The organism is Paenibacillus sp. EKM301P (assembly GCF_011800295.1).
Lineage (GTDB): Bacteria > Bacillota > Bacilli > Paenibacillales > Paenibacillaceae > Paenibacillus > Paenibacillus polymyxa.
In genome coordinates, this window is sequence record NZ_JAALFM010000005.1 from 115,344 (window position 1) to 173,014 (window position 57,671).

Here is a 57,671-nt window from a genome sequence, read left to right on the forward strand (position 1 = left end):
CTCCCTAACAATTTTGTACAGATTGTACTAATATGTATACGAGCCCCGCGTAAAAAATAACTACTTTTTTAGCAGACTGGACACACTGGTCATAATTGCAGTAGAAAATTAGGATCTACACGAGGAGGGTAACTTCAACTTTATGGACAAGAAAAAAGTACCTTACAGCCTGAATAGTAAAAAGGTAGCCGATGCCACCCGTGAGTGGCTGCACAAGCGTGGTGTAAGTATGACTGAAATCGCAGAACTGGTTATGCTTCTACAGAAAAAATATTACCCGAACCTAACGATGGAAGAATGTATGGACAATGTGGACAAGGTGTTAATGAAGCGCGAGGTTCAAAATGCCGTGCTTACGGGCATCCAGCTAGATATTCTCGCGGAACAGGGGGCTCTTCTTCCCCCATTGCAGGATATGATTGAGAATGATGAGGGATTATACGGAGTGGATGAAATTCTAGCCTTTTCCATCGTCAATGTGTACGGCAGTATTGGATTTACCAATTACGGTTATGTCGATAAGCTCAAACCGGGTGTGCTGGAACGCCTGAACGATAAAAGCCTTGGGCCGATTCATACGTTTCTGGACGACATTGTGGGTGCGATTGCAGCCTCGGCCAGCAGTCGTATCGCCCATCGCAAGCAGGCAGAGCGCGAGCAGGAGCTTGGAGAAGAAAGCGCACCGAATACAACACGGTAACAATGACATGCCAGTTGCAAACAATGCGTTGGATTACAATAGATATATACAGGGTAAGAGGAGAACTAGACATGGCAGACGTAATTGCAGGATATACATTCCGTACGATGCAGGCTGATGATTACGATCAGGCCATTGAGCTGTGGAATGGCTTAGACGGATTGGGATTAAGTGAGGCCGATTCACCGGAGCGGATTGCACGATTTTTGCAGCGGAATGAAGGACTTAGCTTTGTCTGTGAGTACGCTGGAAACATCATAGGCACGATTTTAGCAGGCCATGATAGTCGCAGAGGGTTTCTGTATCATCTGGGTGTAGCCACAGAACATCGTGGTCATGGGATTGCGCCCAGACTGGTGGATAAAGCGTTATCTGCTTTGCTTAAAGAAGGTATTGATAAATGCCATCTGTTTGTGATGGAGCATAACATAGGAGGTCAACGCTTCTGGTCAGCTAACGGCTGGGAGAAGCGAGATGGGATTTTATTATATTCGCGAGATCTGGGATAGCATCTGAACGCTTGATCTATGTAAATTAGGAACGCCGGGGCTGCTGGTTCTATTGAATTAGAAGCAATCAGACCCGGCATATAAGAAATCTCAGCTTATTGAGTGGTAATCCTGATTAAAGTATAGGCTATCTTGATTCATAAATTGCAATCAATTTTGAGGTCGTAGTGTACGTTCCACAATGTTAAGTGTGGATTGACGAGAGAAAAATCGGGATACTTGGGCTACCCAATAGTTTTGTCGACCCGATATCATATGACTGCGCCCTTTTTCAAATGCTTTCAAGGCATTATTGACGACAGTCTGGGGTGTTTCTCTGGAACCTACAGAGGCTTCACTGGAGCCTACCACATCAAAAAATGAGGTTTCGGTTGCACCTGGACAGAGGGCGAGCACTTTGAGTCCTCGTTTTCGATTTTCGGCCCACAGCGCCTCGCTAAACGAAAGTACGAATGCTTTCGTTGCTCCATATACGGCCATATAGGGATCAGGCTGAAATGCAGCGGTGGATGAAACATTGATGAGTCCCCCATCCCGGTTACGCAACAAATCAGGCATAAATGCATGTGTGATATCGACTAAAGCAGTCACATTGAGCATCACTTCCTCATGCTGTCTTTCTCCTGAAACCTGCTCAAAGTACCCGTAGGTGGCAAAACCGGCGTTGTTAATCAGAAGATCTACCTTGAGTTGTTGATTTTGAACCTCCTGATGCAATGTTTGGGGAGCTCCCGATGAGGATAGATCGAGCGCAATCACCGTAGCTTTTACGTTATATTTAGCGGAGAGTTCTTTCGCCAGTGCTTTTAGTTTTTTTTCATTGCGCGCTACCAAAATGAGATTACATTGCTTAGCCGCGAGCGAATAGGCAAATGCCTCACCAATCCCGGATGAAGCCCCTGTGATGAGTGCTGTTTTGTTTGCATACCTAAACATGATGATGACCTCCATAGTATCGTTGTTTTATTTAAGAAACACTGTTACCACTACTCTATAATGAACTGAAGCCATCACGATGACGACCTCAGTACACTTCATATTTACGCTGGAGATGAAGAGGGTTTACATACATCGAGCGTATTCTTCAGTGTAAATGCATACACCTCTTGGGCCATGTCCACAGTCAAAAAATGACCTGCAAATTGTAGATGTATCACCCCGTGTAAAGCTGACCACAGCATTCGGACAACCAGCAGTGGGTCCTGTTTTTTCAGTGCTCCCTGCTCCGTAGCATGTATGACGGTTTGTAAGATTCGCGATAATGCCGTTGTGGTACCCTCCAAGCTCTGTTCATCCGGCTTAAAATCAGATAATGCCCCGCCAAACATCATTTTGTAATAGGCTGAATGAAGCCGCGCAAATTCCCAATATGCCCAGCTTAAAGCTTCCAGATCAGCGAGTACGTTTTTCGTAACAGGTACTTGTTCAAAGGTTTCAGCCAATAGCCGGCATCCATCCAGATACATCTCATTGGCAAGACCGTCCTTACTACCAAAAATACTGTAAATGATCTTAGTGGAACAGCTTAATTTCTGTGCAACTCGCCGTACAGTCACAGCCTCAGGCCCTTCTTCTACAAGAAGGATGCATGCGGCATCAATCACATTTTTACGGAGCAATTGCTGCTGCTGTAGCTTCACCTCAGAATAGGTTTTATAGGGTTGCGATGACTCGGACATCGTTCAATGCACTTCCTTTATTCATCTCAGAAACACTGTTTCCTTATAGAATCATAGTATTCCATCCCTAAATGTTTGTCAAATAAAAAAGAGCACAACATAAGTAGATACACTTACTGCGCTCTGGTTGGATGTTAAAAATGAAGCTATGTTTTGCGTTCCACGATCAATAGGCAATGCCCACCCTTGTGCGGATAAAATCGCAACTTGTCCATTGACGATAGGTAAAATCAGCTGTATCCGCAGTGGAAATTTGTGAGCCGTCTTCGGGCAGAAAATCTTTTTCCACGCGATATACACCTGTACGTTCGCCATCTGGCAAATAGGTTGGACATACGATTGTCCAATCTAGTGCTGATTCACGCAGCAATTCGTACACTCGCCGATGCTCCTCGGCCGCGCGGGTGCTGCGTCGCCGGGTATCGGAGGACTCGTACCGATACAGACTCGGTTCGGTCCGGCTTTGCAAAATCCCTGCCGTTCCTACCGTTATGAGTCGGTGAATGGACTGCTCCTGCATCAGCCGGATCAGCAGACCTGCACTAACGGATAAGGTGGTGGTTCCATCTGTATTCAGCGCACTGATCACAACTGTTGGCCCGCCTTTCAGCGCTTGTGCTACGTCCTCCGCGTTGGTGGCATTACCTTGTACAAATTGCAGCTGTGTCCCGTATTGGGATGCGAAATCCTCCAACTTGTCCGGTGAACGAACTAGGACGGTTACGGTATGACCATCCGCTAACGCATATTCTAATATAAAACGGCCCACACGTCCGGTAGCTCCCAGCAGCACCAAATTCATAAAAGCCTCTTCCCCGGCATGCATGCCGTTCATGTTGTTCTGTCATGTTGCATTGTCATATCACTGTACTCGCTCGTTAACTCCACGCCATTATTGATAGCAAAGAGGATAAAAGCGAGTGATAGGACTCTCCTCACTCATAGAGGCTCGTTCACGGCGCACCAGCTCCACCAGGTGGGCCAGCGTCTCAGACATGGCAAACCTTAGCTGGTGAATCCCCAGCTTGTCGCCAAACACGGCAATGCACAGCTCATAAGCTGTGCTGCCTTCCGGTTGAACGAGCTGCAAGAATTTATCCAGCCGTTCTTCATGATGCGCCAGCAATGCTTGCGTCCGTTCGCGAAAATATCCAAACGGATTGCGGTGCCCGGGATATGCCCATGCGACCTCCAGCTCACCTAGGCGCTGCAAGCCATCTATATAAGACTTCAGCGGCTGGGCGTCACTGCCCGGCAGCAGGCTGATATTAGGGGAAATCTGCGGCAACACTGCGTCACCGCACAGAATAACTTCGCTATTCGGCTCATATAAGGACACGTGTCCAGGCGCATGCCCTCCAGTCTCTACGGGCATCCAGCTGCGTCCGCCTAATTCCAGACGAGCGTCTATTCCGGTAGGAATGAAGGTAATCTCAGGCTGCGGATTCACTTGCAAATAAGCCTGCTGCATATGTAATTCCAAGGCTGATACCTGTTCCAAAGGAAAGCCATGCTGGACAAAAAAGCTGGGCAGCCTCTTCTCCATAGCGGTCGTCAATTCTGGAGCGTCCCACATCATCATCGCTTCCTGATGGCTGCGAGCTGACATATGTACGCGAGCCTGACCTTGCTGCTGCATCCACCCCGCCAGTCCATAATGATCGGGGTGATGATGAGTCACCACAATGTCTGAAATATCCTCAAAGGACATTCCCAGCTGTTGGAACACATATGCCCATTCCGCCTCTGTATCCAGATTGCGCGGACCTGGGTCTACAATTGTAAAACCGTGCTGTCCCTTGAGCACATAGCTATTCACCCAGCGCAGCGGAAAGGACATGGATATTTTGACCTGAATGCCTCCATCTATTCGCTCACACGGCGTAAGCTCTGGCAATTTCATGGCTTCCCCTCCGGCCTTCTGTTTCAAGCCCGCACACCGACAAAAATCATTCGGGGCGAAGCATCTTCTATATATTGATCTTCATCATAACTTCCGTGCACCTGCTCTACGGATAGCCCGGCTTGTTCTAGCAATCCACGGAACTTTTCATACGGATATAGCTTTACTCGCTCATAGTACACACGCGCAGGTTGTGCGTCAGCATGAGTGGCATCCAGCTCAGAGGCTGCTTCTGTGGTCGTCACAGATGCGGCTGACCGGATGGCAATTTGCTTTTTCACAAATCCATCTTCAATGACCCGATGCTCCTCAATCCAATTTCCCTCATCCTCCCGGGACGAATGCGGTACCAAATGTGCAGCTACGTAGGAAGGGTTCAAATAATCTATAATAAAACGACCTCCCGGTTTCAACAGCCGATAAATTTCCTTTAATACCCTAAGCTGCTCCTCATCCTTCTCAAAATAACCAAAGGAGGTAAACAAATTGACCACCGCATCAAAGCTTTCATCCAGCGGCACCGCTCTCATATCCCCTTGATGCCAGCTTACCCGCCCTTCGGAATCCGCCGCATGCGCCTCTCTCAGCAGTACATTGGACAGGTCCACACCCGTCACCTTATACCCTGCATCGGCGAGCGCAAGCGAATGACGTCCCATCCCGCAGCATAAATCCAATACGCTGGAACCTTGCGGTAATTTGAGCCAGGAGATCATTTTTTGCACTTCCTGATAGGCTCCCTGAAAGTCGCGATGCTTGTATACCAATAAATAATCTTCCCCAAAGCTTTGCTCGTACCATTCTGCCATATCGTTTCTCCTCCATGAACTCATTTCGCTCTATTACATACTATATTAGCTTTTTCAAACTGGAAACTCAAAAACATTACGAATAAGCATTTTGCAAAAGCACCAAGCTTCCTGACATGAGAGCATGTTACAATAACCGTATTTGAGCTTAAATAATCATAGGAACTTCATACCCACTTCATGTGATTTATCCCATTTTATCATTAAAATGAATCATGGGAATGCCTTTAGAGAGGTTTCATGCAGGAAAGGAGCGGCAAAGTATGATTCAAATTGGACTGACGGGTTGGGGCGATCACGATGACTTGTATCCAACGGGCACTAAAGCTAACCAAAAACTAAGTGTCTATGGAAGCCATTTTCCCGTAGTAGAGATGGATAGTTCTTTTTATGCGGTACAGCCTACGGATCGTATGGCACGCTGGGCGACGGAAACTCCAGACTCCTTTTCATTTCTCGTCAAGGCCTATCAAGGCATGACCGGCCATACCCGCGGCAAACAGCCTTACTTCAAAACCATTGATGCGATGTATGAAGCGTTGCACGCATCCATACTGCCTCTTCGCGAAGCGGGCAAGCTCAAAGCTGTGCTGTTTCAGTACCCCCCCTGGTTCGACTGTACACGTGAGAATGTCGCCATATTGCGAGACACGAAAAATAGGATGGGAGAGGTCCCATCCGTACTTGAATTCAGACATCAAAGCTGGTTCACACCAGAATTTCGGAAGCAAACGCTGGCATTTATGCGTGAAGAAGGCTGGATACATAGCGTATGCGACGAGCCGCAGGCAGGCCCCGGGTCAGTTCCCATTGTACCGCTTGCTACAGACAGCAACCTGACCATCGTACGTCTCCACGGACGGAACATATCAGGCTGGAATCAAAGCTCGGCACCTAATTGGCGGGAGGTTCGTTATCTGTATCGGTACAATGAACAAGAATTGACCGAATGGAAAGACAGATTGCTGGAACTGGAGCAGCAAAGCCGTGAGGTATGCGTGATATTCAACAACAACTCAGGTGGAGACGCCGCTGCCAATGCCAAGCAACTCATGACCATGCTGGGCATGGAGCCTAGACCTTTTCCACCTCGCAAGCCACCTGAAGTGGATCAAGGGCCGGAACAGCTTGAGCTATTTTGACGGCCGGGCTGTGAGTGAAAGTTTGGGCATAGCCTCTCTGAGCTTGCGTTCGTTATCCAGCAAATGCGGGTCATCTGGCAAATAACGTAAAGCGACTTGGTTGTGCTCATATGAAGCTTCTAGCTTACCTACATGGGCGTAGCAATGACTGAGTCGTACATGAGGTAACCAAGAGTAGCATGGCAGTGGGACAGGTCTCATACCAGGAAGATGATGCTGTTGCTCCAATGCTCTTTCATACCAGTATGCGGCAGTACTCCATTCATTTCTTGTGAAAAACCAGTCCCCGATCATGCAGCACAGGTCTGCTTGCGGTACCCCGTATCGAAAAGAGCGTAACAGACGATCCAGCTGTTGCTCTGGCTTTCCGAGGTGGAGATAGCATTCAGCCGCTCGCGCACAAGCAGTAATGCGATCCTCCTGGTAGCCGCTCGGCTCCTCCAGCAGATGGTCGAAGCCCTCTGCGGCCTCGGCATATTCCTTACGGTCAAAGCATTCATTGGCGTGAAAATACAGCAGACGCCCTTCCAGCTTGCCGCTTTCGCTGATCCACCGGGCGAGAATACGCTGGTTACGGAGCGTATGGTCTTGCATTCGGCGATGTGTCACTGCCACATCCGCATGCACGATTTGCCCCTGAGGTATCACCAGATCCTCATGCAGACGCCCTTCCCAGCGGTATTGTCGCTCCCGCTTCACAAGGCGAATACGGCGTGAGCTGAACAACGGTTCACCCCGCTCACCCTCTGCCAAGTGAAGTGGCATCACCACCGCGTCGATATTTTCGGACAAACGCTGTTTTAAGGAACGAAGACGTTCACGATCGGGTTCCAGCAGCACATCATCCGCATCCAGCCACATGATATAGGAACACGTTGCCTTGCCAAACGATTCATTACGAGCGGCGGCAAAATCGTCCTTCCATTCAAACGTATATATCCGATCCGTATAGCGGGCTGCTATCGTCTTCGTCTCATCCGTTGATCCTGTGTCCACAATGATGATTTCATTCATCAGGTCTGCGACCGAATCCAGACACCGGGACAGTGTTAACGCCTCATTTTTTACGATCATGCACAAGCTGAGGGTCATTGGATGCTCAGTCATCACTTCACGTCATCCCCTTTACCGTTGGCTGACTCTTCCGTTGTTTTTCCGGTAGACTTGCCATCAGTATATGCACCTCTCCTCTCAGCCTGCGCCTTGTCTATCTGTTCGACATGCGTAACCCTTTCCAACGGCAAAAGTTGTTCCTCCAGTTGCCGGATTCGCTGTACCGCCTTGTCGAGTGCGGCCTTTCGCTGATTCATTTTGCGAACATGCTGCTGCTCCACCAGGCGAAACTGCTCCTCATCCAGCTTCATCCATTCATTCAGTTGCTCTGTCCCTGGCTTTGCCTCACGCAGCTCTTTCGGCTTCTTGCGACCTGCAAAGCATAAATATTTATGGTGTACCTCCAGCGCTTGTTCTATAAAGTAAGGGTACAGCACACGGGAGAGACTTCCGGCATAGTAAGTCCGTTTGTGATCGTGAAACGGATGATATCCATAAGGTACAGACAGGACGAGCATCCCCTTTTTATTCAACAAGCGGTAAGCATGGGACAGCAGAGTGTCGGGATGCGCAAAATGTTCCAAAATCTCTCCTAAAATAATAGTGTCAAATCCGCCGGGAGGACGTTCAAATTGTGAAATGTCCTTTAACTGAAAGTGGACTCGTCCCCTGACGGGTGCAGATTCCTGTCGAAGCTCTTTTTTTGCATACGAAATACTGCCCTCTTCCAAATCAATGGCCGTTACCTCAAAGCCTTCCCGCGCGAGCAAAATGGACGTTATCCCCTGACTGCATCCAACATCCAGCACGGTACGTCCCTGTACATGGCGGCAAATCCAATGAATTCGATTGCGGGTGGCTTCATGGGATTCCTCCGAATTGATCTGCCCGTAATAACGTTCGTTTACCTGATCACGGTTAGCCAACAGCGGCGCCCCCTCCGTCACCCGGTTGCCCCAAGATCACGACATGTCCACCTGTGCAGTGTGCAGTCGCATTACGTGTATCGAAGACCAGCGGAGCATGGTCAACCAACTGTTGGTAGTTCACCACAGAATGGTCTGTCGTAATGACTACGATATCTGCACTTTCCCACAGCTGGGCATTTGCCGTCCGAGATGGGATTTCTTCACCGTTCAGCTTAAAACCCGATACATACGGGTCGGTGAAGCTAACCGAAGCGCCCATTTTAGTTAGATGCTCGAACAAGACAAGCGCTGGGGATTCGCGAACATCATCAATGTCCTTTTTGTAGGCCACACCTGCCAGAATAATATTGGCCTTGTTTATGGCTTTCCCTTCCTGAGCGAGCATGGATTCGATTCGCTCCGCGATATACAGCGGCATACGCCGATTCATGCGGTCTGCCAGATCTACGAATTCCAATGGAAAACCGTGCTGCTCCGTTTTCCACGACAGATATAGCGGATCAACCGGGATACAGTGTCCCCCAATGCCTGGTCCTGGATAGAAAGGCATGTAGCCGAACGGCTTGGTTGCCGCTGCATCCAGTACCTCCCATATATTGATGCCAATTTTCTCACACGCCGCTGTCAGCTCATTGACCATTCCAATGTTGACACTGCGAAACGTATTCTCAAACAGCTTGGCGGCTTCAGCCACAGTTGTCGAGCTAACCGGAACAATCTGATCCAAAAAGGATCCGTAAAAACCTGCTCCTGCTGCCAGACAATCTGGTGTGCAACCGCCGATCACCTTAGGGGTGTTGCGAATGTTAAAATGGACGCTGCCCGGATCGACACGTTCCGGTGAAAAGCACACATAAAAATCCTGACCCACTGTCCATCCCCTGCGCTGCTCTATCACGGGCCGAATCAGTTCTTCGGTCGTTCCCGGATAAGTCGTGCTTTCCAGAATCAACAGGGTTTGTCTACGCAAATGAGGTATGGCCTGATTAATTGCCGTCTCAATATAGGACGTATCTGGCTGATGTCCGTCTGTCAGCGGTGTAGGCACACATACCACAACGATATCCGCATGCTCCAGTACCTTAATATCCGTAACTGGATGCAATTGCTGCCCGATTAGGCCTGCCAGTGCATCATCGCCAATGTCTATGATGTACGACTTTCCTTGAAGCAACTTGGCCACTTTGACAGGATCGGAATCTATACCATATACATCATAACCAGCCTTCGCCATTTCCACTGCCATGGGCAGCCCTACATAGCCGAGACCGATCACTGCCACCTTTACCGTTCCTTTTGTGATTCTTTCCATAAGCTGCAAAATACCCACCTCTTTCTTCGTTACTCCATACCTTGCAGTAACTCAGCAATTCCAGCGCGATCCATTAACTCATCGTCCGAGCGATATTGTTCGAAGCTTACCCGCTCCAATCCACCATATTGACTCAACAAACGCTTGTCTGCTTGCTGAGGAAGAATAACAAAATAACGATCATCATAGCGATACGTATGCGGAACCTCATAGGGCGAAATCAGCACCTCATGCAGCTTTTCCCCACCACGTATACCAATTTCCTTCACTTTTAACTTAGACTGTCCCGCCTGTTCTTTCATCACTTCTGCCAAATCCGCAATATTACAGCCCTTCATTTTCATGACTAACGTCTCTCCACCAATCGCCGTAACAGAAGCCTTCAGCAGCAAGCCAATCGCCTCTCCGAGCGTGAGGAAGAAACGTGTCATATCTGGGCTCGTCAGCGTTAAATCCTGACTTTCCGCGATCTGGCGTTTGAACAGGGGCACGACACTTCCACTCGTCCCTAGCACATTGCCGCCGCGAATACACACAAAGCGAGTACGCTCATTTAAGGCGTTGGCGCGGATCATCAATCTTTCGCCAATCGCCTTCGTCATCCCATATACATTCACCGGGTCTACCGCCTTGTCTGTAGAGACATCAATGACCTTGGCGACTCCCTGCTCTATGCTGGCCCGAATCACATTTTCCGTACCATGTACGTTCGTCTTGAAAGCCTCTTCCGGCTGCTTCTCACACACAGGGACATGCTTTAAGGCCGCCAAATGGAACACATAATCTATCCCGCGACAAGCCTCCTGCAATGCCTGAAGGTCCCGAATATCTCCAATCATGAAATTCAGCCGGGGATCAGACTGGAATTGCCGCTGCATGGCAATCTGTGCAAATTCACCGCGTGAAAAAATACGAATTTCCGCTGGTCCCTCCTTCAGCAATTCAGCCGTCAGGCGTTGCCCCCAAGATCCCGTTCCTCCGGTCACCAGCAGTTTTTTTCCTTTGAACAATATAATCTCCTCCTGACCGTTACGAATTGGCAATGCCTGTGCCCAAAAATTCAGCCAGCACCGCGTTCATTTCATTTTCTGAGAGTCGATCCTTTGCCGGCACCTTTTTCACCGATGTATTGGCGGCATGAATGACATTCACATAGTTGCGAAGCGGAATCACCTCATGCGGCAGCTCCGTTACATATCCGTGTGTGCCTTTCCCAGGAATAACGACACGGTAATCATTCAGAAATTCCTCTACTTGATAGCGGAACACATAAAAGGAAGGCGAGTGGTGAAACACAGGTGCCATCTGCCCCTCAACCGCATCCCACAAGTAACCCATTTGATTTATCAGCGCAACCGTATCCGGTTGAAACTTGTAATCATGCAACTGTTGTACAAAGGATTGGTGATACAAATCGTCGGAATCTATTCGAGCAATAAGCAGTTCGTCCGCTCCTTCGATGTACGCATTGATACGACGTTTACTTTCGATGCTCGTACCAAAACGGATGTGCTCAGGAATGGGCTCCCGTTGGGCCAGTTCCTCTTCCACAATGTCGCTGCATCCACCCGCCAGCTTGACGACAGATAAAAAATCCGTATTTGTCTGATTGAGCAGACTACGCAGCGTAAAGGTTCTGAATATATCCAGTCGCTCGCTGATCCACTCACGTGTCAGGCGGTTGGGGTTCATTCCATAGTTATTAAAATTAATTTCAATCACAATCTTGCGATTCATTGATCTTCCTCCCTTTCATCCGTCTTCTCTCAAGTTATGAAGACGCTTCTGAAACGGCACGTACAGATGCAACAACTCTCGCAAAAATAGGTAGAATCGAAAAAGAATAGCCGTTCATACAAAAACCTTTTAACTTTCGACATATGATAGAATACGAAGTTTTTTGCTCTATTTGAAAAGTTGAACAAGCAGGATTGACAGGGAGGAAACAAGATATGACGGATTCAAAGTATCTGGAGATTGACGAGGTATTGAAATGTTTGAAGCTGGCACTCGATCAGCACCAGCCCTTCTCGCTCATACGTATTGGAGATGGCGAAAATTTGGTATTGGCTCAAGACACCGTCTGGCCGATGGAAAAGGTGTTACAGGAACGCTGGGCGGTCAAAGCCAATCTCGGCCAAAAGGGACTATTTCTGCCCAATACGGAACTACGAGACGCAGTGGCAGAGGCAGTGAACAAAGCCAGCATCGCAGGCATTTTGCCATATGATGACGTGTCTATTAAGGCACCATCCTATATGAAGCGGGAGTTGACCGATCAGGTCTTTGCTCACTACGCTCTTTCCCCTGCGCTGACTTGCCATGCCTGCCTGAATCGATATTTAGCGGAGACACCCGTATTCTGGGACATCTTGAAAAATCGACGCATTCTGCTGGTGACCCGGACGGCCGCTGAAGTAAAGCCTGTTCTTGAGGCCGAGCCGTACGGGTTGCATATCGCGCACACGCTCGCATTTCATCAATATGAACAGATGCCGGAAACACTCGAATGGATCGCAGCACACAAAGATGACTTTGATATTGCGCTGTTCTCTTGTGGTGTCAATGCAGTGGTATTGGCGCAAAAAACAGCAGAATTAACTGGCAAAGTAGGTATAGACTTCGGCAAGGCGATTAATATCGTCATGTTCGGCAAAGCGAATTAAAGAATGAAAGTAATATCTAAAAAAAAAATCAAATTCGGTAACTGTGCTCTGAATATCAAAAAAGCATCAGCAAAATGAAACCTGCTGGTGCTTTTTGCTATCCATTGCTGCCATAAAGTTCGTATTTGCTCAAAATCATTCATATAAAGCCTTGAACCCTGACTTCTTAAAATAGAATTTGAGATTCCCTGTTACTTCTTTTACAATATTACAGAAACTAGCATTCATTCGAGATCATGAGGAGGATGTTGAATATGTCACATAACAAGAGATTGAAGACATATCCAATTGCAAAAACAAAGCATGTAAAGGTTCATGGTCGAACTACGCCAACACTCACCCCTCTCACTCTATTTTGGACAGGCAGCGGCATTGAATTGAATATGACAGGCTCAGAGCTATGGATTGAAATAGAAGCCGATTATCAGGTATATGAGCCCTGGATCAGTATTGTCATCAATGGTGTCCCGATGAGTCGCCTGATGGTGACCGCTGGTCGGCATTGGATCTGTCTTTTGAGAGGGTTGAACTCTGACACGGTCAAAAATGTCCGTATCGTCAAGGATGTCCAGCCTATGAGCTCGGACCCGCGCTGCTTGTTGCAAATTCATGCGCTGAAGGTTGACGGAGAATTGCTGCCGGTCCCTAATAAGCCCCTCAAAGTAGAGTTTATCGGGGACAGCATTACTTCGGGAGAAGGAACGATTGGAGCGAAGGAGGAGACAGACTGGGTTCCTATGCTATTCACAGCCCTACGCAATTATACAGCTATAACAGCCGAGGCACTGAATGCGGATTACCGAGTGTTCTCACAAAGCGGATGGGGTGTGCTAACCAGTTGGGATAACAATCCACATGGGAACATACCGGCATATTATGAGCAGATATGTAGTGTGCTCACCGGAGAGAGAAATGAAGCATTAGGGGCATTTGCCGATCATGATTTTACCTCTTGGCAACCAGACGTGGTCGTAGTGAACTTAGGGACTAATGACGGTGGGGCATTCTATTCTCCAGCATGGACAGATCCAGTAAGTGGAAAAGTGTACAAGCAACGTTTGAACGAGGACGGCACATTCAATGAAGAAGACGTACAAGCTTTTGAAAACGCTGCCGAACATTTTCTGGTCAAGCTTCGGACTTGCAATCCTGCTGCCCATATTGTGTGGGCCTATGGAATGCTTGGTACTCCGATGATGTCAGCGATCTACCGGGCGGTAGACGCATACAAGAAAAAAACGAAGGATCGGAAGGTGTCGGTATTCCAACTGCCTAACACGACAGAAGCAACGATAGGATCCCGCAGCCATCCCGGACTCCTCGCCCATACCAAAGCGGCAGATGAGCTGACTCAGTATTTGCGAGAAATTTTAAAAAATTAGCAGCCGGAAAAAGAAAATCAACTCTGTTGTACACACCATGAAGTAATCCAACAACCAGATCATTTATGTTCTCGGTGTTGTTAAGGAGCACAGCCACAAACCTGCGGCAAATGTCTGCCTCAGGCTGTGGCTGCTAGGCTTGGAGCGTGGCCGCCTAATCATAGGAAAACCATGAACAGGCGCGAGCTCTGAACCGGAGAATACTTGTATGATATATTTTACAAAAACGGAGTTGAAGCGATGCCCGTGAATACCTCAGGACCATTGCGAACAGTGGTCGATACACCCGAAATATAAGAAGAATATACCGTTTGTATGGCCCAGGGAGCGGACAGATCCTGTGCATTAAAAGCTTGCGTTTCATTAGATCCTGTCACGCCTAATACCCCCTCGGCGCGGTAGACTACCTCGTTCGGATCATAGTCGGCTCCACGTACGATTTCCACCGTATACGTATCACCAAGCTCACCGATCAAGCCAATCGAACCACTAAAAGTCACAATCGGACTCGGCACAAGAAAGGTTCGCAGCGTAATCATACCGAATCGCTCTGGTACTGGACCCAATTGAATATCGGGACCCTCCCCTGTTTTTGATGAACTGGTGGAGCTTCTCATATCCAGAAAAAAACCCATACCTTATCCCTCCAAGTTGCATGATACTCCATGCTATGCAAGCAATTCTTTGGCGTATTGGACAAATTAGTAATAAATCTATCAATTCAGCTCGAAAAAACCGATAGTAAATACATATGGTATAAGCTTTAGAATGAATATATAGATAGAAAGCAGGGGTTTGATGAAACAACTGAAACGACTGAAAACATTAACACTACGCAAGAAATTGACAGCGGCATTCCTGCTGGTCATGCTTGTTCCTAGTATCATTGTGGGCTCTTTCTCTTATCAGGCAGCATATAACCAGACAGATCGCCAATTACAGGACAGTGCGACATCTAGCGTTACTGCATCTGATCGCGCAGTTACTCAAACGATTCAAGCCAAACTCGCCGATCTCGAATATTACTCCACAACATTGACAGCTAGTGATAACAGTGCTGAAGCAGATGATGCCATTCTAAAAAGATTACAAGTGTATTTGAAAATGCATGCGGAAGTTGTTGATATGTTTGTAGGCACTCCCGAAGGTAAACTCATTATCGGCAAAGCCGTAGGCTCCACTAACGATCCTCGTGAGCGTCCGTGGTATAAACAGGCCATGGAGAAACCCGGTCAAACCGTAATCAGCCCTGTCGGGCTCAATACGGCCAAGGTCCCCGTTGTGTATATTTCACGTACACTTCCCGACAACAGCGGTGTTCTCGGTCTTTCTCTGAATTTGAATAATTTAAAAGAAATCACAAAGCTAAGAATCGGACAAAATGGATATATTGTGATATTTGATAGTACCAAACGTATCGTTACTCACCCGACAGAAGTCAGCGGGAGTACCGAAATGGGAGAAAAAACGCCTCAATTGTTTGACTCCAAGGAGGGTAGCTTCGATTACAATGCTGCTGGTGTAGCTAAACATCTGATTTTCAAAACCAATGAGTTGACAGGCTGGAAAATTGCCGGAACGATGGACAAATCAGAAACCCGTGCCTCCGCCCAACCTATTCTTCTCACGACAATCGTAGTGTTGGTCATTGCAGCCATCATCATTGGTGTGCTCGCAATGTGGCTGATCAACAGCATCCTTAAACCCATCCATAGATTGCGTAATTCTATGGATGCTATCAGCCAAGGTAATCTATCGATTAATGTGGCTACGAACAGCACAGATGAAATTGGCGAGTTATCAAGATATTTCCAACAAATGGTGGATAACCTGCGTAACATGATTAGAGAAATTCAAGCAATGACAGGTAATTTGTCAGCATCCTCGCAAGAGCTTGCCGCAGGTGCAGAACAAACGACCCGTGCCATCGAGCATGTGACCATAGCCATTCAAGATGTGGCTGCCGGCAGCGAACGTCAGGTAGACAGTGCTAAAGATAATCAGAAACGAGTTAGCGGCATGTCTGCTGACATTACAGCTATGACCGACACCATGGCAGAAATGACCACTTATTCCGCCCAAGCTATTCAGGCGTCGGATGCAGGCAGTGAGCATATCGGCAACAGTGTCATCTCCATCGATGGAATTCGCACTACCGTGGAAGAACTCGATACGATTGTCAGCGCTTTGAGTGACCGTTCCGGACGAATCGGGACGATTGTCACCGTCATTACGGAAATTGCTAGCCAGACTAATCTGCTTGCACTGAACGCTTCTATTGAAGCAGCACGAGCTGGGGAGCATGGCAAAGGTTTTGCTGTCGTAGCAACAGAGGTCCGCAAGCTGGCTGAAAACTCAGCTTATTCCGCACAGCAAATTCGTGAACAGATTCAAGGGATACAGAGCGGTGTATCTGAAGCCCTGGTCGCTATGGAATCTGCCAAGGAACGCGTAACGGAAGGGATCAATTCCATTGATCTATCCGGTCGCTCCTTCTCGCGCATCCGTAGAGCAGTAGCCAAATCAGCGAAGCAGCTCGATAACGTGGCTGCTTCTACCGCGGGAGTAGCCCATGGAACGAATGCAGTCGTTAGCAGCATGGAGGAAATTACACGTATTGCTGAAGAAGCAGCATCTCATACAGAGACCGTGTCCGCAGCCGCAGAGGAACAGCTCGCCTCCATGGAAGAGATCGGTTCGTCTGCCGCAGATTTGACCCGTCTGGCAGAGCAGCTTCAAGATTTACTGACACAATTCCAATTGGATGAAACAAAATAACCATTCCTACCGATAAATACAGAGAAAGCGAATTTTCAAAATGAAGGAGGATGGAACATGGATATCGCAGCATTATCCACAGGTATGAGTCAGGCCAGCTTGGCTCAAGCCGTAAGTGTGAAGGTATTGGGTATGGCTAAGGATCAAGCCAGTGAACAAGGACAGGCTTTGGTACAGATGATGGAAAAAAGCGTACAACCACATCTTGGGGGTCAATTGGACATCCGGGCATAAGTACATCCTATTCATGATGAAAGGCGATTCTACTCAGGTCTGTACAGACCCGGGCAGAATCGTTTTTTTTCTCCCTATTTTTCGTTCAGCATAAAACGTAGTAAACTAGACATATCGTCCACAACCTCGGTTCGGAGGATAGCGCAATATAAACATGATTTACATTTAAAAGGAGGATACATAGTTTATGAGTTATACTGAATATTTCGGAAAAGCCAGAGAACAACAACTGGGCGAACTACAGGAATGGCTGTCCATTCCGAGTATCTCCGCATTATCGGAGCACAAAAAAGACATTAACCAAGCAGCCGAATGGCTGGCGGCCAAACTGACTGCTGCAGGCTTGGAAAACGTTGAAATTATTCCAACCAAAGGCCATCCGTTAGTGTACGCAGACCATTTGCATGCACCTGGCAAACCAACCATCCTCGTGTATGGACACTATGATGTGCAACCTGTGGACCCGCTTCACCTGTGGGAAACGCCACCGTTTGAGCCATCCATTCGCGATGGAAAATTGTATGCGCGCGGAGCGACAGACGATAAGGGGCAAGTTTTCTTGCACATTAAGGCGGTTGAGGCCATTTTGAAGCAGGAAGGCAAATTGCCGCTGAACATCAAGTTTTGCATTGAAGGCGAGGAAGAAGTGTCCAGTCCGAACCTGCTTGAGTTTTTGCACACCGGCGCTGAACGCCTAGCAGCCGATGCTGTACTGGTGTCTGACACCTCTCTGATCGAAAAAGGGAAGCCTGCGATTTGCACAGGTTTGCGCGGACTGTGCTCACTGGAAGTCGCCATTCACACGGCGAACACGGATCTGCATTCCGGCTCCTTCGGTGGCGGCGTGCCGAATGCCCTGCATGCTTTGGTGTCCCTGTTGGCAACCCTGCATGATGACAAAGGCCGCGTTAGCGTCGAAGGATTTTACAACGATGTTGCTCCATTATCGGCAGAGATGAGAGAAGAATTTGCGAAGCAAGGATTCAATGAGAGCAAGCTGCAACAAGATCTTGCACTTGATTCGCTCTATGGCGAAGAAGGGTTTAGCTTCGTCGAGCGTGTTGGGGCTCGTCCTACACTGGAACTGAACGGCGTATATGGCGGCTTCCAGGGTGAAGGTACGAAAACGGTCATTCCGAAGGAAGCTCACGCTAAAATCACATGCCGCTTGGTAGCTAATCAGAATCCGCAAGATATTCTGGACAAAATCGAGCGCCATTTACGCGCACACGTTCAAGCAGGAGCTACCCTGGATATTCAACAAGGTGAGAAAGCGAACGCCTTTAACATCGACCCGTCACATGCGTTTTTACAAGCAGCAGCGGATGCCTTTGAGAAAGTATACGGTGTACGTGCCCTATTTACCAAGGATGGAGGCTCTATTCCGATCGTGGAAACCTTCTCCCGTGTGCTGAGTGCTCCAGTTGTATTGATGGGCTTCGGCTTGCCGGATGAAAACCTGCATGCACCAAACGAGCATTTTAATTTGGAGAATTTCGATAAGGGTCTGCTGACGATTGTGGAGTTTTTGAAATCTGTGTAAGCACATGACAACTTCTAATGGCTAAGTTACAATAGAGAGGGCGAAAGCCCTTTCTATTTTTTTAGAGGAGCGCTGCACAATATGATTATTCAGTTCATTCGTTTACGGTAATGTGAGGTACAGTTCATGAAAACTCAATCATTTTTTCAAAAAATGGGTTGGGTTTATTTGGCTGTGCCTTTTTTCATTCACCCAATACGAATGAACGAGGTGCTTTTCTATGTCCAAATGGAATAAACACGAGATGAAAGCTAGCCTGATTGGCAAGCATCAACATCTTTTTAGTTGTCCTGTATGTTCTCAACCCATGCGTATGGTGGAAGGTAAAAGCCTCCTATGTATGAATCAGCATTGCTATGATCTTTCAAAACACGGGTATTTACATTTATCCGCCCGATCCCATAAAACCAAATATGATAAACAACTATTTAACTCCAGAAGAATGATGTGCAATAGCGGATTTTTTGATCCTTTAAATGAAGCCATAAGCAGCACCATGATGAAGTTTATGAAACCCCTGTACGATCAAAAATCACATCTGTACTTGCTGGATGCAGGTTGCGGGGAAGGTTCCCCTTCGAGCCACATTCAGGATAAGCTTACCTGGAAGGGAATCACCGAGCTTACAAGCGTAGGTATGGACCTGTCTAAAGAAGGTATTGTGGCCGCAGCCAAAGCATATCCTCATGCCCTCTGGTGTGTTGCCGATTTGGCTCATTGCCCATTTGCAAATCAACAATTTGACGGTATACTCAATATTTTATCCCCTTCCAATTATGCTGAATTTAAAAGGATTCTTTCAGAGGATGGCTGCATTCTAAAGGTCATTCCCGAACCATATTATCTTCAGGAATTGAGATGCTTGTATGAACAGAAAAAGCCAACTTATTCAAATGACAATATATTAAGCCGGTTTAAAGATAGCTTTAATCTTCTATCCGCCGAACGAGTAACCTATCGCTTTATGCTAAATGCCGACCTTGTGGAGCCTTTGCTCCATATGACTCCCTTATCGTGGGGAGCTACGGAAGCAGACTGGCAGCGAATGCAGGAAATAGATTTACCGTATGTCACCGTAGATTTACTCATCTTATGCGGTAAAAAATAACATACCAAAAAGCATTCACAGCATGTGATTACGCATGCTCGTGAATGCTTTTTTTCGTTAATGCCGTCGCTTAAGGAAAACGAGTGTAGCGCAACAGGTGAACCAGCCGATTCAGCCGTTCTATCTCCCGATCCAGCTCATGCAGTGGCTGCCCCGCCAAAGCAGCGTTCGCTCTCCGATCACGTAGCGGATTTATTTTCCGGCCAATGAGTTTCAGCACGGTGGCCTTCCCCATGTTATTCACCACCACATATTGCGTTAGCGGATCAAGCTCAATCCACAATACATGGTGCTGTTGAAAAAACAACAGTAATTGCTTTTTTAACTCATCCAGCTCATGAGGCTCACCTGCAATTTGCGGCTGATGATGAAAAGCCACATAGCCCATCACACGCAGGTCACTTATGATTTGTTCCAAATGAAGCGTTTCGTTTATGTACACATTGTTCGTGCTCATGCGATTTCTTGCACCATTCGTACGATTTTCCCGGATGACGTTCACCCCCTGACTATCGTTTATTTTAAGGTTTATCTTTCCCCTTTTTCACTGTAGCGCAATCGGTTTTAAAAAATCAGAACGTATACAAACCTTATGAACAAAAAAACAACCGGCTTATACGCCAGTTGTTTCCCGTTCCACAAAATACTTATTGGTCATATAATGAGCCTTGCCTCTAGAAGTATCAACCATTCCCTTTTTGTTGTCGAGAAAAACAATCTCCCGGCATTTGGTGCAGTACCACTTGGTCCGCTTGAAGGGGGATTCTGTTACATACGATGTACCACATTTGCAATCTACTTTAATTAAGGTTTCTGTTGATTTGTAAGCTTGAGACAGCTCTCTTAAGCCAGTATCCGGCTGTTGAATCGGGATAATGACCTCCTGATAGCTTGAATACTGATTGTGCACTTTAAAGTCAGCCACCAGTTCCGCATGCAGTCCAAAGTACTCTTTGCCAATCTCGGTTACAAATTTCTTGCCGATTCTGTAACACTCAAGCCATTCCTGTATCTGTTGATTAGACAAAGGCACCGTGCCCTTGATACCACTATTTAATGTGTAAGTCATGATGTATAAAGTATCATCTTGTCTATGTCCGTACATGAGAAGCCTCCTTATAATACACTTGATAATGTACTACAAAGCGTACAAAACATCAATTTTATTATTTGGCAAAAGATATAGTAGCATTTCCAAGTATGGATTTAATATATGGTGAAAAGCATATAAAGACGCGTGCGAGTCTGTTAGAAAAGCAACTGACAATCTGTCAGTTGCTTTGTCTTTCTACATAGTATTTGTTGGTCATGTACCAGGCCTTGCCTGTATTCGTATCCACCATGCCCTTTTTACGATCCAGGAACACAATATTGTTGCATTCCTTGCATGACCACTTGGTTCTCTTATGAGGTGATTCTTCTATGTAGGAAGCACCACATTTACATTCTACCTGAATTAATGTTTTATACTGACTATACGCTTCTACCAGTGGGTCCAGATCTACAGCTTTACGTTCCATTACAGGCTGTATCATGGATATGTGTTCTCTCTGCTCCGAGTATTCATTATGTACCTTGAAATCTGCTACCAACTCAGGGTTTAAACCAAAATATTGTTTGCCCACAACTGTTACAAATTTGCTGCCGATTCGATATGCTTTAATCCATTCCTGCACCTGTTTACTGGATAGGTCGACTGTTCCCTTTATACCGCTGTTCAGCGTGTAAGTCATTGAGTGTTGGTTGGGTGTCATATGTCTTATCGTTCACCTCCGATCAAGAATATACCACAGGTAGTCCTAAGCAAAAACCCGATTCAACTTCCATCCTGTCGTCATGCTAATTTGTATTTCATTCTTAGACTATCACCAGATGCATTTCTATCTAAATACAACTTTGTGGTACAGCTTCCACCTCAATTATTCATATAACTTATTGGAAAACGCATGGTATTTTCTTCCTTATCTATATAGTACACCACTTATACACAAATTCCCACATATTTCAGCGGTTTAATCGTTTTTTTCGTCATATCCTCAGCATGATCAAAACAAAAGCCTTCCCGACCACCCTTCATTGTTGAAGGATCATCGAGAAGACTTTGTACCCCGCAAGGAACGAGAGGTCAGATTTTTAATTCGCCAAGCCTGATTAATTCTACGACCGCCTGTGAACGACCTTTTACGTTCAGTTTCTGCATTACGTTGGAAATATGGTTACGCACCGTCTTCTCACTAATAAATAGTTGTCCGGCGATGTCACGCGTTGTTTTGTCCTGCACGAGCAGTTCAAATACTTCACGTTCACGGTGAGTTAACAAAAACTTGTTTTTCTGGTCGTTACCCTTCGTCAATTTCACCCCTCCTTGCTCGGGTTTTGTGTGGTGTAACAAGGTTAAGGGATACAGTCAACACATTTTATGTCATGTGCTCAGGTATGGTTCAATGTGCGGATAAAAATGGGCATAGGCACCTTACTTGTAGCTTTAATGACGAGTTGAACTTTGTGTCTAAAATATGTATTGACAGGCATATAGGCCAGCCTTATGATAAGAAAAAATGCGACTGATAATCATTATCAAAAATGATAATTCGTTATAGAGATCGCGCTACAGACTATGGTTCAGGGCCAGTTTGGCCAGAAAGGGTGTTCATTGATTATGAAACTACGTTATGCCGTACCGGCCGGAGTGCTGGTCTCTTCTATTCTGTTTGCAGGTTGCGGACAAGCCGGAACTGCGGATCAGCAGCCTGCTGCAACATCCAAAGATACAGGAGCAACAACACAGACCACGACTCCTGCGGCGACTGCTCCCAATTTTGATCAAGCGGTTGCGGCTTACCGTACCTATGCAACCGAGCAATGTGATACGTTTGTGAAAAAGACAGAAGAATTCACGAACGCAGTCAAAGCTGGCGAGCTGGATAAAGCCAAGGCTTTGTATGCTCCAGCACGTATGTACTATGAACGGATTGAACCGATTGCGGAAGCACTAGGCGATCTGGACCCGAATATTGACGCTCGTGACGGTGATGTGGATGCAGCAGATTGGCGCGGATTTCACCGTATTGAGAAAACATTATGGGAAGAGAACACCACCAAAGGATTGGATGAGTTTTCCGACCGCCTGCTGAGTGATGCCAAGCTGCTGCGTGCCAAAGTAGAAACAGTTAACATTGATGCCAGCTTGATGGTAACAGGTGCAGTCGAGTTGCTGAACGAAGTTTCTACCTCGAAGGTAACGGGTGAAGAGGAGCGTTATTCTCATACGGACTTGTACGACTTTGCGGCCAATGTAGAAGGTGCTCAAAAGATTTATGACATTTTGAAAACAGATCTGAACCAAAAAGACGCGGCGTTGGAAAAGCAAATTGGTGAGCGCTTTACAGCCTTACAGCAGGAGCTGGCTCCTTTCAAAGACGGCGAAGGCTATGTATCGTATACCAAACTGAAACCGGAAGAAATTAAAAAGCTAAGCCAGAACCTTGATGCTTTGGCAGAACCGTTGTCCCAAATGGGGAAATTGTTAGGAGTGTAATGATATGAAAGGCTTTAAGCGGCAAAAAGGACAAGAAAAGTCGCAGTATGCGGAATCCCGTAATGAACAGTCTGATCTGACAGAAAAGGATGCTCAGCCAGCGGATGATGAGCGATCAGGAAAAGGCAAATCTGTATCACGCCGTGATCTATTGAAGCTGGCCGGGGTAGGCGGATTAGGTCTACTGCTTGGCGGCGGTGGCGTGGGCGCTGTGCTGTCAGCCAGTCAACGCCTCGAAAGCATGATGACGGAGGCAGATACCAAAGATGTAGTTCCTTTTTACGGCAAACATCAGGCGGGAATTGTAACTCCGGCACAAGATTTTATCTGTTTCGCCGCTTTCGATCTAACAACCCCCGACAAGGAACAGGTGCGGAATCTCTTCAAGGCCTGGACGGAAGCAAGTGCTACAATGACTTCTGGTGTGCTGCTTGGCACCGATAATGAAAATATCAACCTCCCTCCTTCTGATACGGGCGAGGCAGCGGGATTATCTCCGTCCCGGACGACGATCACTTTTGGGGTGGGTCCCTCCTTTTTTGATGGACGGTATGGCCTGGCAGGGCTCAAGCCTGCCGGGTTCCGTGAGCTGCCTCGTTTTCAAGGAGATGCCCTGGATGAGCAATGGTGCGGCGGTGATATCGGAGTGCAGGTATGTGCCAATGACTTGCAGGTAGCTTTCCATGCCCTGCGTAATTTGGCGCGTATCGCCAGAGGAACGGCGGTACTCCGTTGGACGCAGGAAGGTTTCCAGCGGACGGCACAAGCTGATCCTGCGGGCAGCACACCGCGCAATTTGCTCGGCTTCAAAGATGGCACGGGAAACCCGGACACGTCCAAGGCAGACGAGATGAATCGGCTGGTGTGGACACAGACCAATGACGGACCAGCATGGATGGGCGACGGCAGCTATATGGCTGTACGCCGTATTCGTATGCGAGTAGAGGTGTGGGATCGTTCAACATTAGGTGACCAGGAGGATACCTTTGGACGCCATCGCAGCAGCGGTGCCCCACTGGGCAAAAGCAAAGAGTTTGACAAGCTGGATCTGGCGGCTACAAGCCCTGAAGGCAAGCCGCTTACGCCCCCTACCTCTCATGTGGCATTGGCTCATGGGAACGGGAGCATTAATATTTTGCGGAGATCTTATTCCTATTCAAGCGGATTAGACAAACAAACAGGACAGCTCGATGCCGGACTGCTGTTCATCAGCTACCAGCGTGATCTGTTCAAGCAGTTCGTTCACATTCAGGAGAAGCTTGCACGTAATGACAAGCTGAACGAATACATTGTACACAAAGGCAGCGCGGTGTTCGCCTGCTTCCCAGGTGTGTCGCAAGGCGGCTACATCGGGGATACGTTATTTTAGCAGCAGGCAAGGAAGGGGATTTATATGAATCGGCGCAATAAAAGCTTGGGGTGGGTGTTTGTGCTGGTGGCGGCTCTGCTGCTGACAGTAACTCCCTTCATATCCGGCTATGGGTCGGCCGTTTTCGCACAATCAAATGCTAAAGCTGTCTCTAATGATCAGCTGATGCCTGTGGTCGGCGGAGCACTGGTGGAGGCGGGACAAGACCAATGGACGGAAGCCTCCAAGGACCTAAAGGAATTCCGTGGTTTATGGGAAGCTGTCAAAGCAAATGGCGGGGATTCAGCCCATATCGCGGCCGTAGATCAAGCTCTGACCGATGCAGAAGAGGCGCTTTCCCATGGCGGTGGGGATTCAGCGAAAGCTGCGTTATCCGTGCTGGCGCGCTCGGTCAATGAGTTCGTGACGGCTGCCGAAGGAGATCAACCGGCTCCTGCCGGAGCTAAAGCAGCGGAAAAACTGCTTCCTATGGCGAAGGGCAGTCTGGCTGCCATGCAAAAAGGCGATTGGGCTGCTGCGCGGGTGGATTACGACCGAATCGTTAAAGCCTGGTATCAGGTGGAGACCCCGATTCGTCTGGACCATTTTTCGGTATACAGTTCGCTTGAAACAAAAATCAGCCTTATTCGCATCTCTATGCAAGCAGAGCCCATACGTCAAGCACAGGCTCTCAAGGAAATGCAGGAGTTAACGACGCTGCTGTCTGATTATAGTCAGGGCAAACTTGTGAACACAGATCAAGGGGCAGATGCAGGCAATGCCGCTGCCGGAGCAGCGAATGGTTCAACAGCTTCCCTCGGCGATGCAGTCACCCTGCTCGAATCCGCACGCCAAGATGTTGTAGCTAATCAGCCAGAGCAGGCCGCAGACAAGGTAGGTCAGTTTATCGCTACATGGCCTTCTGTCGAAGGACATGTACAAATTTCCGATCCGGCGTCTTACACTGCGATTGAAAATCAAATGACCGAGACTTCTGGATATCTGCTGTCTTCCCCACCGAATATGGATAAAGCCTTGCAGACTCTTGATCAGATGCTGGACAGGCTCCGTCCGTTGACCGAGGAACGTTCTTATACTGCATGGGATGCCGCACTGATTTTGCTGCGCGAGGGCATGGAGGCCATTCTCGTGCTCGCAGCTCTGCTCGCGTATGCCAAAAAAAGCGGCGAAGCTGTGGCTGGACGATGGATATGGGCAGGAGCTGGTACAGGACTGGTGCTAAGCGGAATACTGGCGGTGCTGTTCACCTCGTTGGTGGCAGCTGCTGCATCGGGCAGCATGCGTGAGCTGTTGGAAGGTGTCACCGGGCTGGTAGCAGTTGTACTGATGCTAACGGTCGGTAACTGGCTGCATAGCAAATCCAATGCTGCTGCGTGGAACCGCTTTGTGGAAAACAGCGTGGGCAATGCGCTAGCACGGGGCAGCCTATGGTCGCTCTTTGCGGTTTCTGCGCTCGCGATTCTACGTGAAGGGGCCGAGACAGCTATTTTTTATATCGGTATGGCTCCGGCCATTGAAACCTCGCAATTGCTGATCGGTATTGGCTCGGCAACGGTTATACTGGTCGTCCTTGCTTTAGCGATCATCAAGTTCAGTGTAAGGTTGCCAATTCGCGCCTTTTTCCTGACCGCCACTATACTGATCTACTATCTCGTATTCCGATTTCTGGGCGAAAGTATTCATTCCCTTCAGGTGGCAGGCAAGCTGCCGGGACACACTGCGTCCTCGCTTCCTTCTATTAGCTGGTTGGGAATGTATCCAACTTGGGAAACATTTGTCCCACAAGCCCTTGTGCTGATCTTTATGGTATGGCAGCTTGTCCGTCAGGAAATACGCAGCTCCAAAGCACGTTAAGTCAATACTACAATGCTGAAAATGTAAAAAACGCCAAATCACAGGTCCGATGGATATCGGCTCCTATGATTTTGGCGTTTTTACATACTTACATCACATCCTCAGGCAACGCAATCATACGCTGATGGTGCAGCAGGTCCGTGCGATCACCGTGTTCACGAATGACATGCACTTCCCCGCGATAATCGAGCAGTTCCGCTGGAGTAGCATGTCCCAAAAAATATAATGGGCTGTAGCTTAATCCATAGGCTCCTGCGTTCGGAAAAGCAATATAATCGCCTTCGCGAATCGGGGGCAGCTCCGCTTTTTTCACAATACAATCCTCGGGTGTACAAAGCGGACCGACAATGCTTACCGTCTCCAGCGCCGTGGAAACCTCTTCTCCCACTTGTCTGCGCATAATTCGCACCGGGTAATTGTCCCTTAAGCGGCGTCCCCGAAAGGTAGCTGAGACGTAGTGATTCATGCCGCCATCAGCCACGACAAACTTCTCTCCCTTGGATTCCTTGGTATACAACGCCCGGCAGACATACATGCCTGATTGAGCGACCAAATACCTGCCGCTTTCAATGATCAGCCTAACCCCGGGCATACTGGATCGAGTCTGTTCCGCGAGTGCATTGAGTCCGTCAATGACGTGATCCATATCGAGCGGCTGTTCATGAGCAAAATAAGGTACACCAAACCCACCGCCCAAATTGACCGTATGCATCGCCACACCATACTGAGCCTGCACCCGTTCTGCCAACTGCAAGGTATTCGCAAATGAAGCTAAAATCTGATCCGCTTTCAGCATTTGCGTACCTGTATACACTTGAATGCCTTGAAAATATACGTGCGGGCAATCTTCCAGCACCTTAAAAAAGTGATCCAGCTGCCCTTCATCGACTCCAAAAGGGCGCGGAACACCGCCCATTTTAATCGTTGCTCCCGACAGGTCATTATCGGGATTAATTCGAACCGCAGCTCTGACAAACACGCCTGTTTGGGCAGCAATGTCCTCCAGTAGACGTAGCTCTCTCACCGATTCAACATGGATGCAGCCGATCCCACAGGCTATCGCCTCGCGCAGCTCGGCTACCGTTTTCCCCGGCCCAGCGTACAGCACATCCTCCGCAGCATACCCGGCCTCCATGGCGACGAACATTTCTCCAGCCGAGGCAATTTCCACACCGCAACCTAACGAGCGCAGCAACCCAGCCAAGGCTACGTTACCATTAGCCTTGAGCGCGTAATGTACACGCACGGCCGGATGTAACCGGGCCAGCAACGAGCTGACGTGAGCATGCAGCGCGTCCCCATCATAATAATAAAAGGGTGTCGGATGCTCGCCGAATCGCTCCAGTAAGACTTGATCCTTTTGATCCATCTGCCGAATCCCTCCTTTCTTTGCTTGGATACTCTGTATTTGGTATTACTCGAATTTCACCGATTGAAAACCACAATCATACTCATATGGCATAGATCGCCTCGCCTGAGCGTGCTGCTTGATGAATAGCTGCCAGCAGTCTGACGCGTTCAGCAGCCTCATGAAATGGAATGGGCTCCGTTTCACCCCGGATGATGCTGCAGAAGGCATCCAACTGATTGACATAATAGTTCATGGGCTCAAAAACCGTTTTGCTATGCGAGGATGTCTGTGATAACAAGGACTGTGCTGCCGTATCTGTTATATTCACCGCGATATCCTTCTTTATTTCCGTCTTGAGTGTCATTTTATAAAAGCCTAAATTCGCCCGAAAGCAATCCTTTAAGGTGACTACTGCCGAATCAAAGGTCAGTACATGAGCACAGCGATAAGGTCGCTCAAATGAGAAGAGGGCAGATGCCTCTAGTCCGCTTGGGTAACGGGCTTGTGCACGAAATGTCCAGTCACAGCCATGGGGGCCATCGAAATCCGATTGACTGTGGAATTCCGCCTGCTCCAATCCAACGACGGCCTGAAGCAATTGGAGCCAGTACACACCCAGATCCCAAAAGCAGCCCCCGCCTTGCTCCGGTCGGGATCGGTAATTGTCCGCATGCCCCTCTTTTGCCGGAATGCATAGACTCGTCTCTATGGAGCATAAGCGACCATAGCGACCCGATTCTACGATTCTGCGCAGCTCACGTTGCCAGGGATGATGCTGCACCATGACTCCCTCCAGCAGATAAGCGTTGCACTGGTCGACGATAGCTGCCAAAGGAGCCAGATCAGCCGTATTCAGGCATAACGGTTTTTCCACCAGCACGTGCTTATGAGCTTGTAAGGCTCTGCCAATCCACTCAGCATGTAAATCGTTGCTGAGCGCAATATATACAGCGTCGATGTCTGGGTCTTTTAACATATCCTCAGCATGTTGATAAACGACATTGACTCCATAACGCTCTGCCATTTCTTCCGCCTTGGCAACCGTACGGTTCGCAAGCGCGGTCACGCGTGCTCCTGCAACATGTCGGATCGGTTCCAGCAACGCACGAGGGGCAATGGCAGAACAGCCAATGATCCCAAAGCGAATATCTGGCATCGCAGGTTCTTGCGCAGCCGCGGCCGCGTTCATGATCCCTGCTCCATTCCTGATGGCACTTGAATGCTCTTCACATAGGACTCTATATAACGCGGCGTCCGACTGCGCAGCTCTACGATCCTCCGATGCATTTCCTCCAGAATCTGAGCACTGGCGCCATAGGTTCCAATCCACGTCTCGTAGCGCATGCCTAACCCCAGACGTTCCCATAGATCCGCATTATGCTTCTCATGCACACCAAACGGCTCCAGCATAATCAACGGAGTAGCTGTAGCGAACGAATCGGTCAGGCTGCCGCCACCGGGCTTGCTGACAATGGCCTGGGCATGACATGCTCGGTCCAGCATGCAATGGTAATCCGGTCCGACCTGATACACCGTTTCCTCACCCATTTTCACCTCTCCGAAAGGTGGAAATGTATGCTCCCCGGCTTCATTTCGTTGCCATGTTCTCCATTGCGGGTCCATCCGAAAATAGCGTATACTGTCCCGCTGTTCATCTGGCTGATCCTGATCATACAGCAGCAGATCCAGTTCCCAGCCCGCTTCTGCCAACCGTCCAACCTTCTCACGGTAGGTGCCCATCCCCCAACCGCCGCCATGTACGAATAAGCGGGATTGCCGTGCTTCAAAAGGGATATGCTCCACTGCTGGGATGTCAATATAGTGGCTGACTCTATTTTTATCATTTTCAAACAGGGTCGTTTCTCCACAGCCATCAGCAAAATGCGGATGATGCTTGGCTAGATTTTTCCAAGAAGGAGAAGGTGTCGAATCCATATACACGATGTCCACATACACCGACTCCGGCTCTCTGCGCCTGCGATACTCCTCCAGTACATACATCCAATGACCGGATAAGCATATAAAATACCGCCGATCCTCTTCTATCCATTGGTTCAGCAGTACTTCCATCGCTGCGGGGTCCAGTGAATGACGCATATCCTGCGGAACCTTTTGCGACATTAAGGCCACTGCAAAATTGTCATGGTAAGCTTTCCGACTTTTGTCGACCTTGAGACGGGCCGATTCTGGCAGTACATTTTCAAATACATGGATCGCCGTATCCATGCCCAGCTTGCGAAGACCTGCTTGCAGCAGCAAGCCAGGGGTATAAAAGCCCAATCCGAAACCGGAACACAAAATCGTTACCTTCATAAGCTTCTCCGTACTCTTACGCATGCTTATACGCCTCCCGTTTAATTCAGCACTGTAAAATGTCGCTCTGCCAAAAAACGCTCCAGCTTGGTAGTCAATCGCATTTTTTCCTCATCGCTCGCAGCAACCAGTTCCAAATAAAGCCGGCCTTTGCCTCGTGCCCGTTCATTTCCGTCAGCTTCTTGTTTACCATTCAAATCAGGCTGACTCATGCCGTTCCCTTCTGGTCCGCCATCGCTGGCTCCAATTCCACTTACGCGAACCTGCTTGGCAGATGATCTGCCTCCGCGCCCGGTTGTGTTTCTGCTTGGCGTGGTTGTATGACCTGCAGTCTTGTTTTCACCGTCTCGTCCACCTGTGTTTACATATAACGTATTGGCTCCCAGAGGCATGACACCTTCCTCACGCTCACCTGTGAATAGCAATCCCTCGCCTTTCAGCCCTTCCAGCAGTTCTTCATAGGATAGACTCCCATCATGGGACAGCGAATAATTCGTCAACGTGCCATGCATATTTTTCCCGGCCAGATAGGTATCGAGCTGATGCTTGATCAAACTCATCGACTTTCTGGCATTAATTTCGATAATGGGCTCCAGCTTCCCGCCGCGAAGTGTCATGGAGTCAATACAAACATCGCCATAATATCCATCCCGATACAATTGCTGCCCCACGTCCTGCATCAAGCTAAAATAGCCGTCGCGCTCCAAACGTTCCATAAAAGCCTTGTCTGGCGATAGGGATTCCCGATAGGCGAATTGAGTATTAGCCAGCCATTGCACAGATATAATGTCGACACGTCCATCATCGCTAATCGTGAATTGGCATGAAAAATCCTGCTCTTTCTCCAGAAAAGGCTCCAACAGGAACAGTACCCGTTTGCCTTTACGCTCCTGTCCACGCAAATACGATACGACCCGGTCCAGCATTTGTGTCGAGGTAATGTGTAGATTGCCTTTGCCCGATACGCCAAAATCATCCTTGATTAAAAAGCTTCCATCCCGCAGCAGTTTACGTCCTGCTTCAGCGACATCCGCAAACGAAGTCACAATATGGCCTGGATTGCGCAGACCTAGATTGCGTTTTAGCTCAGAGGAATAGGTTTTGGCATTTACCTTGCGAATGGTTTCCAGCGGTGGCTGATGCAATGTAATTCCCCAAGCACGTGCGGCCTCCTCCACATGCGGCAACCCCGCAAATGGACTAAGCACACAGCCCTCCAGCTGAGGAAAACCTTCATCGGCATCCGTCTTGCGACTGCTCAGCAGCTCAAAAACGGATGCGGCCGACACATTGCCCGCCTGTTCCATTCCGTCGGTCAAATCCCGTTCATTTACAGCCGGATGAAAGCCCAACTGCGCAATATACTGACGATGTACAGGTGAAATGGCATACCGTGTCAACAAGGCGTCTCCCGGCTGGCAAAAGCTAAATAGCAATTCATCCATAGCCGCTACAATGGCCGAAGAAGACCGGTCAGGCAGGGCGGGCAGGGAAGCTAGCTCGGTATCTCGCCAGTAAGCCTCCGCTTCGAACGTGCCCATATATAAATGACGCTGGTTCGGTATCGCATTCATATGATTCGCTTCCTTTCCTGCTTCATTATGAACCTACTACACGGTAGCCCTACTGGCTCGCGCTCGTATAATCACGTAGAGCAAACTGCCATATCAAGCGGATAATCGCCAGCAGCCAGAGAGGTGCGAGAAATGCCCATAGCATCAAACCGGGTTCCATTTTGCCGAGAATGAACATGGGCGGAAAATTACAGATGACAAACACCGGAAGCACAAACAAGCCAATACGCTGAATCAGGTTACTATATACGGCCATCGGCACGTAGTTTGTCTCGAAAATGCTGTTGGACAGCTCTGTAACCCCATTCGTGCGGATAATCCAGAAGGCCAGCAATTGGGGCAGCAAAAACACGGAGTATGCCGTAAGCACTCCGCATCCGAGCAGCACAGCGAATCCTCCCACGGTTTCCACATCAAATGGCAACCCCAGATGATACCAGCCAATGCCTGTCATGATTCCACCGCCCACGACATTCGGCACAGTATAGCCCAGTTCAAATTGACGCAGTGTCACCATAAATTGCAGCGATACAGGTTTGGTCATGAGCACGTCCAGTGAGCCAGTGCGAATTTTGTCAGGCAGGCTTGTAAAATTACTGTAAAATAATCCACTATAAAATCCGCTCATCATCGTAAACACGCCGATATATAAGAGCATGGCATCGGGAGACCAGCCGTTAATGTCCGTCCCAGCGCGATATGGAAGCGATGCGTATAGCAGCTTGATAAACAAATAAGCGGTTTCAACCAAGCATGCACTTATAAAATTAGTGCGGTATTCCATTTGCGACATGACGGAAAACTGGACAAATTTCCAGTACAGTCTGAGGTAACGTCCAACGTTTCGAAAAACATTTTTCATGTTAACCTCCCACCGAGACAAAGCGTTTGACTCCGGCTTGCCACACCCAGCGCGATACGGCCGCCAGCACTGCAATCCAGATCCATTGCACGCCAATGCCTTCAGCGGCTTCCAGCACAGTCAGCTTGCCCGTCAACGCATTCACCGGAAAAAATACGGTATAGCTGAACGGCAGCAGACTGAACAAACGGGCCAACGCATCTCCAAAAATCGTCAGCGGAAACACAGTACCGCTAGCTACATAAATGACAAGCGACACCGTATAAAAAAGTCCCGCCGATTCTGTCATCCAAAAAGCTATGCCACTCAGCGCATAATAGACCACAAAATTAAGCACAAGTGCTCCCGGCAACGCCAATATGTAAAGCAGGATGTACGATAGCTCGAAGCTAATTTGTCCTTCCAGGCTAAGGCATAACAGCAAAATAGCAGCCGCCAGCAGCACAACTGCGGACTGTATGACTTTGCCTCCAATAAACCGGCAAAAACGGTAGGCAAAATAATGTACAGGCTGTACCATGAATTTTGCCAGTCCACCTTCCTTGATATCTGTAGCAATTTCGTATTCAAAGCCTGTAGCAATCAGTTTTCCAGTTACTCCCGCCATAACCACATACACCAGCATTTCCGGCAGAGAATAGTCCACCACTCTTGCTTGTCCTGAAGAACCGAATACCGCAAGCCAGAGAAAAATTTGTGTCATGATCGGTAGCATAAATCCCGCCATTTGTAGCCAATAATTGGCTCGATACTCCATTTCGTTTTGCATACCAAGCTGGAGCACCTTCACATATTTGTTATTTCGCATCGGCCAGCCTGCCCCCATCATACAAATTGGCTATCCCCTCTTCCAGCGGGACGTCCTCAATCGTAAAATCAACGACAGGCAGTGCATCCAAAATCTTTTTGGACCAAGTCAACGTATCTTCTGCGTCCAGCTCAAATACCGCCTCCAGCTCCGAGTTGGAGCGAAGCTTGCCGAGCCCCGCCAACGTCAGGTTGGATACAGGAGTCTCCAGTCGAACCTTGAGCAGTTTACGAGCACCCATGACCTCATTCACCTTGTGCAAGTCTCCGTCATACACCAATCTGCCCCCACTGATAATGATGGACCTAGTGCATAAATCCTCAATGTCCTTCATGTAGTGGCTTGTCAGCAAAATGGTCGTCCGGTGTGTACGATTATAAGCTTTGAAAAACTCCCGAATCCGCCGCTGAGAAACAAGGTCCAATCCGATGGTCGGCTCATCCAGTAAAATGACTCGTGGGCGATGCAGCAGCGCGGCGATTAGTTCCATTTTCATACGCTCGCCGAGCGATAGTCGCCGCACCTGCACATGAAGCTGCTCCTCCACCCCAAGCAGAGTGACCAGCTCATCCAGCGCCTCTTTATAACGGTTATCATCGATTTCGTAGATAAGCTTGTTCAGCTCGAACGACTCGCTTGCAGGCAAATCCCACCAGAGCTGGTTTTTCTGTCCCATTACGATGGAAAACTGACGTTTAAACTCCTTTTGGCGCTTCCACGGGGTAAAGCCGAGTACCGATGCCTCCCCGTCTGTGGGATGGAGAATGCCGGACAGCATTTTGAGCGTCGTTGTTTTGCCCGCCCCGTTTGGGCCAAGAAATCCGACAATCTCACCTTCCTCAATGCTAAAGCTAACATCCTGCACAGCCTTTTTGGTCAGCTGTTCACGCTTAAACAAATTTTGTAACGATTTGCGCACGCCCGGCTCCTTTTTGTAGTACGTAAACGTTTTCGACAATTGGTTTAATGTAATGGACGGCAATGAATTCCCCTCCTCTTTCCTCTGTGCGTGATACCTGGATGAACATGCCTGATATAGCCGAATGCTTAGACTACTCGGCTGCTTGCTCAGCTAAAATCATCAATTCCTCCAGCATATGGCGCTGTCTTTCAATCAATTGCAGAGCCCGCTCTGTAATCTCAGGCATCCGATGCTTGCGCAGTTGGAGTCCTGTTTTGTAAATATGCAGATTAAGCTTGTGCCAATCCCTGTGAAGTGCCTGCGCCAATTCAATGACATGCTGGGTTTGCGGCCCAAGCGTATCTTGATGCAGCCGGCAATAATCAGCTGTATAATCTGTCAAATGAAGAGCGCTGCCTAATCGCAGATTGTAATAGATTTCATGACAGTACGTCCGAAACTCCTGATCCTCCATGTCTTCTAACAGATGGAAGTCATCGACAAATGACCGGTAACCTGCATCTCCCCGCTTGACCTGCTGATCTGTTGCAACTTTCTCACCCGTCACATACTGACGAATATGGTAAGCACACGCAGCATGCAGCTCCCTTGGCGAAAGCGGGACAGGCTGCTCCACTAGCCATGCATACTCAATAATGCCCTGCATGAGGTCGTCGAGCCGGGCTGAGCCCACATAAGTCATCGCATGTCCCGAGGAATCGAGCAGGAAGCTATCATTCACCTGTGCCGTCCGTTCTTGCAAGTCCAATCCGCACAACTCAATCACATGGCCCCTTGGGTAATTTTTCACATATACGTCGTGATAGGTTAAAGCGGTGCTGGACGTATGCAGCATCGTACCATAGCCGGATGTGAGCACCTGCAACAGGTCGGTTTCATTGCTGACTCCTTCGATCCACGGTTCTACCCGAATAACCGGTCCGCCACTGGCGGCCATTTCTTGAAGCTGCTCCGGATATTTCTCCGGTCCGAAGCGCTTCAAATCTCCACCATACTCTGCGCACATACTCCCACACAGCATGAACAGCTCAGCTTCCGCCATGTTCACCCCATACCTCCGCAATGAAGTACGCAGGGAAGAATATACACAATGTTTCCCTGGGAGAGCGTTTGCGATTTCTTCTGCACTATGGTCAACTATGGAATCATGACGAGTTCCCATATCGGATTGCAGCCTAGGTCTTGTCTGTTCAGCGCCCTTATGCATATTTGCCCAGCAGACGCTCAATGCCTTGCAATGTAGACAGATGCTCCAGCACCAAATCGTCGTCCTCCATCGTAATATCAAGCTCATTTTCTAATTCAACAATTAATTCAACAGCAGATAAGGAATTCAGCCCCAAGGTTCGCAGATCCTGATCCGGAGTGAGCTGTTCCAGCTCGCCGGGAGCCAGCTTCAAAACCTTTTCCAGTAAAGGTACTACATGGTATACGTCTGTTTTCATTCTCGATTCCCTCCTAATTTATGAGCATCCTAATCCAGCAATGATACCTTCCAATTTGTGCGCATAAGCATCAGCTTCCTGCCAGCTGTCTGCCAAAATAAGTGTAAAAATCCGGTTCACATAGCCCCGCTTCACAGGAATACCAGACAAAGTGCCCGCCGTATAAACAAACACCCCTTCAGGTCGCTCGGGTGTATATAGCAGGCCTTCCTCCGCCAGCAACCCGCACAAACGGCTGTAGGTGAGAGGTGTAGTGGTCACGTTGCGATAATAACGGGACAAGGTCTTATGCTGTTCTCCCAAGACAGAGGACAGGAACGAGATGTAAGTAGACAGGGTAAATCTGCCGTTAATCTCGATCACTGGAACCAGCAAACCATCTTCGTCAACAAAACCGTCAATGGAGGCCATTCCCGTATACCCGATGGAATAGAGATACGTTCCCAACTGATAAGCGCATCGTCTCACTTCTTCCTCCAGCGTTTCGCCAATATCAGCGGGAACCTGGGACCCGATATAGACTGTGCCGTCTACGTTTTGCCTTTTTAGTGAAAACATCGTCACCCCACCGCCCTCGTCAATGCAGAGCTGGTAGTTCAGATCCATTTGCTTATTGTGCCAGCGCTCCACCAGCCAGCCGCCAGAAGACGATGACGAGCCGCCGAAGCGTCTCATCACACTCAGCAGTGTATCCAGCTTGGACAGCTCGTCCAGCATATACATGCCTTGTCCCGAGGCACCGTGCGGCTGCTTAATAATCAGCTTCACGGGCTCGTCCGATAAGCCAGCCAATCTCTCACATTCTCTGCGAATTGCCGCTTCATCTGCACACACAGCGCCTTCACTGACAGCAAAACCAAGCTTTTGTGCGGTCAGACGGCTAAATATTTTATCATTCACCTGGGCGCACACCGCAGATGGAGCGCCGATCAGCTCCAGCCCGCAACGCTCCGCAATCGCTTCCTCCTGCGGTGTGACCGCATAGGGTACGAGCCATGCTTTGGTACCACCGCTGCTATGGCCTGCATCCGCAACCGCGCGTAATCGTGCCAAAAGCGCGTCATCCGCCAGTACCAGCTCTGAAATCGGCGTTAGCGGATCAGAGGGCTCTGGTACCTCAATACGCGGCAGGCTGAAGCCTAACCGCTGAAGCATGTCCAGAAATGCCTCATCCGGCTGTTCACGGAGTACAATGACATCCTGACTTCGGCATAGCAGGAGATTCATTTCCTCCATCCGGTTTACAACCTGCTGTTCATCCCGGTCTACCATGCCCCCCTTCCGGGGGGATGGATGCCACACTTGCTCTGCGCCGATATTAAACAGCCAAATCAGGACCCCATGATCCCGTTCATGAGCAAGTGCTTCCACAAGGTTAATCGTTTTAGTCGTCACGTCTTGTCATCATCCCTCTCTCTTCCATCTAGTAGCGAACAATATCCATAGGAGATCCATAGGAAACTAAATGTATTTCAGAGAGCCTGCCCCGTGCAGATACAGTACACTGCATTTGGAGCACACCGGCGTCAATCCTTCATGGTTAATCTTTTGACGGGTTTTTTCATACGCATCCGAGTTCCATATTTCCTTCAGACTGTGCTCACGCAAACTTCCAATTGTGAACTCACTGAAAAATTTGCAAGGCATAACCTTTCCGTCTGGTAAAATATCTGTTCTGGAGGTGAGCGCCAAGCAATGATTGGAACAACGGCTGACCATTTCCTCGCCATGTATAAATTTATCAATTTCCTCATAATCCAAGCCGGGCTGATAGCGCACGCGAATGTTCCATACCCGCTCATTGATCCGCTGTAATTCCTGCATCAGAGGGTCAATGTTAGCCGGGTTGATTTTATATTTGAAAGCATGCCAGCTACTAATATTTTTTTCTTCAAGTTGTCGGAGCCAGGAGAAATTACGTGTAAAATATTCATCCATTTTAAAGGAGGTTTCTTTGGAAATGTACCAGGGGAACGTCAGCAGCACCAGATCCAGCCTCTTGTCCTCCAACATTTGCAGAAATTCGTACATCCGTCCGATCATGTTATCGTTAATGACCGCATGGACAGTTACCCGTCCCTTGTACAATCCCTGATCGCGAAGTTCAATCAGCTTATCCATCTGCCGCATTGTTTTTTGAAAGGTGCCTTTACCGCGTATTAAATCGTGTTCTCTTTCAAAACCTTCAATCGCTATTAACAATTCCAGATTTTCAGACAAGTCCAAAATCCGGTCCAAATATTTATCAATGAGTAGTCCATTTGTACAAAAGGTCATTTCACGCCGATCTTCCGCCAGCACGTCCAAAATTTCATCAAAGCGCCGGTGAAACATCGGTTCACCACCCCACATGTACAGTCGGGACTTAACCTCCTTCGTTTCGCTCAAAATCTGCCGGAGCATGTCCGGGGCAAGATCCATATTCTGTTCTTCTTTATCCATCTGGTGATGATAGCCTTCCTCGTTCCATTCAAAGCAGTGCGTGCATCTTAAGTTGCAACGGTTGGTCAGCTTAATACCGATCGTCTGGGGCATGTCCGTTTTGAAAGCAGGGTCCTGTGTTGCGTTACGATAAGACACGGAAGCGTTTTTCAGGTTACGCTTGATGAGCTTGAAAGCCTTCTCATCAATCAGCACATTGCTTTTGGGCTGCATGCTAACACCTCGTTTAATGGATTTTCAGGCAAAGTCTACCCTACGTTCAGACTGTCTCCATACCTTCCGGGTGCGGCACTTGCTCCGCATCGCTCATTTCTTGAATGTAACTGCAAAACGCATCTACTGAACGGAGATGTTCCAACTCAAAGGAATCAAAATCAATCTCCACATCAAATGCATCCTCCACTTGCAGCATGAAATGAACCAATTGCAACGAATCTAGTCCTGCATCATGAATAATGTCCGAATGTCCATCCAGCTTAGCGACCAATTCAGGATCTTCCTTGACCGCGCTGATCATTTCAATCACTTGGCTTTGCATAGCAAACTCCTCCTTGTGAATGAGATACTACTCTTCCGTCCAACGATGCCGTCTAAAAAGCTCCTAGAAAATTTCCTTGCTTGGAACTATATTCAATTATACTCCTCCATTGAAGAGACAAGTCAATAGGTTGTTTTGTAAGTAAAAGTCGCAAGATGTAAATTAATGTATGATTACTTCTACAAATTTTTCTGCATTCATTATTCATTTTATAGAAGCTACACTTGAAAGCGATCAGCCTCTCTCCTCTTGTATGAAGAGCGTAATTATTTTACAATATACACGAAAATATTTTTCTTTATTTTATTGAATTAAACGATACTTTTTTTCATAAAAGCATTATATAGCTAAAGGAGCACAGCCCATGTCCCCCATTCTTCATACATTATCCCATCGACTGGAGCAGTTGCCCGTACAAGAGCGTAAGCTGGCGGAATCTATCCTGCAAGCCCCGGAGAATGTGCTGCACCTGGGTATTCGGGAACTGTCAGAGCGTTGTGGTGTGAGTGCCGCAACCGTTACACGGTTTTGTAAATCACTCCATTTTAAAGGGTATCCCGATTTCAAAATGAAGCTGGCCGCCGAGTTGTCCCATTCCAACCTTACAGGTGAAGAATCCTACCAGGACATTGTGGCTGGAAATTCACTTTCCCGCATCGTGCAAGCTATTCAGGCAAACCATACTGCCTCCATCGCGGACACGACCCGGCTGCTGGATTTCGACAAGCTGGAGCAGGCCATTGCATGGCTGTCAGCCACAAGCCGTATTGATCTCTATGGGATGGCGACATCCTCGATTGTGGCTCAGGATTTTTACCAGAAGCTGATCCGTATTGGCAAGAATAGCACTGCCTTCGCGGATTCTCACATGCAGATCACCTCTGCCTCCTCGCTCGGAGCGGAGGATGTAGCCTTTGCCGTCTCTTATTCAGGAGAAACCCAGGAGACGATTGCGGCTCTCCGCTGTGCAAAGGAACAAGGTGCTAAAACATTATCCCTGACCTCCTTCGGAAACAATACGCTGGCAAGCCTTGCGGATATTGCGCTATTTTCCTCTTCGTTGGAGGAAGGAATGCGACGTGGAGACATGGCCTCCCGCATCGCCCAGCTTCATATTATAGATATCCTGTTTACAGGTATGGTGAGCGCTAATTTTGACAAATATATTCCGAGATTGGAAGGTTCATATCAACAAGTGAGTAAGCTCAAAAAACAACCAGGGGGTCACTAAAGATGAACATTCGCATTTTGAACAGCCGTGAGGACCTGAACGCTACTGCTGCCGCTGTGATCGCCAGCTTGCTGCTGTCCAAACCACAAGCTATGCTGGGCTTGGCCACCGGTAGTACGCCGATAGGCATTTACCGACATCTTGCAGATATGTACCGCAAGGGACAGGTGAGCTTTGCACACGCCTATTCCGTCAATCTTGATGAATACGTTGGCCTTGCCCCAGAACATCCGCAGAGCTATCGCAGCTTTATGAATGAGCACTTGTTTCAGCATATCGACATTCCCATATCTCATACACGCGTCCCTAACGGGGATGCACTAGATCTCACAGCAGAATGTGCAGCACACGAGCAGGCCATTTTGGATCATGGACCTGTAGATCTCCAATTGCTTGGCATTGGTCATAACGGTCATATCGGCTTTAACGAACCCGGTCACAGCTTGACCGGAGCCACACATGTTGTAGATTTGAAAGAAAGAACGCGCTCAGCGAACGCCCGATTTTTTGGTGATATAGATGCAGTCCCCAGACAAGCAGTGACGATGGGAGTTGGCACCATTCTGAAGGCGAAGCAAATTATGCTGGTGGCCTTTGGCGCAGAGAAGGCCGACATTATAAGGCAGGCTTTAACTGGCCCCGTCACAACGGAGTGTCCGGCTTCCCTGCTGCAATGTCACCCCGATGTGCTTATTTTATTGGATCAGGAAGCAGGAGGATGGTTCAAATGAAGTCAGATGAACTGAACGGTAACATACCGCAGCTATTGTATGGTCAAGTCGTCGTTGGGAATGACATCATCGACAACGGAGTTGTCATCATTGAGGGGCAATCCATCGTATACATTGGTTCTGAGGAGGATTTGCCCGTGGATTGGACCTCAGTGGTCTTGGGCAATCCGGAAGAAGGTGCCACACAAGCGGCGAATATTGTTCGTCTGGAAGGGGGTTACCTGCTACCAGGCTTTATCGATATTCATGTTCACGGCGGCAACGGTGAGGACTTTATGGACTCAGATTCGAGGGTGCTGGATGTCATCACCTCCTTTCACAGTTCGCAAGGAACGACGGCTATGCTGGCTACCACGATGACCGCGCCCAAGGAACGAATTGATCAGGTATTAAGAGAAGTTCACACATACATGGAACTTCCCATGCCCCATGCTCAGTTGGAGGGGGTGCATCTGGAAGGACCGTTCATTAGTCCGAACTGGGCAGGAGCACAAAACCCGGAACATATCGTGCCTCCGAACCTCGCTTGGGTGGCAGAATGGGAGCAGTGCTATCCGGGCCTTGTTCGCCAGGTCACACTTGCGCCTGAACGAAAAGGCGCCCTTGAGCTCATCACATGGTTGCGTAGCCACGGCATCACCGCGGCGCTCGGTCATACGAATGCTACGTATGAGGAGATTGAACAGGCAGCATCGGCGGGCCTGAACCATGCAGTCCACACCTTTAATGCCATGACTCCGCTGCATCACCGCAAGCCGGGAGCTACGGGAGCTGTACTCGCTGATCCGCGCATTGAAGCAGAGATCATCGCAGATGGCATTCATGTGCATCCTGCCGCCATTTCCCTGCTTGCCAAATTAAAGCAGGACCATAATCTCATCCTCATCACCGATGCCATGTCTGCTACTGGACTGGAAGACGGTCATTATACACTCGGCGATTTGCCAGTGATTGTACAGGACGGTGTCGCACGATTGGAGGATGGCGTCACTTTGGCAGGAAGCACCCTAACGATGATTGAGGGCTTCCGCTATCTCGTTCAACATGTAGGCTTGAGTATTCCCGAGGCATCACAAATGGCCAGCCTGAATCCAGCTCGATCCCTGAACATAGCTGATCGGACAGGTTCACTTGAAGCAGGTAAACAAGCAGATGTCTTGTTGCTGGATGCTGACTTAAATCTGCAAGGGATATGGATTAAAGGAGTTCGCAAATCGTTATAGTTATATAATCCCCGCAAAAGAAAGAGCTATTCCATCAGCGTAATTGCCGAGATGGGATAGCTCTTCTTTGGATATTCACATTTAAGGGTTTGAATTAGCGATGATTCATTGGTGCGGGCGTATTATTTTGTGGACGTGTTGGTGTATTTTGCATTGGACGGTTTGTATCTGCCGCCGAAGTCGGGAATACACGTTCAATCACATCCACCATTTCATTGCTCAAGCCTCTGATCGGATGACCATTTTGTACACTGTGTGTAAAGTCAGAGGTTTGTTTAACAAAGTCCGGGTTAGCCGATACATGCACCTGTTCAATGGAAGGAGCAAATTGCTTAATCTTGTTAGCAATACGACTCTTGACTGCATCACTTGGTTCATATGCAGTTCTTGCTCCCTCGATGGTGTTGTTGCCGTTATCTGTGCGATTGTTGTTGTTCGTCAAGCCACGCAACATACCATACGAGCCTGTACCCATTGTTCCGTACAAACCGTCGTCACGACGTGCAGGTGTTCCAATCCCGGTAACTCCATTATCTGTCATTCCAGGCGTTGTAGTACCTGTAGTACGGTTCCCTCTAGTGCCATTCACGCCATTCACACTCGGTACATTTCCGTTACCCCCAATACTATTAGCACTTGGAGTACCGTCAATGCTTGGAGCATTGACACCCGTTCCGTTGGCTTGGTCTTTCAAGGAAACGGCTACATAGGCATGTCGTTCACCGACCAGCACTGTCGCAGACTTTACATCCGGCATCTCGGATATACGTTTGGACAAATTGCGATCGACTTGCAGATTACGGATTGGGTGTCCGGTTCTGTTGCCATTTTCATTCAGTGACATTCCGTCCATACCATTGGATTTTACCCCATAACGATTTACACCGTCCATACGGTTTACACCGTCTAAACCATAACGATTCACACCATCCATATTAGGCGTGCTTTGCGCATTATAGCGGGTAGCGTTCGTACGGACGTTATGATTTGCAGTCCCACATCCTGTCAAAGCAGCCATGCTGGCAAGTAAAGCAGCAGAAATCGTCAAACTGATGACCTTCTTAGTTCCTGGCATGAACTCATCCTCCATACATATAAAATGTGTGACGAGATTAGCATGCGCCATCAATCTTAGGGATATCCTGACTAAAAAATGACTAAAAAAATAAAATTTTAATGTAAATATGAAATACAATTGATGATTTACCACAAGATGGCATGTATAATAAGTTTGAAATACTTAATTTTACAAAAAGGAGGATTTACAGTTTGAAGAAGCTCACCGTTTTGATGCTCATTTTTTTGTTATCCGTCACTCTTATCCCCGCCGGTGCTTTTGCAGGCTCCACTACACCTGAAGCACCGAAAGCTCCCGCCGGAAGCTGGACAGAAGGCCCAGCACCTAATCGCGTTGATCCTGCCAAGCCTGCATTATTGTTTGTACATGGTTTGAACAGTAGCGCCGAAGTGTGGACCAAGAATAATAACGATATGCTTCAGAAAGCCCGTGACGCTGGATACCAGACGGCCAGCATTAATCTGTACGATGCGAATGGCGCATCCCAGGATATGTGGGACAATGGCAAGCTGCTAGCCGACAAAATCAAAGTCATTAGTAATCATTTTGGAAAAAAACTCATCATCATCGCCCACAGCAAAGGTGGAGTGGATACTCAAACCGCTCTCGTGTATAACGAAGCAGCTCCTTATGTACAACGTGTCATCACCCTCAGCAGTCCCCATCATGGCTCACAACTTGCAGATCTCGCCTACAGCAGCTGGGCCGGATGGCTGGCAGATATCGTCGGCTCACAAAATCCCGGCACCTCTACTTTACAAACATCTTATATGAAGTATTTCCGAACTAAAACCGATGCACTCAGCAACGCGACTACAATTCCGTTCTTCACGTTTGCTGGTGATAACTGGTCTGGTGGCACTGCTTCCTACATACTGGGTGGACTTTATCTCTCATCCTTCGGCAAAAATGATGGAGTGGTCACAGTCGACAATGCTAAACTTCCCGGCGGACGTGTAGTTAAAGTCGGTTCCTGGGATCATGCCAAGGTTCGTACCGGTTCTTACGTCTTCTCCCTGATCCTACCTTACCTCCAAGCGAACACTCCAGCATTGAATCAGGAAACTGAGGCATTTTCAGCAGCATCTTCCCTGACTGCTTCTGCTGTACAATCCACCTATAACGAGATCGATAATTCATATTTTATTCGAGGCGGCGATTATAATGGAAAAGCCTCCGAAACCCTTACGGTTGAAAATGGTGTCCAATCCATTGATCTGGACTGGATCAGTGATAAACGTGTAAGCCAGCTTGAGCTGACCAAACCTGACGGTACTAGCGAATTGCTTCAAGTGAAAGCAGGTCGTGATGAAGAAATCTTTGCTGGTGCCTGGCATCATAGTGCAGTAGTTACCAATCCCCAACCAGGCATCTATAAGTTGAACGCCGTTATTCCTGATCATGGTGCGTATCTCCTGATTGCACGCTATCATGCCGTTCAAGTCCCTGAGCTTAAATACAATCTAAATGCAGTGGGTCCAAGGCTAAACCTGAAGTCCCAGGATTCCCCGGCCAGCGTCACACAAGTCACTTACCAAGTTCAATACTATGGTGATCCGCAACAAGGAATCACTACAGCGTCCAAAGGTCTGACGTTGCAGCAAAAAACCGTTAACCCTACTGGGCAAATTGAGCTTTCTAAAGCGGACAAGCCGGGCATCTATTCCGTAACGTATGAAATTAACGGTACCACAGCAGCAGGATATCCTTACCGCCGCACAGCAGTTCAATCCATCTATATTGATGCTGACGGTAACAAGTATGTTGACTAAATAAAACTACAATTTAATAAGCCTGCAAACACCTATTATAGTATGGGCGTTCGCAGGCTTATTTATCATTCCAAACATCTTTAATAGAGATAATACGATGTAATCTATGCATTGTGTTCTGTTCAATCCGTTGTCTGATTCTTCAGTTTATTCAGCCAATAGTAGCGATGTAGCTCCATAATAAAATGAAAAAGAACAAATGCAAGCATGGAATAAACACACATCAATACTGTAGCAACGAATTGTTGTGTAGCAAAACCAAGGGAAAGATTGGCTATCAAATAACCAGCCCCGGTAAATGTGATCATTGTTACTACAGCTTCTCGCTTGTGTTTTTTCTTCACTTTTGGTTCTTTCTTATAAGTTGAAGGATCTTTGAATTTCGTCAGATGATATTTTATATAGCAGTATAAAGCGATTCCATAAGCGGCAAAAGAACTTATAAAATACCATGGGGTATCCAGACCCAACATACCATAAGCAAACTTTTGTGTCATGATCATGAAGCCAATAGAGCATACCAAACCAAATACACCACGGAATAAAACATAATTCAATTGCAATTTGCTTGGCATGATGACCAGTACAAGAGCCCAAATATTAATCACAACAATCGGTGGCATCAGCACATAAACATAGACTGCAATGTAGGGGTTTCCCATTAAGGGAATAGTTAAAAACAGATCTAACAGCAATAAAACAAGAATGATAACATTGGAACGAATACGGTTAACTGGATACAACTTCATATTTTTTTCAAATAAAGCCCTGCTATCACTCATAAACATACAAGCCCTCCGTCACATAAGTTAAACCTACCGATAAGGATAGACAAGACTATATCCAATGTCCACTTTTCTAGATCTCTGTCTTCAGCTCTTGCCGCAATTCTTCAATAAAATCAACCATGATACTTTGAACAGCATCTTCACGGGACATACGTATATATCGACTCGTCCTCTGAATGTCTTCCTCGAACAAATAAAGTATCCTGCTCATGGCCTCCTGATCCCCACGTTGTGCTAATTTGAGCCATTGGACGAACTCAGCATCCGAAATAACTCTTTGAGCATTTTCTTTTTCCATTTATTCACCGCCTGTTGGGATAGCTTTAACTCTTTTGCAATCTGCGCTTCGGTTTTATCTAGTATGTAAAGGTCAAAGATGATCATTTTTCCGATCTCAGAAGATAGAGAGTTGATAAGCTGTAGTGTGTACATATTAGAGTTTACAGATTCTGCAAAAGATGGGGCGCTGACAGTTTCGTTCTTTTCCATTACAAATTCATGATTGGTTTGTACCCGAGCACGATACTGGATTCTCCAAGCAATGCGGTACAACTTCTTACGGTATTGTTCGACCAATGTTAGCTGAGATTTCTCCAATATAAATCACCCTTTCTCTTTGGATTTGACTTTTTCTAAATCCTCATATTATAGGGTAATTTGCAATCCTGTTTTACAACCAAAACAGAACATTTGTTCTTATTTATTATACTATTTTTACAATCAGTTGTATATGGTTCTTTTAATTTACCTTCCTTTATATATGGCTAAAAAGGAGGGAAATACATTGCAGATGGATGATGCTCTTTCTCTGGTTACCAACGTAGGCTTTCCGGCTGGGCTTTGTTTTATTTTATTGCGGCACATCCTGCACACGATGGAAGAAAAGTTGGATAAGCTGGATCTCTCACTTCATGAGCTGATTCAGGTCATCCAAGATTTAAATGTCAATAACAGCCCTTCTTCCAAAAGCAGCAAGCCTGATGAATAACGCACACAAAAAAGCTCCACGCGGCGATTATTCGCCGTTGGAGCCTCTTTGTTCAGCTATTATAAATGTAATGATTATTGGCTAGCCTTAGCCTGGTCATGACCATTCTGTTCAGCATGGTTCACGCCAGATGCTGACAGGCCATAAGCCCAGTTGCTTTGTGGCGGTACAACCCACACGGTATCTGGATCATCTTTAAGTGTCCAGCCCTGATAAACCAGCTCGGGATCATCCTTTCCCAACGATATGCTCAGCGTAAAGCGGTGAACAGGCTTGTTCAGCTCGGAGGCTTTGCGCAAAGCCTGATTGCTGGCCAGGTTTTTGATTTGCTGTGAGAGGGAAGTCGCCGTGTCACCCGCTACCGACTTTCCGTTTAGCGTCCAAGATGCGGAAGCACTATCTCCAGTTCCACTGTTACCGGAGGATCGGAGCATCCATGAGGCATTCTGGCCTTCCCACTCTATCCCGCTCAGCTTGGTATCATCCCAATCAAACGGCGTTGTGTCTGTAAAATCATCAGCATCCAGCAGCAAACCCGAAAGTGTATCTATAGGTACGGAAGCTATCTCTTTTTGGTCTGATAGTACATAAACAGCGTCTCCAGAAGGCAGCGTATCACCGAAGGCAAAGGTGCGAACGTCACCATTCTTGGTCTTAATCTCAATCTGGTCATGGGTAGCGCTGATTCCATATTTGGCTACGTCTTTGGGAGATGATTCCACGACATCACCCAACTTTACATTTTGAATCGCGGCTAGCCAATTGTCTAATGTATATTGATTTAACGGGTAAGATCGCGGCTTACTCATGCTCCATTTGCCATCATGTTGATCAAGTTCCACCGACTTGCCGTCCTTTCCAGTGATCGCAAAAGACGCAATATCTCCTTGCGTAAGCTGAACGAGCTGGCGAGCGGCCGGAGCTTGTTCACGAAAAAAGTTTTGGCTCTTGGCATAGATTATACCCGCTCCCAATACGACTAACAGCAGCACTGTGGGTATCCATTTTCTCATGCACTTCTTCGCCTCCACCATAATAAGATTCCGACAACCGCAAACAGCAGCGGCAATCCGACGACAGATATGGCTAATACCGTTTTCGCTTGTGCAGCAGTCAAATAAGCTACCTTAAAATCCTGCTCCTGACGAGGACGAATAGTGAGTCCATCAGAGTGTTCCTGTACATAATTCAGACTATTCAGCACAAAGTCACGATTCCCACCTGTACTGATCTCCGTGTCACTTAGGAGGGCTGACGTTCCGAGAATAACCGCTTTGGGCTTGCCGTCTTTCCCTTCTACCGCGTAACCGAGCTCAAGCGGCCCCTGTGGGTCCTTGTCATCCTTCTGCGTTTCGTTGTTCAGCAGTCCCTGAATATTCGTTTCACCATAGCTAGCTGCAGAAGATTTTAGCAATAGCGTCGTCTTCCAATCCTTCTGTTCTCCTGCCTGCAAAGCAATAGATAGTGAAAGAACAGGATACAGATTAGAGGCCGCCAATTTATCGGTGATTGCATGACTGCCAAAGGTGGGAACCGTCCACAGAGGACCAAGCGTATTCGTCTGTTCCTGATCCACCACGATAGCATGAGTATCTTTCACACCATAATCAGCCGCTAATGCGTCAAGGTTTTTCCAGCTAGACCCCATGTTCGGGTGAAATCCTAACGCCATAAAAAGCTTTCCACCGTCATTCAGATACGTACGAATACTCTTCAGTTCCGTCACGCTAATATCCCGTTCGGGTCCGACAATAGCCAATACAGACGCATCTTTGGGCACACTACCCGCTTGATTGAGCTGAACTTCCTCTGCTTTCACATTATCTTGCGCCAGCGAGCTGCTTAATTCGGTCATTTGGGACAAAGGAATTTCCTCATGCCCTGTCAGAAAAACCACTTTCCCTTGGCGGGTAGACGATAATGCCAGCAGTCCACTGGTCAGCTTTTCCTCCCCGGTAAATTGGTATGCTCCTTCACTACTCCCCTGAGCCTGCGTAAATAGACTCCCAATATCTATAACCCGCTTCTTCTCTCCCTGCACCAACACGATGGATGCTGCTGTAATCCCATATTGCTTGGCCAGTATCGGTTCCTGATTCAAATCATATTGCTCGACCTTGAGCTTGTTGTTACGCTTGGCATACTCATTCAGCATATCCGTAACATCCCGGTTCAGCTTCTGATTCTGCGAAGTGGAGACAGTAAAGGCAATCAATCGTACGTTTTCCTTCACACCCTGAATGGTCGTTAACGTCTGATCAGACAGCGTATACTGCTTGCCTGCCGTCAGATCCAATTGAAAGCCTCCCAGCGAACGCAGAAATAACGTCAATAAAATAAAAATCCCTACAGCAGCAATCGATAGTACCATACTATTGGTATGACCCAGCCATTTTTTCATATTCATTACCTCCACCGTTTCCGTTCAACCACTTGGATACTAAATAGCAAAAAGAGCGCCGCCACCGTCACGTAGTACATCACATCGGCTCCATTCAGCAATCCTTTGGTGAAACTGTCAAACCGTGCGGTTAGTGAAAAAGGTTCCAGCCACTGCTGCAGCGCCGCAGATGCGCCCGTTTGTCCACCAAACGAATCCAGCATCCAGAACACGAGCAAGAGAATAAAACTGACGACCGCGGACATCATCTGATGCTGTGAAAGCGTCGATGCGAATAAGCCGATCGCCATCATGGCTGCGCCAAGCATAAACAGGCCGATCACGGATGTAAATACGAGCGTCCAATCCAGCGACCCATAAAAGGACATCACGACCGGATACGCCAGACTGCACAACACCAATATGAGCAACATGCCTAACGATGCCAAGAATTTACCAATCATGATTTCCATCACACTCACAGGTGAGGTCAGCAGTAGCTCATCCGTACCTTGCCTGAATTCCTCTGCAACCAGCCGCATCGTGAGTAGGGGGACAACAAACACCAGCATGGACAATGTGTCACCGAGTACCAGCCGATAGTCCAAAATACTAGGCTGATACATCACAAAGTTCGTGTAAAATAGTAACCCCGTCAGCAACATGTACACCGCAAGCGCAAAATACGTCGTTGGGGTCCATAGATAGGCTTGCAGCTCCTTTTGACAAACTGCGAACAAACGCCTCATGACTGTTTACCTCCTGTATCCTTGTCTTCATCGACCTTGTTATCGCTGGCCAAGGCTTCTCCATGATCCACCGTGTTGACCGTTGCTTCATTCTTAGAGGTATGTAGAATATGAACCGCTGGATCGCTGCCCCCACCTTCTTCCGTCTCGCGGGTCGTTAACTGCTGGAAGATGTTTTCCAAGCTTATGTTTTCTTTTTTCATTTCCATAATCGGAAGCTTCGCATCCGACAGCACAAAAAACAGTTCTTCGCGAAAATCCTCATCAGAAGCTCCTGTAAGCAACAATCCAGTCAAATCCTGCTCTGTGACAGCCAGCTTCGTATTCGCTGAAGGCAGAGTAGGTGACGAAGGTTCAACTTGTACTTTTCCCCAAGCTCGTAGGACATCCATTACCTGCTCACGCTTGCCTTTGACCTCCACCTTCACCTTGAATCCGTCTTCCATCGAACCGCCGAGCGCGTCAGGACGCCCGTCCATGACCAGTTTGCCTTCGTGGATGATCAGAACCCGATTACACAAAGCATCCACCTCAGGCAAAATATGCGTGCTGAGCAATACCGTATGATTTTCACCAATCTCCTGAATGAGCTGACGAATCTCCAGAATCTGATTGGGGTCCAAACCCGAAGTCGGTTCATCCAGCACTAGTAAATCCGGGTTGTGAATAATCGCACCTGCCAATCCCAGACGCTGTTTATACCCTTTGGACAAGCTGCGGACCAATTGTTTTTCACGTCCATTCAGTCCCAGTCGGGAAATCATCTCCGAAATACGCAGCTTCTGCTCTCTCGCAGGCACGTCCCGAATACTAGCTACAAACTTTAAGTAGGATCTTACAGACATATCCCCATACAAAGGAGGCGTCTCCGGCAGATAACCAATTTTGGAACGAGCCTGTCTGCCTTTATCCTGAATCGGGATACCGTCGATCGTAATTACTCCCTCGTTTGGCTGAAGATACCCTGTAATCATACGCATTGTCGTCGTTTTACCCGCACCATTTGGCCCCAGGAAACCAACAATTTCACCGCGCTGCATTTCAAAATCCAATTTATGTACGCCCCGGTTGCCCTCATACCACTTGCTCACCTGTTGTACTTTGAGCACATGTTTCACCCTTTCATTGTTCGTGATCTTCCCTATGCTGCTCTCCCACCTAAAATGTTGCATGAGTAGCGGAGCGGTCTCCTCGCACTTCATGCTACACTTTTAAATTCTAATGATAATCCCCCACATATAGCTTCAGCTTAACGTCACTTAAATAGAAGCTTAAAATAATGTGTCTAAAATGTGAACATGGAAATACACACCTGCCCTCGTCAACTTGTACGGTTCGCCACGGCGTGGATTCGCATCTACTATCATTACAACGTGTGAAGGGAGTGTATAAAAAGCGATGACCGTATTATTTACCAATCTTGTTAATAACGGCGACTTCGAGACCGGATCTACCCTTTTTTGGAACGCCGCAAATGTAACCGTCACTAACTTATCCGTAAAAAAGACAAACTTTTATAGTGCGATCCTAGCAGGAGGCGCGGTAGATGCATCTCTTTCCCAGGTCGTTTTTGCCACACCAGGCGAAAGTTATACGTTGAGCCTGTCAGCTGCAAAAATAGGAAACTTGATTAATCCTCAAATCAACATTTTTCTGTACTACTATGACGCAACCTTTAGTTTCCTCGGTACTGGGCTAACTACCTATCTGAGCGCAGGCACATTACCTGATGCTGTTAATGGGACATGGCAAACCCTGTATGAAGTAACAGCTCCTGTTCCAGCTAACGCAGCCTTTGCCTTTTTGGTAATTAGCAAAAATGCCTTAGCTAACACCGCTAATGTAGCCATTGATTCCGTTGCCCTTGTTAAAGCAAGTGCAACTGGAGCTGTGGGACCAACCGGACCTGCTGGACCTACGGGTGCTACGGGCGACGTTGGCGCTACTGGACCTGCCGGACCTACGGGTGCTACGGGCGACGTTGGCGCTACCGGACCTGCCGGACCTACGGGTGCCACAGGCGACATTGGCGCTACGGGGCCTACCGGACCTGCTGGACCTACAGGTGCCACAGGCGACACAGGCGCTACGGGGCCTGCCGGACCTACGGGTGCCACAGGCGACGTTGGCGCTACGGGGCCTGCTGGACCTACGGGTGCCACAGGCGACATTGGCGCTACGGGGCCTGCCGGACCTACGGGTGCCACGGGCGACATTGGCGCTACCGGACCTGCTGGACCTACAGGTGCCACAGGCGACGTTGGCGCTACCGGACCTGCCGGACCTACGGGTGCCACAGGCGACGTTGGCGCTACGGGGCCTGCTGGACCTACGGGTGCCACAGGCGACGTTGGCGCTACAGGGCCTGCTGGACCTATCGGACCTATCGGGCCTATTGGCGACACTGGACCTGTCGGACCTACGGGCGACACGGGACCGATTGGACCAACTGGACCGACCGGGCCATTTGGTCTTGGATTTACAGGTCCAATTGGACCGACCGGACCGATCGGGCCTACGGGGCCGACTGGGCCGACTGGACCTACAGGACCGACTGGGCTCTAATCTCCGATTATTACCACATCATGGACTTAAACGATGTTTCATATCCTACCGCCAAAGCCTCTTAGCAAGTTATGGCTTTGCCATCCTTGCCCTGCCGCAATTGCGGCAGGGCTTCTATAATCAGGTCTCTTTTAATTCCAATTTTAGGTTTGACCTCAATCCTTAAATGGTTCCCAAAGGAGTGATACTCAATTGATCAGTATCAGTCTGTGCATGATCGTCAAAAATGACCAACATACCATCGGCCCTTGCCTTGAATCGGTCCATCATATTGTAGATGAAATCAACATCGTGGACACAGGTTCACAGGATCGGACCATTGACATATGTCGCAGCTTTACAGATCGGATTTTTCCGTTTGAATGGGTAGATCATTTTGCCCTTGCACGTAACTATTCATTTGAGCAAGCTACGCAGGAGTACATTCTCTGGCTGGATGCCGATGACATTTTGAAGGAGCAGGATGCTATCAAGCTGCTTGAGCTAAAGCATACTCTTGATTCCTCAGCTATATCAACCGTGGATGCAGTGTCCATGAAGTATCATTATGCCTTCGATGATCATGGCAATGTCACCCTGCATTTTCGTCGGAATCGCTTGGTCAGACGGTCGGCCGGGTTCCGTTGGCATGGAGCCGTGCATGAGTATCTCGCCGTAGACGGAAATATTCTACATGCGGATATTGCCATAACTCACACCAGAACACATACCCATTCCCCGGGCCGAAATCTGCGAATTTATGAGAAGCAGCTCGCCCAAGGCCATGACTTCTCTCCCCGCGACCGCTACTATTACGCTAACGAGCTTAGAGACAATGGAAGATATGAGCAGGCCGTGCAGGCTTACCGAGACTTTCTAAACACCGAACAAGGCTGGGTAGAGGACGCAATTAGTGCATGTGGCAAAATGGCTGACTGTCTGCAACAACTCGGCAAGCTGGAGGAAAGTATTACCGCGGCTCTCCGTAGCCTGACCTTCGATACGCCTAGAGCGGAGCTTTGTTGTCGGATGGGTCATTATTTTTTGCATAAAAATGAGATTCCCAAAGCCATTTACTGGTACGACATGGCTACCACTCTGAATCCTCCTAACACGCTGGGCCCGGTACAAGACGCATACCAAACATGGTTTCCTCATATCCAGCTGTGCATTTGCCATTTTCGGCTAAAAGACTATACACGTGCGAACTGGCACAATGAGCAAGCAGCCACGTACGTTCCCAATGACCCGCATGTCCAGCATAATCGACAATATTTCAGCTCAATCCTGAACCCTTCCCAATAGAGATGCCTCCCATAGCCAGCCATCATTCTTTAAGTCAATGAAAGGAGGAGCAAACCAATGCAACCACAGAAACGGTACAAGATAGCGGTCTATGCCATCAGCAAAAATGAAGCCCGATTCGCCAAGCGCTGGATGAACTCCATGCGGGAAGCTGATGTTGTCATTGTAGCCGACACCGGTTCTACAGACGACACCGTTGCTCTACTGCGCGAGGCGGGTGCAGAGGTACATCCTATTCAGGTAGTCCCTTGGCGTTTTGACAAGGCTCGCAATGAGTCCCTGCGGCTGGTCCCTGATGATGTAGATATTTGTGTCTGTACAGATCTGGATGAAGTCTGGGAGGAGGGATGGCGGTCGCGCCTGGAAAGCAACTGGAAGGATGGAACGACTCGAATGCTGTATGCCTTTACACATGGACAGCCTGGAAGGGATACCGCTCATACATGGTTCTGGAAAGAAAAAATACACACTCGTCATGGCTACCACTGGGTACGCCCGGTTCATGAAGTGCTTGAATATATCGGGGAAGGCGAAGAACACAGCATCCGATCGGGCCAGCTCCGCTTGTATCATGATCCCGATCCGCACAAGTCACGCAGTCAATACCTTCCACTGCTAGAGCAGTCTGTACGTGAATTTCCCGAGGATGATCGCAATATGCATTACTTGGGGCGAGAATATATGTATCATGCCCGTTGGGACGAATGCATCACTACGCTGCAACAACATCTTGCCATGCCACAGGCGCGCTGGGCCGATGAACGCAGCGCTTCGATGCGTTTTATCGCTAGAGCGTATAAGGCAACTGAACAATGGCATGAGGCTGCACGTTGGTTATACCGTGCTATTGCGGAAGCGCCCTATTTACGTGAACCTTACACGGAAATGGCTCAGCTTGCCTATCATACACGGAACTGGCCCGCCGTCTATCATATGGTCGAAGAAGCGCTGCGCATTTCGACACGACCAGATACGTATATGCAAGAGGATTTTTGCTGGGATGCTACTTTGTATGATCTTGGAGCCCTCGCTTGCTATGAGTTGGGCCTAATACACAAAGCCTGTGAATTTGCGAAAGAAGCAACAGAACGCTCTCCGGAAGATTCTCGCCTTCGCCATAATTATGCGCTAATTCAATCCAGGCTTCCATAGAAACCCACACCCCGTCCTGTAGGTTGAATAACTTGGTATAAGAACTTGTGGTTGGCAAAGGAGGTTATTGAGATCAAAGTTCTATTTACTTTTTATATACCCAGCGGTGGCGTGGAAACCTTGAACCGCCAACGCTGTAAAGCGCTCATTCAGGACGGGATTGAATGTCATCTTCTCTATTATCAGCAGGGTACAGGGATGCAAAACCTGCAAGGCGATATTCCGGTGTTCATGACTTCCTCTGAAGAAGAAATTCGAAAACTGGTGGAGACTCATCGCTACGATGCAATTATCGTCTCTTCGGACTATCCTATGCTCCCTAGACTGCGAATGTTGGGCTATCAAGGGATATTAATCTATGAATCACAAGGCTTTGGCACTCACGAAGAAGCTGCTTGGGTTGTTGCAGATGCATCTCCGTATCTTCAAAATTATGCTGACGCGGTGCTTCTCCCCGATACAACTCACCTCGTGCAGCTATTTTCCAGCATGTGTCCATGGCTTGATCGTTATGTATTTCCAAACGTATTGGATACCAGCGTATTTAATTATGTACCTAATACTCCCCCAGTTAATCCGGTCATTGCATGGGTTGGGCGGCTTGAGCCCAATAAGAATTGGCGGCATTTTATAGACATATCTTACTGGATGCTGCAAAATCGTGCCGATCTTCGGATCTGGATGTTCTATGATGACACCTTGTCGCAGACGGAGGATAAAATACAATTCGAGAACATGCTTGCTCAGCTTGGCATGTCCACGATCATTGAGCGTTTTAAAAGCGTGCCTCATGCGAAAATGCCTTTGTATTATTCCATGATTGGCGACTCGGGTGGGTATCTGCTCTCGACTTCACTGGTGGAGGGATTCGGTTACGCGGTAGCTGAGGCCATGGCCTGTCGTTGCCCGGTCTTAAGCTCTGATTCAGACGGAGTACGAGCATTCATTGACCATAACGAAACCGGCAAGTTTTATCAGCAGGGAGACATTTTACAGGCGGTACTGCAAGGACTAGACCTTATGAACAACGTCCCTCATCGCGAATCTATCCGCCAGAAGGGGCGTACACGGATCGTTAACCTGTTGGCGCCAGATAAATATGTGCGCTCCTTCCGGCAGATGATGAGCTCGTTGGGTGTACGGTAACCTGCTATTGTAGTACATGCCGCAAAAGTCTGTTTCATGATCCAAAAAAGCTGACGACAACCCTATTTTTACACACGGGCCATCGTCAGCTTGATGCGTTTGCTGTGCATTACTGAATATTAGGGAACTATCTGATCTTCAATAAGCGTTCTCCTGTATGAATATCCTTCGAGTTTTCAGCTAAGATATCTGTGTACACCGCAGTATTGGTTACTATAACAGAGGTGGTGAGATCATATCCTTCATCCACTATAGCTTTTGGATCAAATTCAACCAGCTTGTCCCCTTTTTGAATCGTATCTCCTTCAGACACAAAAGAAGTGAAATGTTTTCCTTTCAAGCTGACCGTATTAATTCCAATGTGAATGAGCAGTTCAACTCCATCCTCAGAGATCAGTCCAATCGCATGTTTTGTTTTGAAAACGGTAACAACAGTTCCGTTAAACGGTGCGTAAGCTACCCCTTCTTGGGGGATAATGGCGGCTCCCTGACCCATCGCACCACTGGAGAAAGCCTCATCTTTCACTGCGGTCAAACGAATCAATTCACCGTTTAAAGGACTAAATACCGTTTTTTCTTCCGCTTTGTTTTCAACTACAAGCTTAATTTCAGGCGCGGGTTTCGCATTCTTATAGCCGAAAAGATAGGTCAGAATAAATCCGACTACAAAAGCGACAACCAAAGAGATAATAAAGCCAATGAAGCCTGCATCTATCCCCTTTGGATTAATGAATAAAGGGATACCAAAAATCCCGCCTGAGGCAAATCCATATGCTGTTGAGCCGAGTAAGCCCGCTGCAGCTCCTCCTACACCCCCAGCGATCGAGGCTAAAATAAACGGTTTTTTGGTGGGTAGCGTAACCCCGTAAATAGCTGGTTCAGTAACCCCCATCAAACCCGCGATGGTAGCAGAAGTCGCAATAGGTTTTAATTTAGGGTCGCGTGATTTCAAAGCAATGGCAAAAGCCGCACCTGTTTGCGCAAACGTAGTACAGAACAGCATACCGTTAATCGGATCAAACCCGTTCGTAACTACATTATTCAGGAGAATCGGAATGAACGCCCAGTGCAAGCCAAAGATAATAATCCCTTGCCAGAACCCAGCCAGAACGAGACCAGCTATAGCCGGACTTAACTGGTAAATCCACATGGAGCCTTTGGCTAATCCATCACTGATTATAGTTGCTATCGGCCCGACAACCAGAAAAACAATCGGTGATATAATGACCAAGGTCAGAAAAGGCACAATGAACATTTTAATGGATGCAGGTGCATACTTACTAATAAATTTTTCAACCTTAGCTGCCAAGAACGCCCCAATAATGATGGGTATAACAGAAGAAGTATAATTAATCAGAACGACAGGTATGGTCAAAAAGGACAGCGCCGTTTTATCCGTAAAAGCCGAAGTAATGGTCGGATACACCAAGGCGGCCCCCAAAACAGCAGATAGATACGGGTTTCCTCCGAATTTTTTACCTGCTGAAAACCCTAGAATAACCGGAAAGAAATAAAACATAGCGTCTGCTGTTGCATATAAAATTTTGTATGTGCCCATCTGATCAGTCATCCAGCCCAGAGATGTGCATAAGGCCAGCAGTCCTTTTAGAATCCCCACAGCAGCGAGCACACCCACAACGGGCATGAACACGCCTGAGATCACATCGACAAATCGGCTGAACAGGCTCGCTTTTTCATTCTTTTGATCGTCTTCAACTGTCTGTTCTCCGTGCTTTACTCCCATCGTATCCAAAAGAGCCTCGTATACTTTGGGAACCTCATTCCCGATGACCACCTGGAATTGGCCGCCACTTTCCACGA

Annotated in this window: 57 protein-coding genes and 1 pseudogene (1 of these 58 only partly in view); 22 read left to right on the forward strand and 36 right to left on the reverse strand. The window is 48.0% G+C overall.

Annotated features, from left to right (window positions below):
• Positions 1 to 142 precede the first annotated feature (142 nt).
• Both HFD99_RS14430 and HFD99_RS14435 read left to right on the forward strand, forming a co-directional pair.
• On the forward strand, positions 143 to 700 hold the full coding sequence (locus tag HFD99_RS14430) for a phosphatidylglycerophosphatase A family protein (protein WP_016818531.1): 558 nt from the start codon (positions 143 to 145) through the stop codon (positions 698 to 700).
• 71 nt (positions 701 to 771) lie between these two features.
• Complete coding sequence (locus tag HFD99_RS14435; RefSeq protein ID WP_031462109.1) at positions 772 to 1,209, forward strand: GNAT family N-acetyltransferase; 438 nt, start codon at positions 772 to 774, stop codon at positions 1,207 to 1,209.
• Positions 1,210 to 1,359: 150 nt separating this feature from the next.
• On the opposite strand, the gene HFD99_RS14440 is transcribed toward HFD99_RS14435, so the two are convergent.
• The 5 genes from HFD99_RS14440 to HFD99_RS14460 all read right to left on the reverse strand — a co-directional run bounded on the left by HFD99_RS14440 (position 1,360) and on the right by HFD99_RS14460 (position 5,600).
• A complete protein-coding gene (locus HFD99_RS14440; protein ID WP_123797578.1) occupies positions 1,360 to 2,145 on the reverse strand; it encodes an SDR family NAD(P)-dependent oxidoreductase in 786 nt (261 codons plus the stop codon).
• A 104-nt stretch (positions 2,146 to 2,249) separates the two neighbouring features.
• Complete coding sequence (locus tag HFD99_RS14445; RefSeq protein ID WP_123797579.1) at positions 2,250 to 2,888, reverse strand: TetR/AcrR family transcriptional regulator; 639 nt, start codon at positions 2,886 to 2,888, stop codon at positions 2,250 to 2,252.
• A gap of 166 nt (positions 2,889 to 3,054) precedes the next feature.
• Positions 3,055 to 3,690, reverse strand: a complete 636-nt coding sequence (locus HFD99_RS14450; protein WP_123797580.1) for an NAD(P)-dependent oxidoreductase — start codon at positions 3,688 to 3,690, stop codon at positions 3,055 to 3,057.
• 90 nt (positions 3,691 to 3,780) lie between these two features.
• Positions 3,781 to 4,791 (reverse strand): MBL fold metallo-hydrolase, encoded by a 1,011-nt coding sequence (locus HFD99_RS14455; RefSeq protein ID WP_123797581.1) that lies wholly within the window; start codon positions 4,789 to 4,791, stop codon positions 3,781 to 3,783.
• A gap of 23 nt (positions 4,792 to 4,814) precedes the next feature.
• The gene (locus tag HFD99_RS14460; RefSeq protein ID WP_167440928.1) at positions 4,815 to 5,600 is read right to left on the reverse strand and encodes a class I SAM-dependent methyltransferase; all 786 of its coding nucleotides are present in this window, start codon (positions 5,598 to 5,600) and stop codon (positions 4,815 to 4,817) included.
• A 263-nt stretch (positions 5,601 to 5,863) separates the two neighbouring features.
• Here HFD99_RS14460 and HFD99_RS14465 point away from each other — a divergent pair, with 263 nt between their 5' ends.
• A complete protein-coding gene (locus HFD99_RS14465; protein ID WP_167440929.1) occupies positions 5,864 to 6,742 on the forward strand; it encodes a DUF72 domain-containing protein in 879 nt (292 codons plus the stop codon).
• Here the strand turns inward: HFD99_RS14465 and HFD99_RS14470 are convergent.
• From HFD99_RS14470 to HFD99_RS14490, 5 genes are read right to left on the reverse strand one after another with little or no spacing between them, the layout of a single operon-like run.
• Positions 6,734 to 7,849: a tetratricopeptide repeat-containing glycosyltransferase family 2 protein gene (locus tag HFD99_RS14470; protein ID WP_167440930.1), complete on the reverse strand. Its 1,116-nt coding sequence runs from the start codon at positions 7,847 to 7,849 to the stop codon at positions 6,734 to 6,736. The genes HFD99_RS14465 and HFD99_RS14470 overlap by 9 nt on opposite strands.
• A complete protein-coding gene (locus tag HFD99_RS14475; protein ID WP_167440931.1) occupies positions 7,849 to 8,721 on the reverse strand; it encodes a class I SAM-dependent methyltransferase in 873 nt (290 codons plus the stop codon). Before HFD99_RS14475 ends, HFD99_RS14470 begins: the two co-directional genes overlap by 1 nt.
• Positions 8,714 to 10,036 carry a nucleotide sugar dehydrogenase gene (locus HFD99_RS14480; protein WP_167440932.1) on the reverse strand — a complete coding sequence of 441 codons (1,323 nt, stop codon included), beginning with the start codon at positions 10,034 to 10,036 and terminating at the stop codon, positions 8,714 to 8,716. Before HFD99_RS14480 ends, HFD99_RS14475 begins: the two co-directional genes overlap by 8 nt.
• Before the next feature lie 29 nt (positions 10,037 to 10,065).
• A complete protein-coding gene (locus HFD99_RS14485) occupies positions 10,066 to 11,046 on the reverse strand; it encodes a polysaccharide biosynthesis protein (RefSeq protein WP_167440933.1) in 981 nt (326 codons plus the stop codon).
• A gap of 19 nt (positions 11,047 to 11,065) precedes the next feature.
• A complete protein-coding gene (locus tag HFD99_RS14490; RefSeq protein ID WP_167440934.1) occupies positions 11,066 to 11,773 on the reverse strand; it encodes a glycosyltransferase in 708 nt (235 codons plus the stop codon).
• 215 nt (positions 11,774 to 11,988) lie between these two features.
• On the opposite strand from HFD99_RS14490, the gene HFD99_RS14495 reads away from it, so the two are divergent.
• Positions 11,989 to 12,702, forward strand: a complete 714-nt coding sequence (locus HFD99_RS14495; RefSeq protein ID WP_167440935.1) for a GT-D fold domain-containing glycosyltransferase — start codon at positions 11,989 to 11,991, stop codon at positions 12,700 to 12,702.
• Positions 12,703 to 12,956: 254 nt separating this feature from the next.
• Complete coding sequence (locus HFD99_RS14500; protein ID WP_167440936.1) at positions 12,957 to 14,084, forward strand: SGNH/GDSL hydrolase family protein; 1,128 nt, start codon at positions 12,957 to 12,959, stop codon at positions 14,082 to 14,084.
• Between the two features lie 218 nt (positions 14,085 to 14,302).
• Here HFD99_RS14500 and HFD99_RS14505 read toward each other — a convergent pair whose 3' ends face one another.
• The gene (locus HFD99_RS14505) at positions 14,303 to 14,719 is read right to left on the reverse strand and encodes a hypothetical protein (RefSeq protein WP_019688458.1); all 417 of its coding nucleotides are present in this window, start codon (positions 14,717 to 14,719) and stop codon (positions 14,303 to 14,305) included.
• 163 nt (positions 14,720 to 14,882) lie between these two features.
• On the opposite strand from HFD99_RS14505, the gene HFD99_RS14510 reads away from it, so the two are divergent.
• From HFD99_RS14510 to HFD99_RS14525, 5 genes and pseudogenes are all read left to right on the forward strand, one after another.
• A complete protein-coding gene (locus HFD99_RS14510) occupies positions 14,883 to 16,862 on the forward strand; it encodes a methyl-accepting chemotaxis protein (RefSeq protein WP_167440937.1) in 1,980 nt (659 codons plus the stop codon).
• Between the two features lie 57 nt (positions 16,863 to 16,919).
• The gene (locus HFD99_RS14515) at positions 16,920 to 17,096 is read left to right on the forward strand and encodes a YjfB family protein (RefSeq protein ID WP_013372767.1); all 177 of its coding nucleotides are present in this window, start codon (positions 16,920 to 16,922) and stop codon (positions 17,094 to 17,096) included.
• A gap of 187 nt (positions 17,097 to 17,283) precedes the next feature.
• The gene (locus tag HFD99_RS14520; protein WP_167440938.1) at positions 17,284 to 18,639 is read left to right on the forward strand and encodes a dipeptidase; all 1,356 of its coding nucleotides are present in this window, start codon (positions 17,284 to 17,286) and stop codon (positions 18,637 to 18,639) included.
• A 244-nt stretch (positions 18,640 to 18,883) separates the two neighbouring features.
• Positions 18,884 to 19,015, forward strand: a pseudogene (locus tag HFD99_RS26005) (putative RNA methyltransferase); the annotation flags it as partial.
• A 132-nt stretch (positions 19,016 to 19,147) separates the two neighbouring features.
• Positions 19,148 to 19,747 (forward strand): methyltransferase domain-containing protein, encoded by a 600-nt coding sequence (locus HFD99_RS14525; RefSeq protein ID WP_225164801.1) that lies wholly within the window; start codon positions 19,148 to 19,150, stop codon positions 19,745 to 19,747.
• A 70-nt stretch (positions 19,748 to 19,817) separates the two neighbouring features.
• On the opposite strand, the gene HFD99_RS14530 is transcribed toward HFD99_RS14525, so the two are convergent.
• From HFD99_RS14530 to HFD99_RS14545, 4 genes are all read right to left on the reverse strand, one after another.
• On the reverse strand, positions 19,818 to 20,204 hold the full coding sequence (locus HFD99_RS14530; RefSeq protein WP_174821069.1) for a hypothetical protein: 387 nt from the start codon (positions 20,202 to 20,204) through the stop codon (positions 19,818 to 19,820).
• 156 nt (positions 20,205 to 20,360) lie between these two features.
• Positions 20,361 to 20,852: a hypothetical protein gene (locus HFD99_RS14535; protein WP_013372771.1), complete on the reverse strand. Its 492-nt coding sequence runs from the start codon at positions 20,850 to 20,852 to the stop codon at positions 20,361 to 20,363.
• A gap of 166 nt (positions 20,853 to 21,018) precedes the next feature.
• Positions 21,019 to 21,501, reverse strand: a complete 483-nt coding sequence (locus HFD99_RS14540) for a hypothetical protein (protein WP_016818510.1) — start codon at positions 21,499 to 21,501, stop codon at positions 21,019 to 21,021.
• 371 nt (positions 21,502 to 21,872) lie between these two features.
• Positions 21,873 to 22,100: a helix-turn-helix domain-containing protein gene (locus tag HFD99_RS14545; protein WP_013372773.1), complete on the reverse strand. Its 228-nt coding sequence runs from the start codon at positions 22,098 to 22,100 to the stop codon at positions 21,873 to 21,875.
• A 306-nt stretch (positions 22,101 to 22,406) separates the two neighbouring features.
• Here HFD99_RS14545 and efeO point away from each other — a divergent pair, with 306 nt between their 5' ends.
• From efeO to HFD99_RS14560, 3 genes are read left to right on the forward strand one after another with little or no spacing between them, the layout of a single operon-like run.
• On the forward strand, positions 22,407 to 23,285 hold the full coding sequence (gene efeO, locus HFD99_RS14550; protein WP_016818509.1) for an iron uptake system protein EfeO: 879 nt from the start codon (positions 22,407 to 22,409) through the stop codon (positions 23,283 to 23,285).
• 4 nt (positions 23,286 to 23,289) lie between these two features.
• Entirely contained in the window at positions 23,290 to 24,654 is a 1,365-nt protein-coding gene (gene efeB, locus HFD99_RS14555) for an iron uptake transporter deferrochelatase/peroxidase subunit (RefSeq protein WP_016818508.1), read from the forward strand.
• A 24-nt stretch (positions 24,655 to 24,678) separates the two neighbouring features.
• Positions 24,679 to 26,508, forward strand: a complete 1,830-nt coding sequence (locus tag HFD99_RS14560) for an FTR1 family iron permease (RefSeq protein ID WP_025365699.1) — start codon at positions 24,679 to 24,681, stop codon at positions 26,506 to 26,508.
• Positions 26,509 to 26,596: 88 nt separating this feature from the next.
• Here the strand turns inward: HFD99_RS14560 and HFD99_RS14565 are convergent, their stop codons facing one another.
• The 12 genes from HFD99_RS14565 to HFD99_RS14620 form a co-directional block, all read right to left on the reverse strand.
• A complete protein-coding gene (locus HFD99_RS14565) occupies positions 26,597 to 27,877 on the reverse strand; it encodes a type III PLP-dependent enzyme (RefSeq protein ID WP_016818506.1) in 1,281 nt (426 codons plus the stop codon).
• Between the two features lie 82 nt (positions 27,878 to 27,959).
• Positions 27,960 to 29,048: a Gfo/Idh/MocA family protein gene (locus tag HFD99_RS14570; protein WP_016818505.1), complete on the reverse strand. Its 1,089-nt coding sequence runs from the start codon at positions 29,046 to 29,048 to the stop codon at positions 27,960 to 27,962.
• The gene (locus tag HFD99_RS14575; protein WP_016818504.1) at positions 29,045 to 30,196 is read right to left on the reverse strand and encodes a hypothetical protein; all 1,152 of its coding nucleotides are present in this window, start codon (positions 30,194 to 30,196) and stop codon (positions 29,045 to 29,047) included. Before HFD99_RS14575 ends, HFD99_RS14570 begins: the two co-directional genes overlap by 4 nt.
• Positions 30,197 to 30,213: 17 nt before the next feature.
• Positions 30,214 to 31,746, reverse strand: coding sequence for a hypothetical protein (locus HFD99_RS14580; RefSeq protein WP_123797587.1), 1,533 nt, complete (start codon positions 31,744 to 31,746; stop codon positions 30,214 to 30,216).
• Between the two features lie 49 nt (positions 31,747 to 31,795).
• The gene (locus HFD99_RS14585; RefSeq protein ID WP_017427353.1) at positions 31,796 to 32,608 is read right to left on the reverse strand and encodes an ABC transporter permease; all 813 of its coding nucleotides are present in this window, start codon (positions 32,606 to 32,608) and stop codon (positions 31,796 to 31,798) included.
• A 1-nt stretch (position 32,609) separates the two neighbouring features.
• Positions 32,610 to 33,416, reverse strand: a complete 807-nt coding sequence (locus tag HFD99_RS14590; protein WP_016818501.1) for an ABC transporter permease — start codon at positions 33,414 to 33,416, stop codon at positions 32,610 to 32,612.
• Positions 33,406 to 34,398 carry an ABC transporter ATP-binding protein gene (locus HFD99_RS14595; RefSeq protein WP_016818500.1) on the reverse strand — a complete coding sequence of 331 codons (993 nt, stop codon included), beginning with the start codon at positions 34,396 to 34,398 and terminating at the stop codon, positions 33,406 to 33,408. The genes HFD99_RS14590 and HFD99_RS14595 overlap by 11 nt, the downstream gene beginning before the upstream one ends.
• 70 nt (positions 34,399 to 34,468) lie before the next feature.
• Positions 34,469 to 35,545, reverse strand: a complete 1,077-nt coding sequence (locus tag HFD99_RS14600; protein WP_167440939.1) for a BtrH N-terminal domain-containing protein — start codon at positions 35,543 to 35,545, stop codon at positions 34,469 to 34,471.
• Positions 35,538 to 35,783, reverse strand: coding sequence for an acyl carrier protein (locus HFD99_RS14605; RefSeq protein ID WP_016818498.1), 246 nt, complete (start codon positions 35,781 to 35,783; stop codon positions 35,538 to 35,540). Before HFD99_RS14605 ends, HFD99_RS14600 begins: the two co-directional genes overlap by 8 nt.
• A gap of 18 nt (positions 35,784 to 35,801) precedes the next feature.
• On the reverse strand, positions 35,802 to 37,178 hold the full coding sequence (locus HFD99_RS14610) for a preATP grasp domain-containing protein (protein WP_016818497.1): 1,377 nt from the start codon (positions 37,176 to 37,178) through the stop codon (positions 35,802 to 35,804).
• Positions 37,179 to 37,244: 66 nt separating this feature from the next.
• Positions 37,245 to 38,438: a radical SAM/SPASM domain-containing protein gene (locus HFD99_RS14615; RefSeq protein WP_016818496.1), complete on the reverse strand. Its 1,194-nt coding sequence runs from the start codon at positions 38,436 to 38,438 to the stop codon at positions 37,245 to 37,247.
• Between the two features lie 46 nt (positions 38,439 to 38,484).
• Positions 38,485 to 38,763, reverse strand: a complete 279-nt coding sequence (locus HFD99_RS14620; RefSeq protein ID WP_016818495.1) for an acyl carrier protein — start codon at positions 38,761 to 38,763, stop codon at positions 38,485 to 38,487.
• A 364-nt stretch (positions 38,764 to 39,127) separates the two neighbouring features.
• On the opposite strand from HFD99_RS14620, the gene HFD99_RS14625 reads away from it, so the two are divergent.
• From HFD99_RS14625 to nagA, 3 genes are read left to right on the forward strand one after another with little or no spacing between them, the layout of a single operon-like run.
• Positions 39,128 to 39,994 (forward strand): MurR/RpiR family transcriptional regulator, encoded by an 867-nt coding sequence (locus HFD99_RS14625; protein ID WP_123797588.1) that lies wholly within the window; start codon positions 39,128 to 39,130, stop codon positions 39,992 to 39,994.
• Positions 39,995 to 39,996: 2 nt separating this feature from the next.
• Positions 39,997 to 40,725, forward strand: a complete 729-nt coding sequence (nagB, locus tag HFD99_RS14630) for a glucosamine-6-phosphate deaminase (protein WP_123797589.1) — start codon at positions 39,997 to 39,999, stop codon at positions 40,723 to 40,725.
• Positions 40,722 to 41,948: an N-acetylglucosamine-6-phosphate deacetylase gene (nagA, locus tag HFD99_RS14635; protein WP_167440940.1), complete on the forward strand. Its 1,227-nt coding sequence runs from the start codon at positions 40,722 to 40,724 to the stop codon at positions 41,946 to 41,948. Before nagB ends, nagA begins: the two co-directional genes overlap by 4 nt.
• A 94-nt stretch (positions 41,949 to 42,042) precedes the next feature.
• On the opposite strand, the gene HFD99_RS14640 is transcribed toward nagA, so the two are convergent.
• Positions 42,043 to 43,023 (reverse strand): YhcN/YlaJ family sporulation lipoprotein, encoded by a 981-nt coding sequence (locus tag HFD99_RS14640; protein WP_123797591.1) that lies wholly within the window; start codon positions 43,021 to 43,023, stop codon positions 42,043 to 42,045.
• A gap of 194 nt (positions 43,024 to 43,217) precedes the next feature.
• Between HFD99_RS14640 and HFD99_RS14645 the strand changes: the two genes are divergently transcribed.
• The gene (locus HFD99_RS14645) at positions 43,218 to 44,798 is read left to right on the forward strand and encodes an esterase/lipase family protein (protein WP_025365710.1); all 1,581 of its coding nucleotides are present in this window, start codon (positions 43,218 to 43,220) and stop codon (positions 44,796 to 44,798) included.
• A 122-nt stretch (positions 44,799 to 44,920) separates the two neighbouring features.
• On the opposite strand, the gene HFD99_RS14650 is transcribed toward HFD99_RS14645, so the two are convergent.
• The 3 genes from HFD99_RS14650 to HFD99_RS14660 all read right to left on the reverse strand — a co-directional run bounded on the left by HFD99_RS14650 (position 44,921) and on the right by HFD99_RS14660 (position 46,183).
• Positions 44,921 to 45,586, reverse strand: coding sequence for a hypothetical protein (locus HFD99_RS14650; protein ID WP_016818489.1), 666 nt, complete (start codon positions 45,584 to 45,586; stop codon positions 44,921 to 44,923).
• A 70-nt stretch (positions 45,587 to 45,656) separates the two neighbouring features.
• Positions 45,657 to 45,797, reverse strand: coding sequence for a hypothetical protein (locus tag HFD99_RS25700; protein WP_016818488.1), 141 nt, complete (start codon positions 45,795 to 45,797; stop codon positions 45,657 to 45,659).
• A 23-nt stretch (positions 45,798 to 45,820) separates the two neighbouring features.
• Positions 45,821 to 46,183, reverse strand: coding sequence for a hypothetical protein (locus HFD99_RS14660; RefSeq protein ID WP_016818487.1), 363 nt, complete (start codon positions 46,181 to 46,183; stop codon positions 45,821 to 45,823).
• Between the two features lie 187 nt (positions 46,184 to 46,370).
• Here HFD99_RS14660 and HFD99_RS14665 point away from each other — a divergent pair, with 187 nt between their 5' ends.
• Positions 46,371 to 46,574: a hypothetical protein gene (locus HFD99_RS14665; protein ID WP_016818486.1), complete on the forward strand. Its 204-nt coding sequence runs from the start codon at positions 46,371 to 46,373 to the stop codon at positions 46,572 to 46,574.
• Positions 46,575 to 46,648: 74 nt separating this feature from the next.
• Here the strand turns inward: HFD99_RS14665 and HFD99_RS14670 are convergent, their stop codons facing one another.
• From HFD99_RS14670 to HFD99_RS14685, 4 genes are read right to left on the reverse strand one after another with little or no spacing between them, the layout of a single operon-like run.
• A complete protein-coding gene (locus HFD99_RS14670) occupies positions 46,649 to 47,587 on the reverse strand; it encodes a DUF4340 domain-containing protein (RefSeq protein ID WP_025365711.1) in 939 nt (312 codons plus the stop codon).
• Positions 47,584 to 48,975 carry a GldG family protein gene (locus HFD99_RS14675; protein WP_123797592.1) on the reverse strand — a complete coding sequence of 464 codons (1,392 nt, stop codon included), beginning with the start codon at positions 48,973 to 48,975 and terminating at the stop codon, positions 47,584 to 47,586. Before HFD99_RS14675 ends, HFD99_RS14670 begins: the two co-directional genes overlap by 4 nt.
• A gap of 5 nt (positions 48,976 to 48,980) precedes the next feature.
• Entirely contained in the window at positions 48,981 to 49,703 is a 723-nt protein-coding gene (locus HFD99_RS14680) for an ABC transporter permease (RefSeq protein ID WP_123797593.1), read from the reverse strand.
• Positions 49,700 to 50,875, reverse strand: coding sequence for an ABC transporter ATP-binding protein (locus HFD99_RS14685; RefSeq protein ID WP_123797594.1), 1,176 nt, complete (start codon positions 50,873 to 50,875; stop codon positions 49,700 to 49,702). The genes HFD99_RS14680 and HFD99_RS14685 overlap by 4 nt, the downstream gene beginning before the upstream one ends.
• Positions 50,876 to 51,101: 226 nt before the next feature.
• Between HFD99_RS14685 and HFD99_RS14690 the strand changes: the two genes are divergently transcribed.
• The 4 genes from HFD99_RS14690 (at position 51,102) to HFD99_RS14705 (ending at position 55,850) form a co-directional block, all read left to right on the forward strand.
• On the forward strand, positions 51,102 to 52,268 hold the full coding sequence (locus HFD99_RS14690) for an NTTRR-F1 domain (protein WP_167440941.1): 1,167 nt from the start codon (positions 51,102 to 51,104) through the stop codon (positions 52,266 to 52,268).
• 192 nt (positions 52,269 to 52,460) lie between these two features.
• Positions 52,461 to 53,552 (forward strand): glycosyltransferase, encoded by a 1,092-nt coding sequence (locus HFD99_RS14695; RefSeq protein ID WP_016820101.1) that lies wholly within the window; start codon positions 52,461 to 52,463, stop codon positions 53,550 to 53,552.
• A gap of 57 nt (positions 53,553 to 53,609) precedes the next feature.
• A complete protein-coding gene (locus tag HFD99_RS14700; RefSeq protein WP_016820100.1) occupies positions 53,610 to 54,704 on the forward strand; it encodes a tetratricopeptide repeat-containing glycosyltransferase in 1,095 nt (364 codons plus the stop codon).
• A 51-nt stretch (positions 54,705 to 54,755) separates the two neighbouring features.
• Complete coding sequence (locus HFD99_RS14705; RefSeq protein WP_016820099.1) at positions 54,756 to 55,850, forward strand: glycosyltransferase family 4 protein; 1,095 nt, start codon at positions 54,756 to 54,758, stop codon at positions 55,848 to 55,850.
• 127 nt (positions 55,851 to 55,977) lie between these two features.
• On the opposite strand, the gene HFD99_RS14710 is transcribed toward HFD99_RS14705, so the two are convergent.
• Positions 55,978 to 57,671, reverse strand: partial view of a beta-glucoside-specific PTS transporter subunit IIABC gene (locus HFD99_RS14710; protein ID WP_167440948.1) — the 3' portion only. The gene runs 160 nt beyond the window's last position; only the last 1,694 of its 1,854 coding nucleotides appear in the window; its start codon lies beyond the right edge, outside the window; its stop codon occupies positions 55,978 to 55,980.

Bases quoted from the DNA above. Each gene is read 5' to 3' on its own strand.
- HFD99_RS14430 (WP_016818531.1), top strand. From the start codon at position 143: ATGGACAAGAAAAAAGTACCTTACAGCCTGAATAGTAAAAAGGTAGCC.
- HFD99_RS14435 (WP_031462109.1), top strand. From the start codon at position 772: ATGGCAGACGTAATTGCAGGATATACATTCCGTACGATGCAGGCTGAT.
- HFD99_RS14440 (WP_123797578.1), bottom strand. From the start codon at position 2,145: ATGTTTAGGTATGCAAACAAAACAGCACTCATCACAGGGGCTTCATCC.
- HFD99_RS14445 (WP_123797579.1), bottom strand. From the start codon at position 2,888: ATGTCCGAGTCATCGCAACCCTATAAAACCTATTCTGAGGTGAAGCTA.
- HFD99_RS14450 (WP_123797580.1), bottom strand. From the start codon at position 3,690: ATGAATTTGGTGCTGCTGGGAGCTACCGGACGTGTGGGCCGTTTTATA.
- HFD99_RS14455 (WP_123797581.1), bottom strand. From the start codon at position 4,791: ATGAAATTGCCAGAGCTTACGCCGTGTGAGCGAATAGATGGAGGCATT.
- HFD99_RS14460 (WP_167440928.1), bottom strand. From the start codon at position 5,600: ATGGCAGAATGGTACGAGCAAAGCTTTGGGGAAGATTATTTATTGGTA.
- HFD99_RS14465 (WP_167440929.1), top strand. From the start codon at position 5,864: ATGATTCAAATTGGACTGACGGGTTGGGGCGATCACGATGACTTGTAT.
- HFD99_RS14470 (WP_167440930.1), bottom strand. From the start codon at position 7,849: ATGACTGAGCATCCAATGACCCTCAGCTTGTGCATGATCGTAAAAAAT.
- HFD99_RS14480 (WP_167440932.1), bottom strand. From the start codon at position 10,036: ATGGAAAGAATCACAAAAGGAACGGTAAAGGTGGCAGTGATCGGTCTC.
- HFD99_RS14490 (WP_167440934.1), bottom strand. From the start codon at position 11,773: ATGAATCGCAAGATTGTGATTGAAATTAATTTTAATAACTATGGAATG.
- HFD99_RS14495 (WP_167440935.1), top strand. From the start codon at position 11,989: ATGACGGATTCAAAGTATCTGGAGATTGACGAGGTATTGAAATGTTTG.
- HFD99_RS14500 (WP_167440936.1), top strand. From the start codon at position 12,957: ATGTCACATAACAAGAGATTGAAGACATATCCAATTGCAAAAACAAAG.
- HFD99_RS14505 (WP_019688458.1), bottom strand. From the start codon at position 14,719: ATGGGTTTTTTTCTGGATATGAGAAGCTCCACCAGTTCATCAAAAACA.
- HFD99_RS14510 (WP_167440937.1), top strand. From the start codon at position 14,883: ATGAAACAACTGAAACGACTGAAAACATTAACACTACGCAAGAAATTG.
- HFD99_RS14515 (WP_013372767.1), top strand. From the start codon at position 16,920: ATGGATATCGCAGCATTATCCACAGGTATGAGTCAGGCCAGCTTGGCT.
- HFD99_RS14520 (WP_167440938.1), top strand. From the start codon at position 17,284: ATGAGTTATACTGAATATTTCGGAAAAGCCAGAGAACAACAACTGGGC.
- HFD99_RS14525 (WP_225164801.1), top strand. From the start codon at position 19,148: ATGAAACCCCTGTACGATCAAAAATCACATCTGTACTTGCTGGATGCA.
- HFD99_RS14530 (WP_174821069.1), bottom strand. From the start codon at position 20,204: ATGAGCACGAACAATGTGTACATAAACGAAACGCTTCATTTGGAACAA.
- HFD99_RS14535 (WP_013372771.1), bottom strand. From the start codon at position 20,852: ATGTACGGACATAGACAAGATGATACTTTATACATCATGACTTACACA.
- HFD99_RS14540 (WP_016818510.1), bottom strand. From the start codon at position 21,501: ATGACACCCAACCAACACTCAATGACTTACACGCTGAACAGCGGTATA.
- efeO (WP_016818509.1), top strand. From the start codon at position 22,407: ATGAAACTACGTTATGCCGTACCGGCCGGAGTGCTGGTCTCTTCTATT.
- efeB (WP_016818508.1), top strand. From the start codon at position 23,290: ATGAAAGGCTTTAAGCGGCAAAAAGGACAAGAAAAGTCGCAGTATGCG.
- HFD99_RS14560 (WP_025365699.1), top strand. From the start codon at position 24,679: ATGAATCGGCGCAATAAAAGCTTGGGGTGGGTGTTTGTGCTGGTGGCG.
- HFD99_RS14565 (WP_016818506.1), bottom strand. From the start codon at position 27,877: ATGGATCAAAAGGATCAAGTCTTACTGGAGCGATTCGGCGAGCATCCG.
- HFD99_RS14570 (WP_016818505.1), bottom strand. From the start codon at position 29,048: ATGAACGCGGCCGCGGCTGCGCAAGAACCTGCGATGCCAGATATTCGC.
- HFD99_RS14575 (WP_016818504.1), bottom strand. From the start codon at position 30,196: ATGCGTAAGAGTACGGAGAAGCTTATGAAGGTAACGATTTTGTGTTCC.
- HFD99_RS14580 (WP_123797587.1), bottom strand. From the start codon at position 31,746: ATGAATGCGATACCGAACCAGCGTCATTTATATATGGGCACGTTCGAA.
- HFD99_RS14585 (WP_017427353.1), bottom strand. From the start codon at position 32,608: ATGAAAAATGTTTTTCGAAACGTTGGACGTTACCTCAGACTGTACTGG.
- HFD99_RS14590 (WP_016818501.1), bottom strand. From the start codon at position 33,416: ATGCGAAATAACAAATATGTGAAGGTGCTCCAGCTTGGTATGCAAAAC.
- HFD99_RS14600 (WP_167440939.1), bottom strand. From the start codon at position 35,545: ATGCATAAGGGCGCTGAACAGACAAGACCTAGGCTGCAATCCGATATG.
- HFD99_RS14605 (WP_016818498.1), bottom strand. From the start codon at position 35,783: ATGAAAACAGACGTATACCATGTAGTACCTTTACTGGAAAAGGTTTTG.
- HFD99_RS14615 (WP_016818496.1), bottom strand. From the start codon at position 38,438: ATGCAGCCCAAAAGCAATGTGCTGATTGATGAGAAGGCTTTCAAGCTC.
- HFD99_RS14620 (WP_016818495.1), bottom strand. From the start codon at position 38,763: ATGCAAAGCCAAGTGATTGAAATGATCAGCGCGGTCAAGGAAGATCCT.
- HFD99_RS14625 (WP_123797588.1), top strand. From the start codon at position 39,128: ATGTCCCCCATTCTTCATACATTATCCCATCGACTGGAGCAGTTGCCC.
- nagB (WP_123797589.1), top strand. From the start codon at position 39,997: ATGAACATTCGCATTTTGAACAGCCGTGAGGACCTGAACGCTACTGCT.
- nagA (WP_167440940.1), top strand. From the start codon at position 40,722: ATGAAGTCAGATGAACTGAACGGTAACATACCGCAGCTATTGTATGGT.
- HFD99_RS14640 (WP_123797591.1), bottom strand. From the start codon at position 43,023: ATGCCAGGAACTAAGAAGGTCATCAGTTTGACGATTTCTGCTGCTTTA.
- HFD99_RS14650 (WP_016818489.1), bottom strand. From the start codon at position 45,586: ATGTTTATGAGTGATAGCAGGGCTTTATTTGAAAAAAATATGAAGTTG.
- HFD99_RS25700 (WP_016818488.1), bottom strand. From the start codon at position 45,797: ATGAGCAGGATACTTTATTTGTTCGAGGAAGACATTCAGAGGACGAGT.
- HFD99_RS14670 (WP_025365711.1), bottom strand. From the start codon at position 47,587: ATGAGAAAATGGATACCCACAGTGCTGCTGTTAGTCGTATTGGGAGCG.
- HFD99_RS14675 (WP_123797592.1), bottom strand. From the start codon at position 48,975: ATGAAAAAATGGCTGGGTCATACCAATAGTATGGTACTATCGATTGCT.
- HFD99_RS14680 (WP_123797593.1), bottom strand. From the start codon at position 49,703: ATGAGGCGTTTGTTCGCAGTTTGTCAAAAGGAGCTGCAAGCCTATCTA.
- HFD99_RS14685 (WP_123797594.1), bottom strand. From the start codon at position 50,875: ATGCAACATTTTAGGTGGGAGAGCAGCATAGGGAAGATCACGAACAAT.
- HFD99_RS14690 (WP_167440941.1), top strand. From the start codon at position 51,102: ATGACCGTATTATTTACCAATCTTGTTAATAACGGCGACTTCGAGACC.
- HFD99_RS14700 (WP_016820100.1), top strand. From the start codon at position 53,610: ATGCAACCACAGAAACGGTACAAGATAGCGGTCTATGCCATCAGCAAA.